This window comes from Alkaliphilus peptidifermentans DSM 18978 (assembly GCF_900101495.1).
In the GTDB taxonomy this organism is placed as follows: Bacteria; Bacillota; Clostridia; order Peptostreptococcales; family Natronincolaceae; genus Alkaliphilus_C; species Alkaliphilus_C peptidifermentans.
Map to the genome: position 1 here is coordinate 1 of NZ_FMUS01000004.1, position 57,671 is coordinate 57,671.

Sequence of the window (57,671 nt, forward strand, 5' to 3'; positions counted from 1 at the left end):
CGTCCATGAGACCTCCCCAGGTAAGAACGCAATCTTTCCTTCCATCTATCTGCTACATCTACACCTTATGCTTCCGGATAGTTTAGGGCTTTGGTTTGTGTGGCAACCTTACCCAGCATATGTGTGCCTTATATGTAGTTTCTATTCGTCAGACCAGAAGTTTGCCGTCGGCTTCCTTCAGATTCCACCTCACGGTGGACACCCTTGCCTTAAGCTATGCGCTTGGCACTATCAACCCGCGCTAGGGACTTTCACCCATTAGATTGCGCCCATGCTGGGCGCACCACAAAAAAAACAGACTGATGATATCAGTCTGCTCAAGTTAGTTTTTCATTATTCTTAGTATTTATGGATAAATATTTGCTTAAGAATTGCCAGATGTCTTAACAATAATATAGTTTTATCAATTATAGTTTACATAACGATATTACGCAAACCACACTCTGCTTTGTTTTAATTTATCTCTCATTTCCACGCTTAAAATTCCCTGTTACTTTAGCCATAATCAACTGAGCTTCCAATTCATTTGCATTAGATATTCTTTGCAAAAATTTCTCACTATCTGCACCTTTTAATATCATAATTTGTTTTCCATGCCAATAAATAAATACTTTGTTGGCTTTAGCTACTGAATAGGAAAAAATTTCTTTAGATAGTCTATTATTTTTTGCTTGTTTCAACTATATATCCTCCTACTGGTTGATCTAAATTTTACATCACTTCTACATTTAAGAAGTCTACCAATTTTTCTTTTTCTATTAGCCATTCTCTAAACTCTTCAATAGTTTGCTTGTTTTCATATTGTAAAACTTCTTCCTCACTAAAAATTTCCAGCATTGAACTGGTTAGACCCTTGTTTATATTATCTTTTAGATAGATTTTATAGGTGGAACTATTAATAGAAAACTCAATAATGCTATAAATCTTAACATTATCCTCCATAAGTACTACTAATAGCATATTACCCTTATAAGTAACTATCTTAAATAATTGTTTATCATTACTATCAAACCAATTATTTAAATAGGGTTTGATTTTTTCATCTAAGGTAGCCTCATCTTTAACAATCAATTCTTTGTCACGCCAATCGATATCGACTAATTGACTATTTTCACCTTCATTGCCACAGGATTTACACCTATATTTACGAGGGAAAATAAATGGAATCCAACAAAAGAATATGCCAAATGGCAAAAATAGTATAACAATACAAAAGATTACTCGTATAGCTGTCGATGAGGTTTCTTCTATTACATCACTCTTGCAATCAGGACAAACTTTCATTTGCATCATCCCCTTTAATAGGTAATTTAAAGACAAAAATTAAATAATTAGTAAAAATACTATTAGATACCGATTCATTTGCTTATCTATAAATTTTAACTAAAATAGTTACCGCTATTATTCAGGATTAATCATCAATTCTTCTGCCGTACAAAATCCATTATCAATGGCTTTTTGTCGTAGTACAAGATATAATTCAGCGAAGGTTGAATTTTCATAGGGCATAACAAAAATCATTCCTATAATCAAAAGTAAGGCACCCAAAATATACCAACCGATGAAGGATAGATCCAGTACAAACATGTCAAATTTTTCTCCATCAGTCATCTTATTGCTAAGCTCTATAGCTCTTTTGGCACCAATGCCTGGATTATCTGCTAAAATATAGGGTACCATTCTATAAGCATATGACTTTATAATACCAGGAATTATTAGTAAAAGGGTCCATAGAAATAGGAAAACCCCTTTTAACAACATTGTCTTAACTATATCTAAATATCTAGACTTTCCGAATGAATAGCCTAAATAATTCATATTAACATCTTTCTCTGCAGCTCTAACAAAATAACGGCGTCCTCCAACTTCAAGAGGATATCCTAAAAAAACTCTAAAGGCCATAGCAAAAAGAATAATTATTGCTACAATAACTAAAATTGATATTAAATATGCTGGTGAAATGTTATTATTAATATTATTAAATGGAGGAGTATTACTACTGTTGAGATTTAACCTGGAATTAGAAAAATTGACACCTCCTCCTCTCCCACCTACGATTGCAATTATGATGCTTACCAGTAAAGCTTTCCAGTAAGAAGCTCTTAAAACCCCTTTAGCCCTAGTTTTCAATTCAGCTCTTGTCCACATATATATGCCTCCTTATATTTTTTCTCTCTGTTATATTAATTATAGTAGATAATCACTTAACAAATGATATCCATCCTATAATACTATTCAAATATTATTCTATTATATAATTTTTAAAATGTCCCATAAAATTGATATAAAGATATCTGTCTATATTAATAGACAATATATATTTATATTTTGTTCCTATTTTATTATAAAGGATATAGGTTCCCTTGTTCATTATATGAAATACTGCATACGAAAATCCACAATGTGAACTTTGAAATAGTCCAATAGACCTATATTTATCGACAAATAGTTATAGTTTTATGTAAATATTGACATAAAATACATATTAATCATATAATTCATATGTATGTGAATGTTATTTTAATATTTTGAAAATAGCCAGTATACTTCTTTAGTATATGTCTAAACAGTTACATACAAATAAATACTTCGGAGGTATATAAATGACAAGAAAAAAAAGCGCTTTATCAGCATTAGCAATACTTATATTATGTATTCTACTATCTGTAATGGTTATTTCTCTCTTTAATATTGAAGGTGCTGTAAATAGATTGATTTTACCAGTAATATTATTTGTACTGTCATATACTGCTATATATATTAATACCTTAACCAACCGAACCACTGCCCATCATATTAACAAACAACTGGACATCTTAGCAGGAGGTAATTTCTTTAAAACAATTTCTACAGATAATAAAAATAGTTTTTGGGGTATAGAGGATAAAATAAATTCTGTTCTTTATCAGGTTAGAAAGCTTATTGCAAGAACTAGTCGAAGTACTGAAACTACCAATAATATGGCTGATGAATTATATCGTCAAATGGAGGATATTAATATTAATATTGAAAATATCTACTCCTCTGTTAATAAAAGTTTGCATGATATTACCCAACAGTTCAGTATTGCTCAATCAGTTTTATCGAAGATGGAGGAATTATCTTCTGAATCTGAAAATACAAGCTATGAATTACACCAGTTTAAAGATATACATAATGAACTGAAGAAACAGGTAGATGCCAGTAGAAAAAATATGGACTCATTTGTTACACAAGTAGTTTCTATTAATCAGCAAGAAGATGAAAAGATCAAGAAGTTTAATCAATTAACTGAACAAGCCAGTAGTATCCATCAAATAGTTGATAGAGTAGTGAATATAGCTACCCAAACTAATTTATTGGCACTAAATGCAGCCATAGAAGCTGCTCGAGCTGGTGAAGCTGGAAAGGGCTTTGCAGTTGTAGCCGATGAAATAAGAAAGCTAGCAATACAATCCTCCGAGGCGAGTGAAGAGATTAGAGATGTATTGCAGGTTATAATTGAAAATATAAATACTGCTTCAACCTTTGCATATGGTTCTAAAGAAAATATGTCACTAATACAAGCGGATATTGAAAAGACATCACAGGATATTGATGGTATCTCCACTGTTTTTAATAAAATAGATAAACTGATATCAAATATAACTACTATAGTTCAGCTACAAAGCGCTGCAGCTAAGGAAGTGGCTGTTTCTACTGAAAGCTTAACAAATATTTTATCAAACTCTTCTGACATAGCCGAAAATAATCAAAATTGTATAAAAGAGATTAAAGCAAAGGCTGGTTTTTTAATAAATAGTACAGAAACTTTAAAGAATGAATCCTCAACACTGAACAATATATTAGCTGAATTAGTACGAGAAGGACAAAATGTATCTGATGAGATAAAGGTAGAAATACATAGTAGTATGGATGAGCTGAAGAAATTAGCTAAGAATAAAGAGGTTTTGTCAATGAATCAAGTAAAAATAGAAGACTACTTATCAAAATATATAGAAACCAATAAAGGAAAGTTCAGCTTAATATATGTTTTAAATAGAGATGGAATTCAAATAATTAATGATATTTGGAGTAGTAAAGAGGATGCTGAAAGATATCAGTCTTCTTTGGGGGTATCCTATAAAGAGCGGGACTATTTTGAAAAAACCAGAAATGGTAACGACTATATATCTAAGTTAAATATTAGCTCTCAAACATATAATATGGTAATTTCCTTATGTACACCTATATTTAATGATGACAGAGAATTTATAGGCGTTATGTGCGCCAGTAGTAGAATTGAACAATAAATCAAAGGCTATTGATCTTCAATAGCCTATTTTCATCATTCTTTAATCTAACTTACACTCTATTAGGCTACTTATAAAGCCTTTAATATCATTCGTTAAAACCATTCCATGGCCAGTACATAAATAGTCTATATCTAAACTATAGATGCTTTTCAACCCAATGAAATACTCATCCAGCTTATACTTTTTATATGAATTCTCCTCTGTAACTATATTCTTAACAAATTGGTAAGCTTTATGGCGAGTTTCAATCCATTCTCCTACCATCCCTTTACTATCAACAACTTCACCGAAAAAACAGTGAAAGTCTCCTAAAAATAATACTTTGTATTTTGGTGAGTATAAGACTATAGAGCCTTCTGTATGATGCTTCATTGTTATGTAATATAATCCTTCTATTTTACCCGAGTCTGATAATAATGGTATAAATCCCTTTTGTAGTTCTGAATCAAGTAAATCAAGGTCATCTTTATGAATTATTTTTTTTGCATTTTTAAATAACCTACATCCTCCAACATGATCAAGATGTCCATGGGTTGCAATAATAAGTATTATATCTTCCTCAGATTTACCAATTTTATATAATGCCTTAATAATAAAATCCACATGCTCTTCTTTTCCACAGTCTACTAATATAATCCCTTCGTCTTGTAGAATCATATAGCAATTATTAAATGAGTTCCAGGTGTTATCCCATACTGCAATAACATAAATATTATCTATTATTTTTTCAAATTTCCATTCTATGATTAACCTCCTCTGAAAGGAAAACTATAGTTACCTTACCTGATGCATTATCACTATTAAAACATTTCGACGTTATTGTGAAACAGGCATGTTATCTCGAAATTAAAAGGGACAGCTCTTTTGATACAGTCCCTTTAAAATGTTATTATTTCATTCCAGAATAGAATTACTGCTGTAATAATTATTAAGCAAATAATAAAAGAAGTATAAGTATTAACGCTAATACTAAATATTTATGTTTAATTCTCATTAAGTTTATAGTTTTACAATTAATCATGAAATCTCCTCAAAGCATTTACTATAATTAATATTTATTGGTCATTAGACTTAATAAAGTGAATTTTTTTTGCCCATTCCTTTGACTTTATTTCAATATCTTTAATGAAAGCATCTTTTCCATCACAATAGCCGTCGATGTCATGTTTGAATTTCTCTACCAATTGGTTTTTTAAATCTCCATAGGCAGCTGCATCTTTGGGGTGTGCTATCATATAGTCTCTAAAATTTAGATGCCTAGTTACTTCAGGATTACCCACTTGATAAATATGAATATGATGGGTTCTATTATATATTCCCTTAAGGAAAAATCTTCTCCCTTCTAACCCATACTCACCTTTAGCAATGTAACCTTCATTTTCCATCAATTTATTATAGCTATTTATTTTACTAATATCCTTAACCTCTATTAAAATATCAATCACGGGCTTAGCGCTGATTCCTGGTATTGAAGTACTTCCAACATGGTGAATGTCAATTATCTCTTCACTTAATATGATCTTAAGTTTACTAGATTCCCTTTCAAAGGCCTCTTTCCACTCTGGGTTATACGGTACAACTTCTATTATTCTTACCTGCTGATTTTCCACCATAAATTCATCCTCCAGTTTAAAATAGTAATTAGACAGAATTCTTATCAAATGCCATTGTTTATGTCATTAATTAGGTATTATTTAATTAAAAGATGCAACCTCCTGCATATAGATTTCATAATATTGGGTAGCCCGTTCTTCATCAAAGGTCTCTATATATTCACCAAATACCCATCCATAGGTTGGAAATTCAGAATCATTGTATCTTATAAAGTACCAATAATTTTCAATATTATCTACATTTAGCTTCTCTTCAGTTCTTCCTAAAACAGTGAATTTTGCACCTATTAATAAATAATCTAATATAAGATTCTTTTCAATATCATATTGATATACAAAACCAATTCTATTTGTTTGTGAAGTTTTATCTGGTTGAGTTCTAAACTTCAACCGGGCATTTGTAACAGCCTCCCATTCTTCCTTTACTATTGAATGTCCATTAATCTTATAGACCTCTCCAAATGGTGGCTCACTGCCTTGTGCGCCCCAGAAATGAAGTCTATTTTCACCATATAGATGATCGGAATACCATAGATTTTCTTTGTTTACTTCAAAACTTAATATCCATTCATCCCCTGTAAAGACTGTTTGCATTATATTCTCTGTTAATGAATCTTCATATCCTTCAGAGTATTGTAAATCAAATAATTTCACTTTATTATTATCAAGCAGTTCATATTTACCACCTAGCTCAATTCCACCTTGCAGTGATCCAATTCTAAACTCATCATCTAAATAGAAAACTAAAACTAAGCCTAGGTTATCTAAATAATCTACTTTACCAGCATTCCATATTGTTGATGCCAGATAGTCTTTACTTATAGCTTCGACAGATCCTGGATATTGAACTTTCCTCCTTCTCCATGAAGAGAGGTCATTATTCTGCTCTATGTTTTTAGCATAAAGTAAAGGATCGCTTAAATCTAAGAAAGTGCTGTTATTTTCATTCGCATTAAGTTTTAAGCTTGAACAGCCAGATGTTACTATAATTAGAACTGATAATATAATTAATAGTTTTTTCATAAAGACACCTCCGTGTAATTGTGAATTGGGTTTTAAATAGTCTAGTTATATTTTATCATTATTTTAAAACATTTGTAAAAATATAAATATATCAACAAATTTAGTCTAATCGGACAGGCGGATAAGAATTAACTGGATATGAAAAATGGATTGTTTTGAATTTCCATCTACCTCTCTTTTTAATCAAAAGCATTGATAAACGAATTGGCCAATTATATTCTTCACCCTTATGAGTCTCATACAATGTATCTGAAGCTCCTCTTATTATATCTATTAATTTCAATCTAGAAGAGGTGTTAGGGGTTTTTAATTTTTCTTCTATTAGTTTTAATCTATAGCTATAATAGCTTTCTGTTTTTATGTTCTCATATAATACTCCTGTAGTAGAAACATAGGCTATTTTCCCCTCAATTAAAAACTGAGCTTCATCAATATTAATTCTTAAATCTCCCCAATAAATCCAATGGTTTTTTATTATTCTTGTAGCTTTTTCAAAACTAGTACACCATTCTTCATCATTAAAACAAATAGCTGAAGTACCAATAATTAAAACATCTTCATTTTCTGTAAATAACTCCTTAACAAAGCCTTCAACCACATCTGGATTTCTATCTTGATACCCTTTTTGAAATTTTTTTAGGAGTGCAATTAGTTCACCTTTTTCTTTTTTCATTTCTGACATTGTTCGTATCTCCTTTTTCTATACTACCTGAATACTAATATCATTCAGTATTGAATATATTAATAATTCTTTAATCTTCAAGTTTCTCCTTCTAAAATTATAAAATGTCTATAAAAAGTAATATTCAAAAGACATCTTCATTTGCTGAAGATGTCTTTTGAATATTTATAGAATTAAAATTTTATTAGGAGCTTTCCAATCACATGATCATAGGGTACACACCCTATTTGCCTACTATCTTTACTGTTATTTCTATTGTCACCCATAATAAAAATATATCCTTCAGGAATGGTTATTTTCTCTTTTACAAAATATCTGGGGTCTTCACTTATATAATCTTCCTCCAGCGCTATTCCATTTCTATATACTACATCTTTATAAAATTCTAATACATCTCCTGGTTTACCGATAACTCTTTTAACATGGAATATACGCTCATCAGTATTATCAAAAAACCTACGTGTAAAAATATTACTCTTAAAACTATCAATAATATCGTCTATTAACGTCCTCTCTCTATCTAATCTGCTATCAATTACAATAATATCACCATAATTCAATTCACTATTGAAGGTACGGGTTAATTTGCTAATTACAATTTTATCTTTATCATGTAGAGTTGGCTCCATCGAAGAACCATAAACTAATACCGGCTGGAGAATGAATATGTTTATTGTAATAGCAATAATAAAAGCTATTAACACTTGTTTTATAAGACTTATAATTTCTTTTATAATTTTCATTATTTTATACCTCTTAATTTATATTTCGTTAAATTTCATTAAATCTAAACGATATCGAATATTTCCTTTGGTGAGTTAATAATATAGTCTGGTTTCATATCTTTGACTATATCTATTGTGTCAAAACCCCAGCTAACCCAAATTATTTTAATACCAGTGGCTTTACAAGCAACAATATCTCGATGCTCGTCTCCAACATATATTACCTCTGATTTTTTTAGCTTGTACTCCTTTAAAAATCTTTTTATCATCTTATCCTTACCAAAGATGTTGCTAGAGCAAATAACTTCTCTAATACCTCTTACTCCTTGGTTTCTAAGAAATTCTCTTATATTATTTTCAGAATTAGACGATATAATTGCTAATTCATAGCCCTTCTTCTTCAGCTTTTCTAATGATTCCTTCATGTCATCAAACAAAACTAAATCTTTCATAAGGTTTTTATAAAGGCTATAGAATTCTACCGCCACTATAGGAATTTTATAAATTGGGAAATTAACATATTTAGAGATTTCTGGAATTGATAACCCTCTCAAATGCTCTACTTCCTCGTGCTTTAATTTTTTGAATTTATATTTTTCTGCCAACTTATTAATGGCAGTAATACCAATCTCCATAGAATCAACCAATGTTCCGTCAAAATCAAAAATTATATATTTAATCATGGTATGCTCCTTTTAACATATTAAAAATCCATGATGAGATCATGTTTTTACTGCCTCATTTTAAAGCATAAAATGCTTTTGTTCTCTATTATTTATTCTTCATCAGTTAATAAAACCCTTCTATTATATTATGGAAAAAAAATAGCCATTCATCAAATGAGTGACTATTTTGGTTAATATAAAAGTACAAAATCTATTTGTATGAATCCTTCAAAGATACAGTTCTATTAAACACTAATTTATCCTTTGTTGAGTATTTCGTGTCAACACAGAAATAGCCATGCCTTAAAAATTGAAATTTATCTTCAACAGCTGATTCGCCTAAAGAAGGCTCTAAATAGCAGTTATCTAATATAATAAGTGAGTTAGGATTGATAATTTCCTTCCAATCCTTATTTCCTTCTTGATCCAATAAGAAGCTATCATATAATCGCACCTCAGATTTAACTGCATGCGGTGCTGATACCCAGTGAAGAGTTCCCTTTACCTTTCGCCCTGTAAACCCTGAACCACTTTTAGTTTCTGGATCATATGTGCATCTTAGCTCTAATACTTCACCAGTTTCTTCATCTTTAATTACTTCCTCACATTTTATAAAATATGCATGCCTTAATCGAACCTCATTGCCTGGGAAAAGTCGGAAGAATTTTTTAGGTGGGTCCTCCATAAAGTCATCTCTTTCAATATATATCTCTCTAGAAAAAGGAATTTTTCTTGTACCCATCTCCTCATTCTCAGGATTGTTTTCTGCCTCTAACCATTCAACCTGATCTTCAGGATAATTAGTGATTATTACCTTTAATGGTTGAAGTACTGCCATTTTTCTAGGAGCCTTTAGCTTTAAATCATCCCTTAAGCTGTGCTCAAGCATTGCTACATCAACAGTACTTCCATCCTTTGAAACTCCAATTTCTCCAAGGAAGTGTCTAATGGCTTCTGGTGTATAACCTCTTCTTCTTAAACCTCTTAGAGTTGGCATTCTAGGGTCATCCCATCCATCCACATAACTACCTTCCACCATCTCTCTAAGATATCTCTTGCTGGTTACAACACCCCTTAAACTCATTCTGCCGAATTCCCTCTGCTTTGGTGGTGTTTTAAATTCATCTATTACTTCTAGACACCAATCGTATAGAGGTCTGTGGTTTAAAAATTCAATTGAGCAAAGAGAATGGGTTATATTTTCAATTGCATCAGAAATTGGATGGGCGTAATCATACATAGGGTAGATACACCATTTGTCTCCAGTTCTATGATGCTTAGTATATTGAATTCTATAAAGAACAGGGTCCCTCATATTAGTATTAGATGAAGACATATCAATTTTTGCCCTTAGGGTTCTAGACCCTTCAGGAAATTCTCCATTTTTCATTCTTTCAAAAAGATCTAGATTCTCATCTATATCTCTATTTCTATAGGGGCTTTCTTTTCCTGGCTCCGTGAGTGTTCCTCTATATTGTTTTACTTCTTCAGCAGTTAAATCACATACAAAGGCTTTATTCTTTTTAATTAGCTTAACAGCATACTCATAAAGAGCATCAAAATAGTCTGATGCGTAGAATAGACGGTCCTCCCAATCACAACCAAGCCACTTCATATCGTCGATAATTGCATCAACATATTCTGTCTCTTCTTTTCTCGGATTTGTATCATCAAATCGTAAATTAAATTTACCTCTATATTTTTCAGCAATACTATAATTAATATTAATGGCATAGGCGCTACCTATATGTAAGTAGCCATTAGGCTCTGGCGGAAATCTCGTATGTACTCTTCCTTCATATATACCCTCTTCAATGTCTCTATCAATAATTCGATGAATAAAGTTTGAAGGTACGAAAACATTATTCCCGTTATTCATCTCTGATGACATCTAAATTACCTCCTCAAGATTGATTTACTGTAGTATTTATCATTTGATATTAGCATAAATTGCTTTACATGTCAAAAGCTTAGTGTATTACCATAATATTAACCCACTTCATGCAGTATTGAATCTCAGTAAAATTTTAATTCTCGATTTCAAACCAGCAAATTTCTTTATCAGCTTTAAATCCCATACTCTGTGCTAAGTTCATTGATGCGGTATTCTTCTCCTCAATGTGTACATAGGGTAATTTCCCTTGCTGCCTTAATTTGTGAATAATGTCTATTGTAACAGCCTTTCCAAACCCATTCTTTCTATACTCTGGCATTACATGCAAAAATCCTATGGCTCCATCGTCCTGGGTTATACCCCATGCTGCTAGATTCCCATTATATCTAATACATGATCCTACTCCATTTTTAATTCTTTCAATTATATATTCTATAGATAAGTATTCCTTATAATCTGAATTATTGTAGATAAATTCTGCATCGCTTTCATTTAGATTATCCAAATTAGTGGCAGTGCTCTCCAGTTTTACGTCTTCTGGAAGATATAAGCGAATTGATGAAAGCTTCCATTTAATCTTTTTTCCATCTGTAAGAATTGGCATCATCCAGTTTTCTATAATTGCAAACTCTCTATCAGTATCGTTAAGCTTGTCCATTAAAAGCTTTAATTCTTTTTCGTTTCCAGAGCTTATATATACCCACTTTCTATCACTAGTACCCTTTACAAGGACTGAATCACCTATCCTTTCGAAATAATTACATTCATAGCTTTCTATAAAGTTAATTATATTAACATTATTAACTAAATCTTTCTTTAAATATTCTAAAATACTGCTTCTTTCCTCCATATATATCCCCCTTAGCTAAAATCATAATTCTAGTATATATTTCAATAGTTTAATATGCAATATATGTTATTCATTTTTCAATGTGCAGAAAAAATTAACCTCCACATAAGGGGTGAATAATCTGTACCGCATCATTATTATGTATTTTGATATCCTTACATCTTCCTCTATCTATTTCTCTACCGTTAATGCTTATAGTCAACTCTGGATGTTTATACTCCAGCTTAGTTAAAAGAAGTTCGACAGTGTCACCATCTCTCCATTGAATATCTTCTCCATTAACCTTAATCATTGTTTTGCCTCCTAAAATGTTGTCTTAATAGTATTATGTGATTAGGGCACATTTTTTACAATAAAAAAATAGAGCCTTCGCTCTATTTTAATCAACCTCCTGCAAGTAAATGAACTACTTTAACATCATCGCCATCATTAATTAAAGTAGTATCAAAGTCTTCCTTATCAATATGCTTTCCATTTATAGTCACAAATATCTTAGGGAAGGTATATTTTTTTTTATCTAAAAGCACTTGAACAGTAAGACCTTCTTCCCATTCAAAATCCTTTGAATTCACTTTTATCATGGTAAAACCTCCGACAAAAATTATTTAAATTTACAGGTAACAAGCACTTAACTTGTTACCTGTAAATTAACTTAATTAAATATTATTATATATGCTTCTCAATTACATCAATTAATTCTGGTAGATCCATACCTATTTTTCTTAGATGCTCAGCTGTTGGCACTCCATTGGGAGTCCATCCTCTTCTCTTATATACTGCATCTGTCAGTTGTTCATATTGACTTACTCTATACTCACGCATAACCTTGATTTTTTCTTCTGTAGTTTTTCCTTCTGGGTCATAGTCCAGTAATTCTCGTAATTGGTTATCATATCTTTCTTGTCTAGATTCATACTCTTCAATTGTTACCGGACCCATTGATCTATAAGGCATAGCGTCATGCTGTCTTAAACCCTTACCTCTTCTAATATTAAATATTCTCTGGAAATTATACACTCTTTCCGACTGGAGAATTAATTGGTTTTTATCTATATTCATTCCTGTTACACCATTATATATGTTTACATAGTGCTGTACATGCTCAGGCATTTTAGCTGGCTCATCTGTTAAATGATTATCTGGTGGTGTTGTATCATTCCACGGAAGCTTACAAAGTCCCATTAAACCAAACCAGGTTCTAAACATTGGGAAATAATGTAGTGCCTCTGCTTTATCTTCAAATGTTGGTATTTGATTATTAACCATGTCCATAAAGATTAACCAAGCTTCATCATGCTGAGGACCTTTATTTGTAAGTCCATAGCCACCCTGCTGTGCTAAAGATTCTTTCGGAAGATACTCTGACACCTCTAAACCTTTTTGCTCCATACCAATATCATTTAAGAAATCAGCATCAGCCCCATGCTCCTTAACGAAAATTTCCTTTAGTTGTCGTACACCAAGTCCAATTAAAGCACCAAAGCCTTCACCTCTAGACATTTGATGTAGTAATTCCATTTGGGCTTCAGCGTTACCAAATCTAAGATCAAGTCCACCGGTTACTTCCTTATCAATTATACCTCTTTCATAACACTCCATTGCAAAGGCACAAATGGTTCCAAAGGATATGGTATCAACCCCATAGGTGTCACAATAGAAATTTCCTTCTAAAATCATCTCTGGGTCAAATATTCCACAGTTTGATCCAAGACCTGCAGCATTTTCATATTCAGGTCCATCTATGGTAACCTTATGTCCCTTATAGGGTCCGGTTTTTAGCTCGAAATGATCTGCTGCCTTTGCACATGATAACGAGCAACCATACCAACATCCATCTGGCATTCCTTGAGTAATATACTTTTCTACGAAGACATTAGAAGAAATCTTATGGGTATCTGGATGTCCACCATATTGATAATTATGGGTTGGTAGAAGATCATATTCATCCATAACCTCAATAATATTTGCAGTACCAATTTGTCTCATTCTACATTGAACATCATCATAATCATGAATCTGCTTATGAAGCTTGATACCAGCCTTATTAATTAAGCTTTGATTAGCAGGCTTGTTTAAATCCCCTTTAGTTCCTTTAAATTTAATAACTATAGCCTTTATTTTCTTATCTCTAAATACTCTACCTATACCACCTCTACCAGCCTGCTTTAATCTTGCAACCTTTCTTCTCATATCATAGAAGGAAAAGTTTAATAATCCAATATTGGCATGATCTGCTGCAGTACCTGCAGAAATTACTGATATATTCTTTTTGTCTTCTTCAGAATCTGCATACATTTCAGTTAGTTGCTCTGAAATAACATGTCCATCGATTGCTTCCAGTGGAGCTTCCTCTACTTTAATAACACCATTGTTTCCATCGATATAAATTATAACATCCTTTTGGGATTTTCCTTGTATTTCTAAAGCGTCCCAACCAGAAAATTTTAAGTAAGGTCCAAAATATCCTCCAACGTTACTGTCAATTGGAATATTGGTCATGGGAGATATGGTTACTACTAAGGATTTTCCTGCACCCGGATATTGCGTAATACCGCATAATGGTCCTCCTGCTATTACAATTTCATTTTCAGGATCATTCCACTTAGTTTCAGGTGAGGTTGCATCCCAAAGGTATTTAAGTCCATAACCTTTACCACCTATAAATTTTTCCTTCATAGAATCCGGTACATCCTTGGACTCTATTCTATTTTCACCAACATTAATATAAAGAGTCTTATTGGTATAGCCTCTTTCAAGCTTTGCTGGCTCATATTTGTATTCAACTAAAAGCTTATGCGATTGTTTTAAATTATTTACGTCCATAATACAGCCCCCTTCACAATTCAATGAAATCTAAAAGAACACTATTCATTTCTTTCATCTTTCACTTTATAATTTATTTCAATTTTCAACTTTCAATTTTAAATTATCTTTACACTTGCATGTATTTACAGCTTTTCCTTAGTCTCTATTTCTATATCTTCAACAGCTATGGCACCTGTTGGGCATTCCTTTGCACATAAACCACAAGCTATACATTTAAATGGTTCAATGTAGTCGTCATGTTGTCTCATGGCTGATTCTGGACAGAATCCTACACACATAAAGCAACCAACACACTCTTTTTTGCTTATTCTCACAACGCCATTAGTACTTCTATTGATTACCATAACAGGACATATATCAATACAGGCACCACATTGGTTACAGACATTGATTTTTTTAGCTTCACCCTTTTCAACTTGAATACATGATTTTTCGATATTATTTTCCTTGAAATATGCTGTAGAGCATACTTCTTCACAAACTCCACAACCAATACAAAGATCATCTTTCTTTACTAGTATTTTCATATTCTTTAACCACCTTTACTTTTAAAATAGATATACGTAATAAGCATATTTTCAAACTTCGACGTTATTTTTTTAACAAGTCTTTAAAGTGTTATGGCTAATATTTCAATACACCAATGTATATCTCTTTTACAATATTTTCTTTATCTGGCTCACTCTATATTGATATAAATATTAGACAACCGATGGTTCAAAAATGAGTTTTCCTTCTTTAAACCTATTTAAGTGTAACATATCAATTGGAAGTGTTGTATCTTCACCTAAAATTGATTCAGCAATAACTATACCTGTAGCTGGTCCAAGCATAAAGCCATGTCCACTGTAGCCAACAGCAAGATAAAAGCCTTCTACCTCATCGACTGGCCCATATATAGGCTGTCTGTCTGGAGACATATTATATAACCCTGCCCATTGCCTTAAAAATCTAACTTCTTTAAGGGGTGGTAAAAGCTTTGTTATAGTATTGGACATTTCTTCAACAAAATGCCATCCAGATGTTATTCTTAAGTCCCTTGGTTCACCCTCATCTCCACGTCCCATTATAAAGCCTCCATGGGGTACCTGTTGACAATATAGATTAAGGGAGAAGGACATTACCATAGGGTCTAAAATAGGCTCCATGGGTTCTGTAACCAATATCTGATGTCGTTCGGAAAATAGTGGTAGATCTAAACCAACCATTTTACCAATCAATTGAGCATAGCCACCAGCAGCATTTACCACAACATTTGTTGAAATATCTCCTGCAGTTGTTTTAACGCCCTTTATTTTACCACCTTCAACAATGATATCAGTAACCTCAGTAAAAGTCAAAATAGTTGCTCCTAACCTCTTTGCTGCTTCTGCATAGGCTTGAGTTGTATGGAAGGGATTTAAATGACCATCTTTTTGACAAAAAGTTGCACTTACCAACCCTTCGGTATTTAAAAAGGGAACAATTTCTTTAGCTTCTTGTAGATTTAATAGCTTTGAAGGAATTCCCAAGCTATTTTGTAAAGCTACATTCTTCTTGAACTGTTCATGCTCCTTCTCGGTACTGGAAACAATTAAATATCCTCCTTGCTTGAACTCAATATCTCCATCATATTGTAGTTCATCCTTGGCCTTCTCAAATTCTTCACAGGAGTATTTGGCCATAAGACAGTTCATTTCTGTACCCCATTGTTGTCTTATTCCAGCTCCACATCGCCCTGTGGCACCACTTGAGAGATAGGACTTCTCGATTACAACAACATTCTTTACACCTTTTTTTACTAGGTTATATGCAATTGTACAGCCAGATATACCTCCACCAATAATTACAACATCTGCTGTTCTATTCATGACAAGCTTCACCACCTTCCAGAGCCCCTTCTGTGATGGCTCCTAATTTAATAGATTTTACTGGAGGTCTAAAGGTGCCAGGAGATATTTCTGATATTGGCTTACCAGTTGCAATAGAGATTTCTCTTAAAACAAGAGGAAGGCAGGTTCTTCCTTGGCAAGGACCCATTCCAACTCTACTAATTCTTTTAATTTCATCGTAGGTTGTGTAACCTTGATTAATTAGATCTCTTATATCCTGCTGAGTTAAATCGGAGCAACGGCAAATAATTATATTCTCCTTCATATCTATTCCTCCAATCTAATGTTTCTTATGATTTTTGCAAAATCCTTCTTAACTGCAATAGAAATTATAGGAGTTTTATCTAAAGCTTTACTATTTATAACTTTAACCACACGAACCTCACAAATCTCCTTGCCTTCTCTATCTAATCCCTTAACAATTTGATTAGGTGTGGGAAGTGGTATTAATTCATAGGGTATTTTCAACAAAGCCTCCTCATCAGAGTAAGTCATATCCAGTACACTTATGGCCAAGCCTGGACAATTGCTGACACATAAGCTACATCCATTACATAGATCATGATCAACATTTGGTAAGTCATTAATATCTTCAAATTCTTTTATTGAACCAGTACGACATGCTGTATAGCATGGATTACATGGTATATTTTGAAAGCACTCAACAATAACGGTAGGACCCTTTGATAATCTTTCGTCACTTGGGAATACCTTATCTAAATCTTTTTGTGTAGGTACACCAGTACTTGCTAACATTATTAGCGCCTCCTCTCTATTTAAAAGCATCAATTGAAGCTGCTGCTTCGTTATCTATCATTAAACTGGTAATACCATTACGTATCTTTTCTCCAACGGGACCATGTCTTAATGAATTTAGCTGCTGCATTAAGTCATCCTTAACTTCCTGCATGTTGTATAGCTTATAGCCTAAATATGATGCAGCTGACATTCCTGCTATGTATCCTTCAACCATTGCACTACTGGCTTCTTCAACACCGGCTACATCTCCAGCAACGAATATTCCTTTAACAGAGGTTTGAAGATTTTCATCTCGTGCTGGAACAAACCCACCAAATTCATGAATATATTTCATTTGACATCCCGCTTGCCATAGGAGTTCAGAGAGCGGTGATAATCCAACTGAGATACAAATTACGTCTACATCAAGCTCCTTTTCTGTTCCTGGTATTCCATTCCATTTCTCATCTAATTGCCATATTATTGCCTTTTCTAATGAGTCTTTTCCATGAGCTTCTTTAATTGAGTAACCTGTATAAATAGGTACACCCATTCTTCTTACTTTAGAAGCATGAACAAGATATCCTCCTATTGTAGGTGCAGCCTCTACTATGGCTTCAACCTTCACGCCTGCCTGCATTAACTGATAACTTACGATTAAACCTATATTACCAGCACCAATCATTAAAACATTGTTTCCTGGCTTAACACCATACTCATTCATCAATGTCTGAACTGCTCCTGCTCCATAAACTCCTGGTAAATCATTATTAGGGAAAGCTAAATTCTTTTCACTTGCACCTGTCGATACAATAGTTGCCTTTGGTTTAATTTTAATATATTTACCGTTATTTTCTAAAGTAACTACGCCATCTTCAAATATTCCTAATACGGTGGTACTCTTCATAACTTCAACATTATCCATTTTATCGATTTTATCAAGAAGTAGCTCTGCAATATCAAAGCCCCTAGTAGAGGCATATTGTTTTTCTGATCCGAAGAACATATGAGTTTGTTTTACCAATTGTCCACCTAGAGAGTTGTTCCTATCTACCACTAGTACCTTACTTCCCATTTCTGCTGCTTGAATTGCGGCACAAAGTCCTGCAGGACCTCCACCAATGATTAAGATTTCTACGGGCATCATATCAAATCACCCTTTCCTGTTTGAGTTCGTACAACCATACCTTCCTTAAGCTCCTCAACACAGATCCTTACATTTGGCTCACCATTAACCTCCATTAAGCAAGACGAACAGTTTCCAATGGCACAAAATAGACCCCTTGGGCGATGTTTTTCTGTGCTATGGCTTAATGATCTTACACCAGCTGCATGTAGGGCTGCTGCAATCGTTTCCCCTTCATATCCTTCTATGGACTTGTCGTTGAAGGTAAAGGTAATTAGCTTACCTCTTTCAAAGTTTAAAATTGGATGCTCTAAAATTCTCATTGGCACACCTCCAGTTGATTAGTTTGTGAGTTCTCCTCCTAAGAGGAGAACCCACAGATTTCTATATATTTTTTTTCATCTAGAAAATAGATTTTCTATTAGTTTGGATAGTAACTTTATTGCACTTTTTTGTTACCAAATGCTTTATTAACTAATATAATAAAGCCCCCAATATAAAAGCCTAATATAACAACCATCATTACTACTGAAGAACCTGACATAATATAGCCCCCTTTATTTATTCTCTAATGCACTATTTAATGCATTCACATCATAGCGGCCCTTACCAATCTTGTCAGCTAACCAATTGTTAGTTAGCAGTGCAAGGATAATAAGTATAGCAAACTGGAATATTATTGTACCAGGACTAAATACTTCAAAAGGATGCCACCAGTTTTCAGGATACCAGCTAATAGCTTGAACAAACCACCATCCAGTTACCCAAACAAAGAATACAGGGAATAACATAATACAGGCATTCCACCACTTGCCGATTTTAAAGTCAGCCCACTCTGTGTTGATGTCTTTTGATCGTGCATTTTCTAATCCATACTTAATTAGTGCAAAGGCTACAAATAATCCACTAACTAATAATCCAACGCCCCATACCCAGTCTTGATTATCTAGGAAATTAAGACTATAGGCTGAAGGTACCCCCAATAGGAATCCAATAACAATTACATAGGTTGTAGCTTTTTGTCTAGTCATTCCTGCATCCATGAAGTTTCTAACGCCAACTTCGATCATTGGAAGCAATGATGATAGAGCAGCAATTGCCATAGCCAAGAAGAATACCGCTGCAAGAAGTCCACCTGCAGGCATTGTTGTGAATAATTGAGCTAAATAAATAAAAGTAAGTCCAGTGTTACCTGATGTTAAGGCTTGATTAGCAAATTCTTGTGTTGGAGAAAGAGCAAAGATGGCTGGTAGCACAGTCATACCGGCAACTAATGCACCGATGTGATCTCCCATACCCATAATCATACAATTTCCAGCAACGTCTTCCTTATGATTTGTATAAACAGCGTAGGTAATAATGAAACCCCAACCAGCCCCAGTTGACCAAGCAGCCTGTGTAAATGCTTCTAACCAAATTTTAGGTGTTGCAAGCATTTCTAGTTTAGGGCTAAATAAGTACTCTAAGCCCTGCAGTGCACCTGGTAGTGTAAGGGATCTAATAACAGCAAAAATTAATAATATAAATAGTGTTGGTATCATTATCTTACTTGCTTTTTCAATACCAGCTGATACACCCTTATAAATAATGAAACCGGCTATTGCCATTGAAACTAGGTGAAATAAGATAGTTTGTGAAGGTGTTGTTGTAAAAGTATTCCAAATTGCTTGTGTTGCTTCGGTATCTAGTCCAGGCTTAAAGGTACCACTTACTGCCATAGTAAAGTACTTAACACACCAACCCATAACTACTGAATAATAAAACATAATACCAAGACAGACTGCAGCAATCCAGGTACCCATCCAAGTATACTTCTTACCAACAAAGTCACGGAAGGCACCTACAGTTCCTAAACCTGTCTTTTTACCCATTACCATTTCACCCATTAGTAATGGGATAGCCCAGACAAACAGAGCAATTGTCCATGCAATAATAAATGGACCACCACCGTTTGCTGCAGCAACTCGAGGGAATCTCCAGATGTTACCGGTCCCAATTGCCATTCCAATAGATGCTAAAATGAACCCCCATCTACTCCCCCATTGTTCTTTCTTTTGACTCATTTTGACTCCTCCTTTTTATTTATTTTAAAGAAAAAGCAAACATAAACTATAAGGATTTCATTTCTTGCTCCTGAAGCTGAATATAGCTTCTAAGTATACTCCCGCAGTCTAGACAGATTTCCGCATATGCCTGATGGCTTATGAATGGATTAGTCTTTAAAGTTACAAATTTGCCGTAGGGTATATCCTTTTTAATGTTCTTAGATAAGCAATAGCTACAGGTATTAATGTTAACCTTATCTGTTGATTGCATAACAGTTCCTTCCCCCTTATCCTATTTTAAGTATTTCGAATTTTCTGCCTTATTAATAATACGACTTCTATTCATCATATACCTTCAAACTAATTTGATTTTTTTAAATTATTAACTTTTCAAATTAGCCAACAGGGGTATGTATTTAGATATATTCTAGATACAAATGCAATTCCATATTGAAATCTTTCATATTTTGCTGATATATCCTTTGGAATTGAAGGAAATATCAAAAAAATGAAGTATTAACAATCGAAAATTGTATTTCACTATTTTATAACATACTAAATACAAATGCAATAATAAATTATTACCTTATTGTAATGTAGTAAATCATTGCCTTTAGAACTGTATTTCAATAAATAAAACTTGGAGAAAATGAAAAGAGTCTTAATTCTATGTAATATTAGTGCAATACTAATGCCAACTTATTGTATATTTTATAATTTTTTTAAAATAGATCTACAACCATTGAAAATGGTAATAACTAGCTATAGGTTCTATAAAATCAATCGACTACTTAAAAAGAAAGAAACGTCAATAAACTGACGCTTCTTTCATCTGGATATATAAATACGGTTATAAATATTGTTTTTTACGAGTGTACATATCTTTGATTACATACATGTCCACATTTCGACGCATGTCTAAAATTAGACACTTAATTCTCCCTTATATAAATTTAGTTTGTAATAGAGAGTACTTCTTGGTATATTAAGTAGCTTAGCAGCTTTAGCCTTATTACCTCTTGTTTCTACCATAGCCTTATTAATCATTTCTATCTCTAAATTCTTCAAGTTATCCTCCAGATTTTCTAGGGAAACCTTACTATTTTTAGTCTCATTTATGCTTTCTATAATATATTGAGGAATTAAATCTTTAGTTATCTTTTTATCATTACTAAGCACTACCATATACTCCACTGTATTCTTCAACTCTCTTATATTGCCCTTCCAATGATATTTAAGCAATATGTTAAAAAGGTCTTTATCAATGAAATTAATTGGTGTATTATTTTTTCTAGAGATCTCCTCAATAAAATGATTGAATAATAAGCTGATATCTTCTCTTCTGTTTCTGAGAGGAGGCAATTCAATTTGCACAACATCTAATCTATAAAATAAATCTTCTCGAAATTTACCGGTTCTAACCATTTCCTTTAGATTTCTATTTGTGGCAGATATTATTCTAACGTCAACATCAACTAGCTTATCGGCACCAACTCTAAGTACTTTACCCTCTTGTAGCACGCGCAAGAGCTTAGCTTGAAGATTCAACGGCAAGTCTCCAATTTCGTCCAGGAATAAAGTACCATTATTAGCTAACTCAAAATAACCAATTTTTCCATTCTTTAGTGCGCCTGTAAAGGCTCCTCCAACATAACCAAAGAATTCGCTTTCAAACAAAGTTGGTGGAATGGCACTACAGTTCACTGGAACGAAATGTCCTTTTCTTTGACTATGCTGATGAATAGCTCTAGCAAATACTTCTTTACCAGTCCCACTTTCACCTACAATTATTACACTGGTATTTGATTTTGAAACGTGCTTAGCCAGTTGAATTTTATTTTTTATAGCTGGACTTTTGCCAAGAATTTTCCCAAGGGTAAAGCTATCCTTTGTAAATTTTTCAACTTCTTCCTTTAGCAAATCAATTTCTAGGTTTGCGTTTTCTAATTTTAATGACAGATCTCTATTTTCTGTTATATCTTTTTCTGTTGCAACAACCCCAACAAATTCTCCATCAATAAAAACTGGTAAGGCACTTATTATTACATAGTAGTTAGGCTTTGGTGCATGATATATATTTTCGATTGGTATTTGTTCCTCTAGTACCGACAGAGTTAGGGCATTAGGGAAAAAATCCTCTAGTTTTTTATAAATAATATCTTTTTCTTTAATATCATAAATTAATTCTGCCTTTTTATTCCAAAGGAGAACATTGCCTGCTGGATCTGTAACTGTAACAGCCTCATGCATGTGATTAATTACATCCTTATATTGTCTATTTATACTTTCCAACTTTAAGTAGTAGCTATTCAATAAATTATCTATTCTTATAATTCCGATTAGCTTTTTATTCTCATATACAGGTACTCTACCAATTTTACTATCGATTAAAGTTTTTCTAACATCAGTAATTAACATGTCAGAGGGCACACTTAAAATATTTTCAGACATGTATTTTGAAACTGGTAAGCTTGTAGAATGTCCCTCTTGCTTAATTCTTGATATATCAGTTAATGTAATCAAACCTAAAATTTTATCATTATCAATAGGGTCAATAATTATTGCCTCTGGGATATTAGAATATAACATTTCATCAATAACACTATCTAATGGGGTTACTGGTAGTACCTTAATAAAGTTTGTAGACAATATCTCATGGATGGTATAATCAAGCAGTTGATTTTCCAGCATTGTATCACCTCAATTTACAATATTAAGTAAAAAAGTAAGGATGATTATCCTTACTTTTCAACTATTTTGAATATATTAATTATATCAGATTATTAACTAAGGATAAACCCTATTTAATGTTCTTGCGAATGGTATGGTTTGACGTATATGATCAATTCCACAAATCCATGCTACTGTTCTTTCTAACCCAAGTCCAAAGCCTGAGTGAGGTACTGATCCATATCTTCTTAAATCAATGTACCATTCATATAATTCGGTGGGAAGCTTCTCATCTTCAATTCTTTTTAAAAGAAATTCTAAGTCATGGATTCTCTCAGAGCCGCCTATGATCTCTCCATAGCCTTCAGGGGCAATAAGGTCTGCTCCCAGTATTACTTCTGGATTTTCAGGGTCTGGCTGCATATAAAAGGCCTTCATCTTTGTTGGAAAATGTGTTATAAAAACAGGCTTTTTAAATTTTTCAGCAATGAATGTCTCATGTGGAGCTCCAAAATCATCTCCCCATTGGAATTCATAGTTTCCCTCCTGTAACATATTAACTGCTTCTGTATATGTTATTCTTGGGAAGGGAGCTTTAATTTTTTCTAGATATGCAGTATCTCTGTCTAATATTTTTAGCTCAATTTGCTTATTCTCTAATACTCTCTGAACAATATACTCAATCATCTGCTCTTGCACTTCTAAGTTTCCTTCAAAGTCGACATATGCCATTTCAGGCTCAACCATCCAAAACTCATTTAGATGCTTTCGTGTCTTAGACTTCTCAGCTCTAAAGGTAGGTCCAAAGCTGTAGACTTTACCAAAGGCCATAGCCGCAGCCTCTGCATAAAGTTGTCCTGTTTGAGATAAGAAGGCATTTTCTCCAAAATAATCTATTTCAAATAGTTCTGTTGTTCCTTCACATGAAGAAGGAGTAATAATTGGTGGTTCTACAAGAACAAATCCTCTATCATGAAAAAACATACGAATTGCTAAATTAATCTCATCACGAATTCTAAGAATTGCATTTTGTTTTGGTGAACGCATCCATAAATGCCTGTTTTCCATTAGGAAGTCTGTACCGTGCTCCTTTAGAGAAATAGGATACCCTTCTTGTGCAATTTGGACAGGCTTAACACTCTTAACCAGTATTTCAAAGCCGCTTTTTGCGCGATCATCTTTTTGTACCAGCCCAGTTACTTGTAGAGAAGATTCTTGGGTAAGTTTTTTACAAACCTCAAAAACCTCTTCATCCACTTCATTTTTCACTACAACTCCCTGAATAAAGCCAGTACCATCCCTAAGCTGAAGAAAGTGTATTTTTCCACTTGATCTCTTATTGAATAGCCAGCCATTAATTGTTACATCTTGTCCTTCGAATTGACTAATAGTCTCTATTGTTGCTAATTTTATCACTAAAAAACACCTCCAATAATGTATATCAAATTTAAACCCATAAATCTACTTCTAAACCAATTAAAGCTTTATTATCCTCAAGTATAGGATATATAAATTCATTTAAGAATCTGGTAACCTGTTGAGGGGCTCGTCCAACAAATTTTTTAGAGTCCAACAACTGGTTAAGCTGTTCTTTAGAGAGATTAAAGTCTGTATCCGCAAGAATGCGATTGATCAAATCATTTTCTTCTCCATCCTGCTTTACCTTTTTAGCTGCCTCCATAGAATGAGTTCTTATTCTCTCATGTAATTCTTGACGATCTCCTCCCCTTTTTACAGCCTCCATAAGAATGTTCTCTGTAACCATAAAGGGTAATTCAAGATCTATATGTCGTTGAATCATTTTATCATAAACCACTAAACCATCACAAACATTTATAGCTATATTTAAAATAGCATCGGTAGCTAAAAAAGCTTCAGGTATAATTATTCTCCTGTTGGCAGAATCATCAAGTGTTCTTTCAAACCATTGAGTTGAAGCAGTCATAGCCGTATTTTGGCATCCTGCAATAACATAACGGGCCAGGGATGCAATCCTCTCGCTCCTCATTGGATTCCTTTTATAAGCCATAGCAGATGAGCCTATTTGACTTTTTTCAAAGGGCTCCTCTACTTCCTTTAGACTTTGAAGAAGGCGAAGATCATTAGTCATTTTATGTAAGCTTTGAGCGATTCCACTTAATATTGATAGAACCTCAAAGTCCAATTTTCTCGAATAGGTTTGTCCTGTTACAGGAAATGTAGCTTTAAAGCCCATTTTTTCTGCCAATCTTTTATCTAGTAATTCCACCTTTTCATCATCATTATCAAATAAGCTATAGAAGCTCGCCTGTGTGCCAGTTGTACCTTTTACACCTCTTAGCTTCATTCTGTCAATTTGATACTCTAAATTTTCAAAATCCATCAATAGATCATGTAACCATAGGGTTCCACGTTTTCCAAGTGTTGTTAATTGCGCTGGTTGAAAGTGTGTAAATCCAAGGGCAGGGAGATTCTTGTACTCATCACAAAACTTAGCCAGTACATTAAACAAATTTATCATTTTTACTTTAATTATTTGAAGGGCTTCCTTCATTACTATTATATCTGTATTATCTCCAACAAATGCACTGGTGGCACCAAGATGTATAATTCCCTTAGCCTTAGGACACTGTTGTCCAAATGCATATACGTGGGACATTACATCATGTCTAGTTTCTTTTTCTCTTTTTATGGCAACATCATAATTAATATTATCTTGATTTGCCTTTAACTCTTCAATTTGCTCATTGGTGATGGGTAATCCTAGATCTTTTTCTGCCTCTGCCAGTGCTACCCAAAGCCTTCTCCAAGTAGTGAATTTTTTGTCGGATGAAAATATATAGCTCATTTCCTTGCTAGAATAGCGTTCAATTAATGGGTTTTGATACGTAGATCTACTCAAATAATTCTTCTCCCTTCAATCTATAAGCTTTTATTTATAGTGAAAAGATATGGGTTTACCCCATATCTTCAGATACTAACCTTTTATCAATGATTCAATACGGTCTAATCCTTTTCTTATATTCTCCATTGAATTTGCGTAGGATAATCTTACAAAATCATCAACTCCAAAGGCCATTCCTGGTACTACTGCAACATGGGACTTATCTAAGCAAATTTCAGCAAAATCCATTGAACCTTCAATTAGTTTTCCTGCTATTTCTTTACCCTTCAGCTTAGATATATTCATCATTATATAGAATGCGCCTTTAGGTGTAATACAAGAAACTCCGTCTATTTGATTTATTCTCTCAACCATATATTTTCTTCTTTCGTCAAAGGCCTTTCGCATTTCTTCCACTGAGGATTGATCTTCCATTAGTGCCTTTGCACTGGCATACATGGCAATTGTATTGGGATGAGACGTGGCATGACTTTGAATATTACCCATTATTTTTGCAATCTCTTTATTGGATGCAGTATATCCAATACGCCAGCCTGTCATTGCATATGCCTTAGACATACCATTAACAACAATTGTTTGGTCCTTTATTTTTTCATTCAAGCTTGCAATACTAATATGTTCAGCACCATCGTATACTAGTTTTTCGTATATTTCGTCTGCAATTACAATAATACCCTTCTCTACAGCTATGTCAGCAATCATTTGTAATTCATCTTTAGTATAGGAAGAGCCAGTTGGGTTTGATGGGCTGTTTAGTAAAATAGCCTTGGTATTAGGTGTAATGGCAGCCAACAAATCATTCCTCTTCATTTTAAACTCATTTTCCTCTGAACATTTGACGAAAACTGGGATGGCATCAGCCATTTTTACTAGTTCCTCGTAGCTTACCCAATATGGAACAGGAATGATTACTTCATCACCTGGATTACATATAGCTAATAATGCGTTATATAATGAGTGCTTTGCTCCGTTAGAAACTACTATATTTTCTGGCTTATATTCTAAATTATTATCATCTTTAAGCTTTTTACATATGACTTCTCTATAAAGAGGAAGTCCTGAAGCAGCAGTGTATCTAGTGATTCCTTTATCCAGTGCCTCAATTGCTGCCCTATTAATATTCTCTGGGGTATTAAAGTCAGGTTCACCAACACCAAAGCTAATAACATCGATGCCTTCCGCCATCATTTGTTTTGCTTTAGCATCAATAGCTAATGTAACAGAAGCAGTAATTTTTTGACTCTTTTCAGAAAGCTTAATTTTCATTTTCTTACCTCCATATTCAATGAGATATGTAAATCAATATACTATATATCTAAGCATATCCTATTTTAACAAATATTTCTGTTTTTTGCTACAGATTTTGTATTTTTAAATTTTTACTAACATTTTCTAAAGGAACTCTAATACTACCTAGATTTCGATTAGGTCTATCTTTATATGGATAGTGAAAATCTGTACCTCCTGTAACAATAAGATTGTTTGCTTCTGCAAACTTCAAGTATTTAGAAATCTCATGTTGGCTATGATCAGGATGATACACCTCAATTCCCTTAGCACCGTTTCCTACTAAGCCCTTAAGCAATAGCTGATTTCCAACCAATCCAGGATGTGCTATTACTGGCATTCCACCAACTTTCTTAATTAATATAATAGCTTCATTGGGAGTAATCTTGTATCTTGGAACATAGGCAGGACATCCCCTATTTAAAAATTTTCTAAAGGCTTCTGATAAATCTGAAACTATACCTTTACTAACCAAAACTTTAGCAATGTGGGGTCGCCCTACCACACCATTACCAGACACTTCTATTACATCCTCATAACTAATGGTAAACCTGAGATTTTTTAATTTATCTACAATTTTTTTGGCTCTAAGGTCTCTAGCATTCTTTAAGGTGTCTAATGTTTGTAATAACTCATGTGAGTGATAATCTATTCCATAACCAAGTATGTGAACTTCTTCATCATTATACTCTGTACTAAGTTCAATTCCAGGTATTACAATGAAGGCTTTTTTCTCTCCATAAAGAATGCCTTCTTGTACCCCCGCTACTGTATCATGATCTGTAATTGCTATTCCATCTAGATTTTTACTTATAGCTAATTCAATAACCTCACTTGGAGTAAGTACACCATCGGAGGCAGAAGTATGAACATGCATATCTATATATTTCATAAAACCAACCTCTTTTCACAGAGTAGTATATAGTCAATTAGCAATGAATAATTAGTAATGAGTAATTATTTATTATTTATTTATAGTCTTTACATAGTATTGATTCAACATTCTCAATTTTAATTCTCAATTTTTCATTTTCCATTTTCAATTTACTTTGTTTCTTCCATTTCAATTTTCAATTTTTCTTTTGAGATTTATACATAAAAAAGTCTGCCATATAATCAGCAGACTCTTGGATTTGTAATTTCTCTATCTAGGTTCTACAATTAGTTTTATTGCAGTTCTCTCTTCACCATCAATTTGAATATCGGTGAATGCAGGTATACAGATCAAGTCAAGTCCACTAGGAGCTACAAATCCTCGCGCAATTGCAACTGCTTTTACTGCTTGATTTAGAGCGCCAGCTCCAATAGCCTGTATTTCAGCTGTTCCACGTTCTCTAAGAACACCGGCTAATGCTCCAGCAACAGAATTTGGGTTTGATTTTGCTGATACTTTTAATACTTCCATTATTAAAAAGCCCCCTTTGTTATAATGTGTTTTACTATAATTTGGATACCTTTTATAATATTCTACCAAAATCAATAAATACCTTCAATTTTTCATAAAATTCTTTATAATTTATTAAATAATCATTAAACAATAGTTAATAGTTTTTCAATTATTTCCTTACATATTTCATCCACTGGTTTATTATCTGTATTTATGATAATATCAGCGGATTCTCTGTACTTTTCTTTTCTTTGCAACATAATATTTTCTATTGTTTTAATATCCATAGAATTTTTGAGTAGAGGTCTATTACTGTCTAACTTTATACGGTTATATATTGTTTCTTCTTTAGCGTCTAATAATATAATTATGCCATTTGTCTTTAATTCAACTATATTTGCTTGATTCAATATAACCCCTCCACCACATGAAATAATGGAGTTTTTTCTTTCACTTATTTTTTTCACCATTCTACTTTCAAGCCTTCTAAAATAATCTTCTCCTTGAACTTGGAAGATTTCTGAGATGGTGACTTTTTCCTCTTCTTCTATTAATTGATCTATATCTATAAAGGGCATTTCCATATGGATAGATAGTTCTCTACCTACTGTTGTTTTACCTGAGCCCATAAAGCCTATTAGAACAATATTTTGTGTAACTAAAATTTTAGATTGCAATCTTCTACTTGTCCTCATAACTTCTTCAAATAAAGCAATGATCTCTTGTTGATAATTGGGATTATTTAAATGTGCTACTGCTTTTTTAATTACCTCAGCCTCTCTTTTGGGATGTAAGATAGGTAGACCCTTTTCCTTTTTGTATTTCAAAACCTCACTTACCAACTCTAGTCTTTTTGAGAAAATCTCAACTAAAGCTTTATCGCACTGGTCAATTTTATATCTAAGTTCATCAAGATTTCCCATTAGTGCACCCCCTATGCTTCTTTTACTAGCTAATTTAAACCTTTAAACTAATACTACAGAGTATTTCTATTATATATTACTTCATTAGCATTAATAAATTTTATAGTATTACTTAAATATTGATTCTTCTATTTCTTTGAAAATAGATGTGGCAATAGAGCTACAAATGGTTGTATTCATCCATATTTCTTGAGATTTAATAGCTTGATAAAAGAGCATGGAGAATCCATTTAGTATTCTACAACCATTTCTTTCTGCTGTTTCTAAAAATTTTGTTTTATAGGGATTATATATTAAATCATAAGCTGTTTCTACATTTTTGAATAATCTCTCTTCAATAACCATTGAATCTAGTGTGGCCTTCATTCCAATAGGAGTAGTATTTATAACAATTTTGTAAGAACCTTCTATGTTATTAAGGGTAGCTACATCTATATTTGTTGCTCCTGTAGTTATCATCAAATCTTTTTTTAGCTCCTGTGCCTTTTCAATCGTTCTATTGGCAATTGTAACTTTACAACCTATCAAAAGCATTTCATATGCTATAACCCTAGCTGCACCTCCAGCTCCCAGGATCAAAACTTTCTCACCAGCAATATTGATCCTCTCTGCTTCTAAGCTTCGCATAAAGCCATAGCCGTCGGTATTGTAGCCTTTATACATATTATTTTCCAGCTTAACAGTATTTACAGCTCCATAGGTTTTAGCCCTTTCATCTAACTCCTCCAAAAAAGGTATTATTTTTTCTTTATGGGGTTGAGTTACATTAAAGCCATCAAAGTTATCCTTCATTATACTTAATGATTCCTTTAAATAACTAGGTTGTATTTTTAAAGATATATAATTTCTATTGAGCTTCATTTCTCTAAAAACTCGATTATGTATATCCGGTGATAGGCTATGGGAAATGGGATCACCAATAACAGCATATAGTTTAGTTTTACTACTAACTACAGTTTCCATTTTATTGACCTCCAATAAGTTCTGTCAAAAGCTTTTTAGTTTCTTCAATTGAAAGAAGTACTTCCGTTACCTTGCTTTTTGCAGTTGGTAATACAAAGGAAATCTTACCATTTTGATTCTTTTTATCCTTCACCATGCTATCGATTAATTTTTCTAGACAGATATTATCTAATTTTACATTATCATAACAATCAGTAATCACATCTATAATTTCATTAAAGTATTCTATGCTTATTAATTCCAGCAACATTGACAGTTTTGCCTCTATATACATTCCAATTAAAACTGCTTCACCATGGGTATACACTTTATAGTCTGTTATAGTCTCTAATCCATGACCAACTGTATGACCAAAGTTTAAGATTTTTCTAAATCCCAATTCTTTTTCATCCAGACAAACAATTTCAGATTTAATTTCACAGCAGGTCTTTATAACATAAGTAATTGAGGTGGTGTCAAGTGCTTTAATTTTAGAAAGGTTCCTCTTAATATATTGCAAAAAGCTATAATCATGAATTACCCCATACTTTATTACCTCTCCAATTCCACTTAGTAGCTGCTTCGTTGGTAATGTATTTAATATATCTGTATAGATTAAAACTGACTTTGGCTGATAAAAGGTACCCACTAAATTTTTACCTTGGGGTAAATTAATGGCTGTTTTTCCTCCTACGCTGCTGTCAACTTGAGCTAATAAAGTAGTAGGAATTTGAATAAAGTCTATTCCTCTCATGTAAATGGAAGCACAGAAGCCTGCAATATCACCTACAACTCCTCCACCAAATGCAATTACTTTTGATTTTCTAGTAAGATTTTTCTCTACCATAAAGCTTAAAATTTCCATTGCCATTTCAAAATTTTTAGATGCTTCACCAGATGGAATAATAAATTTGATGAAATCTTCACCTCTTAATGCCTCTTCTAATTTATGAAAATATAGGTTATGTACATTTTCATCAGTAATAATAATCCATTGATCGGCGTTGCCGATGTATTCAGTTAGATTTTCTATTATACCTTCTTTAATATTTATCCAATAGCTTGATTCTCCTAAATTTATATGTACTCTTTCCATCTTTTTTCAATCTCCTCTAAAGAATCTCCACCAAATTTTCTTAAAAACTCCTCTGCTATTACTGTAATAGCCACCATTTCTCCTACTATTGAGGCTGCAGGTACAGCACAGGTATCACTTCGCTCAACAGTAGCTAAAGCACTTTCCTTCGACTCTATATCAACTGTTTTAAGGGGTTTGTACAATGTTGGTATAGGTTTCATGCCACAACGTATTACTATGTTCTCCCCATTGGACATACCACCTTCAATTCCTCCAGCATGATTGGTATTTCTAAAAAATCCTTTTGTTTTTTGGAATAGTATCTCATCATGAACTAAAGAACCAACCCTTGAGGTGTTTTGAAAACCATACCCAAGCTCAACCCCCTTCACTCCTTGAATACTCATTAGGGCATAGGAAAGCTTAGCATCCAGTTTTCTATCCCAATGAACATAACTTCCAAGACCTTTAGGGACACCACTTATATGTATTTCAAATATACCACCTAGAGAATCTCCTGCTTTCTTTGTTTCTTCAATTAGCTGTATCATTTTTTTCTCAACAATTCCATCAACACAGCGAACAGAGGAAGAGTCGGACTCTTTGATTCTACTAGTATCTGTGATGATTTCCTGCAGATGAATATCGCCAATCGCTGTAACATGACTATGGGTGGTTATATTAAAATAACTCATAAACTGCTTTATTAAGCTTCCAGCTGCAACCCTTACAGCTGTTTCTCTAGCACTACTTCTTTCTATTACATTTCTTATATCGTCAAAATTATATTTCAACATGCCAGTTAAATCTGCATGTCCTGGTCTTGGTTTTGTAACTAGCTTATCACATTTATTAGTATTTATTGGGCTCATATATTCTGTCCAATTTTCATAATCTTTGTTAGGAATTATAAAGGAAATTGGACTTCCTAAGGTTTTGCCTCCCCTGATACCCGATAATATTTCTATTTTATCCTTTTCGATTTTCATTCTATCTCCACGGCCATAACCCTGCTGTCTTCTAGCTAAATCTCTATTAATTTCCTCAACATTCATTGAAACATTTGATGGCATACCTTCAATGAAGCCAACCAGAGCTTTTCCATGTGATTCACCTGCAGTAAATACCCGTAACATACATTATCCTCCTTATTCATAGGTTATCCCAATAGGATATGAGCCTAAAACCTTAAAATAATTCACGTAAATACTTATATCTTCAAAAACCTTCATTACCATTTCATTGTCTTTATGACCAATAAAGTCTATATAGAAAACATATTTGCCCATTTCAGTTTTTGCAGGACGTGATTCTATTCTTGTTAAATTAATTCCTCTGTCGGCAAAGGCCTTTAGCACTAGGTATAAGCTACCGGGATAGTCATTATGAAAGGAAAAAACAATTGAAGTTTTATCATTTCCGGTTACTATAGTTTTTCTTCCTCCAATAATTATAAACCTAGTTTGATTAAAATTATTATCCTGAATACCACATTTAAGAATCTTTAGCTTATGTATTTTAGCAGCATACGTATTGGCTATTGCTCCATATTGGTTTCCCATTTCCTTTACAACCATACAGGCACTAGATGAGCTGTCACATGAATGGAGGCTTATATGGGGATAATTTATATTAAAAAAATCTCGACACTGCTGTATGGCTTGATGATGGGAATAAATATGTCTTATTTCTTCAACACTTGAAGCATCACTTAAAATGCAATGTTCTATCTTAAGTATAACTTCTCCTCTAATTGTTGAAATCCTTGTTTTCATTAAGCTATCCATCACTTGAGTTACTGCTCCCTCTGTGGAATTTTCTATAGGGAGTATTCCTTCATCTATCTCCTTCTCTTCTACTCCTTGAATTATATCTGTAAATGTTTTCAATGGAACAAGTCTACTGTTTTGTGAATATAAATAAGCGGCCATATGGCTAAAGGAGCCTGCTGGCCCTAAATATCCAATTTCCATTATTTCACCATCCTAAAGAGTTATTTCCTTTAGTCTTTCTTCAAATTGAGGAAATGAGATAGAAATACATTCACTATTTGATATTTTAACTGTATCATTAGCAAATAGTCCACATATCGCCATAGCCATAGCAATTCTATGATCTCCGTAGCTTTCTACATTCCCTCCGCCGATAATATTCGGTCCCTCAATCTCCATACCATCTGTTAATTCAGTAATATTAATACCTAGTTTTTTCATTTCTGTTACCATTGCAGTAATACGATTTGATTCTTTAAATTTTAGTTCCTCAGCGCCTGTAATGGTTGTTTTACCTTCAGCCAATGCTGCAGCCACTGCAATTACAGGTATTTCATCGATTAACCGGGGAATAATTTCCTTTTCAATACATGTACCTACAAGCTTGCAACCTCGTATTATAATATCACCGATTTCTTCACCACCACTTACAAAGCTGTTTTCCATTTCAATATCTGCACCCATTTTCTTTAATACATCAATAATTCCAGTACGGGTAGGATTTAAACCCACCTTTTGGATTGTTAGATTCGACCCAGGCATTGCTGCAGCAGCAACCATAAAAAAGGCAGCAGAAGAAATATCTCCTGGTACTTCAACGGTTTGACCGTATAAATCTGACTTACTAATAATTATTGTATTATCCTCCTTTTTCACATTACCCCCAAATGCTTTAAGCATTCTCTCTGTATGATCCCTTGATTGAGTGGTTTCTGTAACCTTTGTATTACCATTTGCAAAAAGACCTGCCAACATAATTGCTGATTTAACCTGAGCACTGGAAACCGGCAATGTATAATCAATCGCTTTTAGTCCACCACCTTTTATTGACAGTGGGGCTAATCTACCATTATCCCTACCCTCAATAATAGCTCCCATTTCCCTTAAGGGAGTTGCAATTCTTGCCATAGGTCTCCTTCTTATGGAGGAATCTCCTGTAATTATAGTTAAAAATTCCTGACCCGCTAAAATTCCAGAAAGCAGCCGAATAGTGGTACCTGAATTGCCTACATTAAGCACATCTTCAGGCTCTTTAAGTCCAGATAATCCATTACCATATACAATAATCTTTTTTCCTTCCTCTTCAATTCTTATTCCTAAACCTCGACAACAGTCAATGGTACTTAAACAATCCTCACCCCTTAGAAAATTTTCTATTACAGTCTCACCCTTACTGATACTGGCCAGCATTATGGATCTGTGGGAGATGGATTTATCTCCTGGTACAGCAATTATTCCTTGTATTTTATTCACTCTATTTACCCTTAACATTATTGACTACTCCTCTCTCATATGTAAAGGGGAATCTCCCCCTCTTTAATATCTCTTTAGCTTTTATTCTATCATCTTCTGATTCTAGTCCAATTTTAACAACCCCCTTTTCGCCTTCACGGGCATGAAGAATCTCAATATCTTTTATATTAATATTGTTTTCTCCTAGGATTCTCGTTAAATTACCCAATATTCCAGGTTTATCCTCAACATCAATAACTATTTCATGTAATGGAGGCATATAATCTGTAAAGCGTCCTGGTATTTTATCACGAGTCCTTTTAGCTTCCCCCAGTATTTCTAGTATTTCATCCTCCTTCTCTGTATAAAGAGCATACTTAAAATTAGATAGATTTTTTTGTAACCCTTCTATACTCCTAAGAACCTCCGTTTTATTGTATAAGAATATATCCTTCCACATTTCTGGATTCCCTGAGGCTATACGGGTGGAATCTCTAAAGCCTCCCCCCGCAAATGGAAGATATTTAGTTCCATCACATAAAGAGAGGGATATTACCAGCATAGCTGCTGTTAAATGGGGAATGTGACTTATCATGGCAACAATTTTATCGTGCTCTTGTGGAGTCACTATTATAGGATATGCCTTCATTTCTGTTACTAGAGTTTTAATTTTTTCTATAGTATTTTGTGTTGTATTTTCACTGGGTGTCAGAAAGTAATAGGCATTTTCGTACATAGATGAACGGGCAGCCTTTATGCCATCCTTCTCAGAGCCTGCCATAGGGTGACCCCCAATAAATTGTATGTTTTTTGGTAAATACTTTTGAAACATGCTTGAAATAAAACCTTTAACGCTGCCGACATCTGTAACGATTACATCAGCATTAAGTAAAGGTGAAATTTCCTTCAGTATTGATTCATACTGACCCAACGGAGCTGCTATTATTATCACTTCAGTCATTAAAACAGCTTTTTTCAAATCATCAGCAATACAATCTATCGCTCCAATTTCCCTTGCTTCAATAAGTGAATCCTTCGATACATCGTATCCGGTTATTTTTTTTATCTTACCAGATTTCTTTAATGCCAGTCCTATTGAACCTCCAATTAAACCCATTCCGATAATTGTAATTTCGTTAAAATGATACAATTTGACGCCCCTCCCCCATGCTCTTTCTTTGGAATTATTATTATATATCAAATTATCAAATTAAGATTGTAGCTTGAAAAAAATTATTGTTAATTACATTACAGGATAGATCCAGCTATGTCAAGTAAAAGTTTTTTTATTAATTATCATATTTTTGTATAATTATTTATAACCATTTATTTGCAACAGCTGGCAGCATGTTTAAACAATTATTGAAGCCTTGCAATATTTTAGTAGTTAAAAAGAAATGTAGAAATGAAAAATTTAGTTGACATTTATATTTCTTTTGCATATAATTCATATTAATCTTCAGAAATTTGAAAAAAGGATGATTATAATGCTAAGCGAAATTAGAAAGGATTATCAACTAAATATCTATTATTTTTATTTTTACTGGGGCTTTTTCTTTTTTAGCGCTGGTTATTTTACTTGGAAAAATTATAGATATGTTGTTTCCCTTCTATTTCAAATAGATCCTTTGAATAAACAATTAGTATATTCATAGCCCTTTAGGTTATGTGATACCAGTTTACCAGGAGACTCTTAGAAATAAGAGTCTCCTTTTTTTATAAAATAAATTAAATTAGGAGGAAATTATTATGGTTATTATTATGAAACCTACAGCAACTAAGGAGGTAATTAACAAAATCATGCAAAAAATGGAGAGTTTAGGGTGCAGTGTCCATATTACTGAAGGTGAGAATCAAACTATCTTAGGTTTGGTTGGAGACACAAGTAAAATTAATCCTAGTCAAATCGAAGCTAATGAAAATGTAGATCGACTAGTTCGTGTTCAGTCTCCATACAAACTAGCTAGCAAATTATTTCATCCAACACCAACAGTAATAGAAATTGATGGCTGTAAAATTGGTGGAGGAAATATTGGAATTATCGCTGGTCCATGCGCAGTCGAAAGTGAAGAACAATTAATGACTATTGCTGCACTTACAAAGAAGCATGGTGCTGGCTTTTTAAGGGGAGGTGCCTTCAAGCCTCGGACCTCACCCTACAGCTTTCAAGGATTAGGTGAAGAGGGGCTTAAACTCCTTAAAAAGGCTAAAGAAGTTAATGGTATGCCAATTGTTACTGAGGTTATGGATCATGAGGATTTTGATTTAGTTGCGGAATATGCAGATATACTTCAAATTGGTGCTAGAAATATGCAAAATTTTTCATTACTTAAGAAGGCAGGAAAAACAAATAAACCCATTCTATTAAAACGTGGGTTATCTGCAACAATTGAAGAATTTTTAATGGCGGCAGAATATATTATGTCTGAAGGAAACTTAAGAATAATTCTATGTGAGAGGGGTATTAGAACCTTTGAAACATACACCAGAAATACACTGGATTTAAGTGCTATACCAGTAATTAAAGAGCTGAGTCACCTTCCTATTATTGTTGACCCAAGTCATGCAACAGGAAAATGGGCTATGGTTGAGCCTTTATCAAAAGCTGCAATTGCAGTTGGGGCTGACGGCCTAATGATTGAAGTTCACCATCAGCCAGAACTGGCTTTATGTGATGGAGCACAATCCCTTAAGCCTGCCAAATTCGGTAGATTGATGGAAGCTATAAATAAAATTTCTGAAGCTTTATCGTAGATCAGAGGGATTTTTGAGTATTTATATTATAACGAGTTTATTCAAGGTGCAAAGTTGAGTATTGTTGATTTTTATTAGCAATAAAAAAAACTGCTGTAGCAGCAGTTTTTTTACTTTGCATATTCAATTGCTCTTGTTTCTCTAATTACGTTAACTTTTATTTGACCTGGGTATTCCAGTTCGTTTTCAATACGTTTAGTTATACCTCTAGCTAATAGAATAATGTCTTCATCACTATAGGAATCCGGTTTTACTAAAATACGAATTTCTCTACCTGCTTGTATTGCAAATGATTTTTCAACTCCATCAAAATCGTTTGCGATTTCTTCCAGCTTTTCTAAACGTTTGATATATGATTCCAGAGTTTCTCTTCTTGCACCTGGTCTTGCAGCTGAAATTGCATCAGCAGCAGTAACTAATACTGCTTCAATTGACTGTGGCTCATAATCGCCATGATGTGTTGACATAGCATGAATTACATCTTTTGATTCTTTGTACTTTCTTAAAAGCTCCATACCAATTTCCACATGGGTTCCTTCTATCTCATGGTCAACGGCTTTACCTATATCATGAAGTAATCCTGCTCGTTTTGCCAACTTAACATCCGTGCCCAACTCAGCAGCCATGATACCAGCTAAATGAGATACTTCTATAGAATGCTTTAAGACATTCTGTCCATAGCTTGTTCTATACTTAAGGCGTCCCAATAACTTGATTAACTCTGGGTGAAGTCCGTGAACTCCAGCTTCAAATGTAGCCTGTTCACCTTCTTCTTTAATAATGTTATCCACTTCTCGCTTTGCTTTTTCAACCATTTCTTCAATTCTAGCTGGATGTATTCTTCCATCTACTATCAGCTTTTCTAGGGCAATTCTAGCTACTTCTCTCCTAATTGGATCAAAGCCTGAAAGAATAACTGCCTCCGGTGTATCATCGATAATCAAGTCGATACCTGTTAATGTTTCTAATGTACGAATATTTCGACCTTCTCTACCAATGATTCTACCCTTCATTTCATCATTTGGCAATGCTACAACAGTTACTGTTGTTTCAGCCACATGATCTGCTGCACATTTTTGAATTGAATAGGTTATTATTTCTTTTGCTCTCTTCTCAGCTTCATCCTTTGCCTTGCCTTCGATGTCCTTGATCATCATTGCACTTTCATATCTGACTTCTTTTTCAATATCATTTAGCAGAAGTTGTCTAGCTTCCTCAGATGTTAGACCAGATAATTCTTCAAGCTTACGAATCTCTTTTTCATAAAGCTGATTGATTTCTTCTTGTTTGTCTTCTAAATCCCGTAATTTTTTAGATAATCTATCATCTTTTTGCTCTAATCCTTCAGATTTTTTATCTAAAACTTCTTCTTTTTGAATTAATCTTCTTTCAATGCGTTGTAGTTCGTTTCGCCTCTCTCTACTCTCTCGTTCAAATTCATTACGGAGCTTGTGAACTTCTTCCTTAGCTTCAAGTAAAACTTCTTTTTTACTAGTTTCAGCATCACGTTCAGCATCTTCAATAAGTTTTTTGGCAAGTATTTCTGCACTCCCTATTTTACGCTCCCCAATGGTTTTTCGAATCAAATAGCCGATAAGGCATCCTACTACAGTTGCAACTAAGATAAATATTATGTCTTGACTATTAATATGTGGACACCTCCTTTATTTAGTTTTAAAGGTACAGTGAGTTACAATTTCATTGAGTAAATATGTAACCCAAACAAAAATCATGAACTTATAGGCATACAATACCCATAAAATACACCATGATTTGTATTTATTGTATATCTTTTTTATTATCGTGTCAAGTTGGATTATATACATGCTATAGAGCTTAAAACCTATTTTCATTTTTGACATATCCTACTTCTTTATACACCTATTCTTAATCTCTCTTAAATTATACAAAAACCCCTCTTTTGAGGGGTTTTTAGGTTTATTCATCTATTTCTTCAGTTACTACTGCTTCAATATTTCCTTTTCCTTGAGTTAATCCATAATGCTGGCGAATTTTATCCTCAAGCTCCTTCCAGATATCTGGATTTTCCTTTAGAAATTGCTTAGCATTTTCTCTACCTTGACCTAGTCTATCATCTCCATAGCTATACCATGCTCCGGCCTTCTTAACTATATCAAGATTAGCAGCTGTGTCAAGAACATCACCAGTTTTAGAAATACCTTCTCCATACATTATATCAAATTCAGCCTGTTTAAATGGTGGAGCAACTTTGTTTTTAACAACCTTTACCCTAGTACGGTTACCCATAATATCATTACCCTGTTTAATAACATCAATTCTGCGAACATCCAGTCTTACTGAAGCATAGAATTTTAATGCCTTACCACCAGTAGTTGTTTCTGGGTTACCAAACATTACTCCAACCTTTTCACGAAGCTGATTTATAAATATAGCAGTAGTTTTTGATTTATTAACTGCTCCAGCAAGCTTTCTTAATGCCTGTGACATTAAACGTGCCTGTAGTCCTATATGACTATCACCCATTTCACCTTCAATTTCAGCCTTAGGAACAAGGGCTGCAACCGAGTCTACTACTATTACATCTATAGCTCCACTCCGGACAAGTGCTTCAGCAATCTCTAGCGCCTGTTCACCAGTATCTGGTTGTGAAACTATTAAATCATCTATATTTACTCCTAGTTTTTGTGCGTAAGCTGGATCAAGAGCATGCTCGGCGTCGATAAATGCAGCAGAGCCTCCATTTTTTTGAGCTTCTGCAATAATATGTAAGGTTACTGTTGTCTTACCTGATGCCTCTGGCCCATAAATTTCTATAATTCTACCTCTAGGTACTCCTCCAACACCCAGTGCAATATCTAACTCTATTGAACCAGTAGAAATACATTCCATGCTCAGCTTTGAATCTTCTCCTAATTTCATTATTGAACCTTTTCCAAATTGCTTTTCTATTTGATTAATAGCCATCTCCAACGCTTTTTTCTTTTCCATCATTTTATCTACCAGAGCTTTGTCTGGCTCACCTACCTTTCATGATATTCGAACATTTGTTCTTTTTTATAATTATAACTTATTTAAATATGTAGGTCAAATATATTTTTATAGTTTATTTAAATTTCGTACCCTTTAAAAAAATACCTCTACTAATAATTGATAATTTAAACTTCCTTCATTATTTTCTTTCTTAGAAGGTTTAAGGCAGTTATGGTTGAAAGCTTCTGTATTCTTTCTCTTTTACCATATAATTGAAGATGAACTACTTCAAATTCATCAATTACATTAATACCAATAAATACTGTTCCGACAGGCTTTTCAGGTGTACCTCCCTTTGGCCCAGCTATTCCAGTTATTGATATACAGCATTGTGAATTAGTTCTGCTTTTCAATCCTTTAACCATTGCCAATGCAACCTCTTTACTAACTGCTCCAAAGCTATTTATTAACTCTGGTGATATTGAGAGATCTCTAGTCTTAGATTCGTTACTATAGGTAATAAATCCACTTTCAAAGACTTCAGAGATTCCAGCTACAGAAGTAAGCTTAGCAGCCAGCATCCCACCTGTACAAGATTCAGCTGTAGATAGTCTAAGGTTTTTTTCTTTTAATATTTTGTAAACTTCTTCTTCTAATGTGCTGCCGTCATGGCTGTATATATAATTTCCTATTCTGGCTTGTATTTCCCTCAGCAGTGGCTCCATTTCCTCTCGGCAAAAATCTTCACTTTCCCCCTCAGCTGTTACAGTTAAAGTAATATTACCGTCTAGGGCGTAAGTTGCTACTGATAAGTTATTATACTTTTGAATTAAATCCATAAGCTCATCCTCAAGGGCTGATTCACCAATCCCTATAACTTCAAAGCTTTTTATAATTATACTTTTACTGCTTAAATACTTTAATGAGGGCATTACATAGCTGGTTAACATAGCCTGCATTTCAAAGGGGGGACCAGGTAGCACATATATTTTTTTAAATTTATATTCTATTAAAAAGCCTGGTGCAGTACCATTTTCATTTTCAATTATTGAAGCTCCCTTTGGGAAATATGCTTGACGAAAATTATTAGCTGGACATCTCTTGTGCCTCCTGCTAAGTATCTCCACTATATGCTCCTTAGCATCATCATTTAACTCCAGAGGACAACCAGTTACTTCTGCAACCGCTTCTCTGGTAATATCGTCTAATGTTGGGCCTAAGCCTCCAGTGATTATTAAAATGTCTGAATTATTCAAGGCATAAGTAATTGAATTAATTATACTTTGCAGGTCATCTTCTACAATTAGCTTGGTACCAACACTAAAGCCGTGTGAAATCAATTGTTGAGAAATAAAATAAGAGTTAGTATCTATTGTTTTACCCTTAAGTAGCTCTGTTCCTATACATACTATTGAAGCCTTCATGCCCTCCGCTCCTCTTAAATGTTTTTTAAATACAAAATGCCAATAATAATGATTGGCATTCAGATCAATCTTCAATTTTAACTTTAAGGAGATTATTAATGCTTTAAAATGTGATTGTTTATTTTAATATAATCAAGACCAGAAATTACTGTAAAAATAACTGCCACCCAGATCATGATGGTATCAAAGGGAAAATTAATATATCTGAAGGGAAAGTTATTAATTAATATAGCAATAATTGCAATAATCTGAGTTATGGTTTTTGCCTTCCCCCACCAACTGGCGGCAATTACAATTCCTTCTGCAGCTGCTACAGCTCTTAAAATACTTATAGTAAATTCTCTAGCAATAATAATAACTACAACCCATGCTGATAGCTTTCCCAGTTGCACTAGAGAGATTAATGCCGCAGATACCAGTAGTTTATCTGCCAATGGGTCCATGAACTTTCCAAAGTTTGTTACTTGGTTTTTTTTCCTAGCAATGTACCCATCCAGCGTATCTGTAATGGCAGCTATAATAAAAATTCCAGCTGCTATTTGTACTCCATAGGGTACACGATTTAATAGAAAAACCATGAAAACAGGAACTAGTAAAATTCTAAGAATTGTTAACTTATTTGCTAAATTCATCAATTACATCTCCCATCAAATCATATTCTAATGCTCCACTTATCTTCACCTTAACTATTTCGCCTACTTCTATAGTCCTTGAAGATTGCAGATATACTAGTCCATCTATTTCAGGAGCATCTCCTCTAGTTCTACCCATATATTCTTTTCCCTTAACCATAACCTCTTCAACCAATACTTCCATTTCTCTGCCAACCTTAGCTTGATTATTATCTAAGGAAATTTTTTGCTGTATTTCCATTATTTCACTTCTGCGGACTTCCTTAATATCTTCATCTACTTGATCTGGTAATAGTGCTGCTGGAGTTCCTTCTTCCTTTGAATAAGCAAATACTCCTAGCTTATCAAATTGCATTTCTTCAACAAAGGCCTTCAGATCTTGATAATGCTTATCTTCTTCACCCGGGAAGCCTACAATCAAAGAAGTTCTTAACACTATATCTGGCATTTGGCTTCTTAGCTTATTAATAAGTTGAGTAAGAGCCTCTCTTCTTGTTCTTCTGTTCATAAGCTTTAGTATTGAGTCGTTTGAATGCTGGATAGGCATATCTAAATACTTGCAAATTTTTTCTTTGCTTTTTATTACCTCTATTAAATCATCTGTAATCATTTCGGGATAGGCATAAAGAAGTCGAATCCAATGTATACCATCAACTTCATTTAGTTTTTCTAAAAGTCTTGGCAGCATCAATTCATCGTATATATCTACGCCATATCGGGTAGTGTCCTGTGCAATTAGTATAATTTCTTTAACACCTTTATTAGCTAAATCTTCTACCTCTTTTATTATGTTTTCCATTTTTCTACTTCTATATTTTCCACGAAGCTTCGGAATAATACAGTAGGTACAAACATTGTCGCATCCATCAGAAATTTTAACATAGGCAGTATGAGATGGTGTTGTTTGAAATCTTGGCAAAGACTCATCAAATGCTTGATCGATATTACCAATTTGAATAATTTTATTACCCTTCATACTTTCATTAATAGTTTCAACAATTGTATGATAATTGCCTGTTCCAATTATGGCATCAACCTCTGGTAGCTCCTTTAATAAATCTTCTGAATAGCGTTCTCCAAGGCAGCCAGATACTAATAAAAGCTTTAATCGCTTTTTTTTAAGCATTCCCAGCTCAATTATTTTATTAATTGATTCTTCCTTCGCAGCATCAATAAACCCACAGGTGTTTACAATAATTATATCTGCATTATTTTTAGTAGTTGTTAGCTTATAGCCGTATTTGTTCAATATCCCCAGCATAATTTCTGCATCGATTAGGTTTTTAGAGCATCCAAGGGATTCTATATATACTGTAAGATTCATTTATTTGTCTTCCCTTCTTTTTCTTTGTAATATTTACTAATTACTCCTATAGCTTCTTCAATTTTATCATAATTAATTGTAATATCATAATTATATTTTTCAATTGAGTATTGATAAAGAGGATCATAATATATGTCTAATAGATCTTCTGCAAGTACATCATATTTCTTCTCTATTATTAAGTTGAGATATTCTTCAACCTTCTCTTTACCTAATCTTTTCTTAAGTTTGGAAATAGCCTCTATTAACTGAGGGTCATGGAAAGCTATTTTATTAACATAATCCTTTACAAGCCTATTGGTTCTATTGGTTTTATTGGTTTCAAGTAAAATATGATGTCCATTTACTATTTTGTCGTACAAATGATCTGGTATAAATACGTTCCCTAAACGCTGACTTTCACTTTCTACTACAATTGGAGTGTTTGAATTATTTATAAGAATTTCTGCTATTTCATTTTCAAAATTCTTTTGATTAGCTATTGTGCTATAGCCAATAGACCCGAAAACTGATCCTTTATTATGGGCTAATTCTTCTAAATTAAGTATAGGTATACCCATAGAATGTAGCTTTTCAAGAATTTCTGTCTTCCCTACTCCGGTTAATCCATGTAAAACAATAAAGCTCACTTCTTTAAGATCTTGAAAAAAATTAAGTACATAGTTACGGTATTCCTTAAAACCACCTTTTAGCTGGTATATACCTCTAATTTCTAGTATTTGCAATAATTTTACAAAGGAGGTGCTCCTAAGCCCCCCTCTTGCACAAAAAACAATTATTTGAGTATTACTCTCCATTAGTTCTAATATCTGCCTATAGAAATCGGGAAGTTTTACAGACACAAATTCTAATCCTCTTAGCTTAGCCGCTATTGTTCCACTATTTTTATATATCTTTCCTATTTCAATTCGTTCATCATCATCAAGTAAAGGTATATTAATAGCTCCTGGTATAGTTCCTTTACTGAATTCATAGGAGGACCTAACATCAATAAAGATTTTATCATTAAGCTTAACTGCCTCTTCAATTTTTAATTGCATCATACTTTACTTCACCTTCGTCTATAGTTAGGTTTTTTCATTCAACATTCAACATTCAACATTTATAATTTTGTAATTACTCTCTACTCATTGCTATTATTTAAGTCTGAAGCAGTAATTAGCACCTGTCTTGGTTTACTGCCTTCGTGTTGTCCAATAATCCCCTTTGACTCCATTTCATCAATTAATCGTGCTGCTCTATTATATCCTATTCTTAAGCGTCTTTGTAGCATTGATATTGAAGCCTGTTGACTTTCTACCACTAATTGTACAGCACTATCAAATAAATCGTCAGAACCAGATATTTCTAATGAATCACCTTGATCTATTCGATTAATAATATCTGACTCATAAAGAGGCTTTTCTATTTGTTTTTTTATAAAGGCAATTACTCTCTCTACCTCAGCCTCAGAAACAAATGCACCCTGAATACGTATAGGCTTGTTAGCTCCTATTGGATAAAACAGCATATCTCCCTTTCCTAAGAGCTTTTCGGCTCCTCCCATATCTAGTATTGTTCTGGAATCTGTTTGTGAAGCAGCAGAAAATGCAATTCTAGAAGGAATATTGGCCTTAATGACACCTGTTATAACGTCTACTGATGGCCTCTGGGTAGCAAGTACTAAATGAATACCTGCAGCTCTAGCCATTTGTGCTAGACGGCAAATTGCATCCTCAACATCATTTGCAGCTACCATCATTAAATCTGCAAGCTCATCAATAATAATTACAATGAATGGAATCTTGGTGTCATTAAATTTTTCATTATAGGTTCGAATATCCTTTACCTGACCCTCTGCAAAAAGCTTATATCTTCTTGTCATTTCCTGAACAGCCCAATTTAATGCACTAGTAGCCTTTTTAGGGTCAGTAACCACTGGTATTAAAAGATGTGGTATGCCATTATACTGATTAAGCTCCACAACCTTAGGGTCCACAAGAATCAGTCTTACATCCTCTGGCTTGGCGTTGTACAGAATGCTTAGTATCAAGGTATTGATACAAACACTTTTACCAGAACCGGTAGCACCGGCAACGAGGAGGTGGGGCATTTTACTGATATCTGTTACAACTGGATTACCCGATATATCTTTTCCAAGTGCAAAGGGTATATTAAATTTACTTGTTTGATAATTATTGCTATCTATTACTTCTCTAAGGGTAACATTTGCCGCATCATCATTAGGAATTTCAATTCCAATAGCTGCTTTACCAGGAATAGGTGCTTCTATTCTTATTGCTGGTGCTGCCATATTTAATGCAATATCATCACTTAGATTCACAATTTTACTAACCTTTACTCCAACACTAGGCTGCAACTCATATCTTGTAATTACAGGGCCTTTGCTAACCTGTATTACTTTTGCTTCTACTCCGAAGTTTTTTAGTGTTTCTTCTAGAATTTTTGCCTTTTTAACGATTTTTTTCTTATCATCCTTAGAGGGCTGTAAATCAATTTGATTTAATAAACCTACATCTGGAAGACAATACTCTATTTGTTGATTATAATAACCTTCTACGTCTAACTGTAGTCCTACTTCTCCCTTATTGGTGGTACTATTGTTAATATTGTCTTTTTTTGGAGAATCGATAACCTCATCTACTTCCTCATCAATCATTTCATTAGCTGTAAAATCTAAAATTTTAATCTTTTCATCCTTGACACTAATATCAGCAGATACTGCCGCCTCATTTTTAAAGCTATCATAATCAACTACAGTATCATCGTAATCAGAGGATTTTCTATTGGGTGAAACCATAACAAAATCTCCAACAAAGCTCTTAAATCCTGCGAACACTTTAACGCTTAAATTTTTAATGTGCTTTAATAAAGTAAGTAGAGAGACTTTAGTGTATAGCATGGTGGCGATAATCAACACACTAAAAACAATAATTGTGCCTCCAATTTCACCAAAAAGCTTAACCAATATACTGGTGACTATGTAACCAATGACACCGCCACCTATTCCTTCTTTTCCTAACTGAAAGCTAAGGGCTATGCTGCTATTTATTGATTCATCAGCTAAGCCCTCCATTATAAAATTTATATCTCCTATTGAAAAAAGAATTAATAAACATGTAAAGACAGTTCCAAAATACATAATACTACTTTTATCTTTCCAAAAAAAAGCATTGCTAAGCACCAGTATCCCACACAAAATAATTATGTAGGATAAAACATATGCAGCATTGGAAAATAATCCTGTTGATAGATTTTTTATCATTTCTCCAACTGATCCTGCACCCTTTGTATGCATCGCAACAAATAGAATAAGTCCAACTGCAATTAGAAACACACCCTTTATTTCATGGTTAAATTTTGATATGTACCCACCAGTAGATATCTTTTGTTTTTTTGCTTTCCTACTCACTTTCATCACCCCGTAATTAATCTGTTATCTCATGCTGTTCATTACTATTTCAAATTATATAGTTATATTATAATTAAGTAAAGCGCAGATTTCTGCGCTCCATCTCAATCTTACTATTTCCATTTTACAACATAATTTGAAAATCTACAAACATTTACCGGGTAAAATATTAAAATATCCAATTAATTCTTAAGCACTTGCTCCTCTATCTCTGCTTTATTTAAATTGATAAGCTCTTTAAGCTTTTTTAAAGCTTTATCTAAACCGCCAACCTCATTTATCAAATTATGCTCTACTGCTTCCTTACCTATAAGTATTGTTCCAATATCATTGGCGAACTCATCAGTTGAATTCATTAAGTCGAAAAAACTGTTTCTTTCCACCTTCGAGGTTCTAGCAACAAAATCTATAATTCTATCCTGCATCTTACTAAAATAATTAAAAGTCTGTGGGACACCTATAACTAGTCCATTCATACGAATAGGGTGTATTGTCATTGTACCAGATGGTGATATAAATGAATAATCTCCTGAAGTAGCTAACGGAACACCAATGCTGTGACTGCCTCCCAGCACTAGTGTAACCTTTGGCTTAGATAAGCTATTTATTAATTCTGAAATTGCTAAACCAGCTTCCACATCGCCTCCCACAGTATTGAGAATAACAAGCAACCCTTCAATTTTAGGATTCTCTTCAACTGCAACCAACTGTGGAATGATATGCTCATATTTCGTGGCTTTATTTTGAGGAGGTGATACCATATGGCCTTCAATATGGCCAATTATAGTTAGTATGTGAATATTTTCCTCCTTCTGGGGAATATTATTTGTTCCCATTGCTGTTATGTTCATTAAATCAGAGCTTTGATTCTGCTGTTGATTCGGATGATTTGGGTTAATTGGCATATCAGTTTCATTATAACTATTGGTATTATGGGATGTGTGGTTATCTGTGTTGATTCCATAGTTTCCAAAATAATCAAATCCTGTAAACTCTTTTGTCATGTTTTCCACCTCAATTTATTTTATATAGCTTTATTTTTACCTATTCTCTCCCATATATTCTTAAAATAAAAAGCCCTCTTGAGAGAGCTGTAGGTTGTAGACAAACCCTGATATTTTCAAAACTACGTAAACCCGTTCAGAACCAAAAACGGGAATGAGCTAAAGATAATCAGAAGTTTTCAAAACTCACTTTCGCTCAAACAGTTGAAAACTCATATCTGATTAACTTTTCGCTCTTTTTATTCTAACTTCACTAATCGTTTACTTAAGTTTTAAAAATCGAGTTTGTCATATATATTACTTTTTCTTCAGCCTGAAGCTCATGTCACAGCTGAGATTTTTAAAATCTATTTATAAAAACATTTTCCTTTTTTCTTCATCTTCCACTTCTATTATTATCATGTCATTACCTATTTTTTTAATTGCCTCCCATGGAATTTCCAATAATGACCCACTTGAAAGAAAGCTAAATATATTCTTTTCATCAGGTATTAAAAGAGCTATTATCTTCCCTGTTTTTTCATCAATTAGCATATCGGAATCCCCAATGACGCCAAGTCTGCTACCATTACATAGGTTTACTATTTCTTTACCACCTATTGCACTAAATCGCATTTTATTTCCTCCTTCATAGGTTTGTCTATATATTTATATTTATAAGGATAGGAAAAAATGTCTAATTATTGATTTTGAAAAACAAATTAAATGAATAAAGGCCGACAGAATCGTCAGCCACTACAATTTTTAAATACATTATCATCATTTCTCACATTACTAATTTCTAATTGTTGTTATTATTAAATACTTTTTCTATTACATCTCCCTGATTCTGTTTACTTAAAGTAGCTACAGCAACAGAGTCCAACTGAATTACCCTCTTAATAACATCAATAATATGCTCCATCTTTATTGCATCAATTTTTTCAATTATCTCCTTGGGACTATTTATTTTGCCAAGTAATAGCTCGGATTTTCCGATGCTGGTCATTCTACTACTGGTGCTCTCAAGTCCTAGAATGTAATTACCCTTTAGCTGTTCTTTAGATTTTAGTAATTCACCATCAGTTAAGCCTTTTACTTTAACATTTTGAAGCTCTTGATATACTAGGGATGTTACTTCTTCCAGCTGCTGAGGATTCATGCCACCATATATAGTCAGAAGTCCACCCTCTTTGTAAAAAGACGGATAAGAATAAATAGAATATGCAAGACCTCGTTCTTCTCTTATGGTTTGAAAGAGTCGAGAGCTCATACTTCCACCTAAAATATTATTTACAACCATTAAAGGATAAATATCCTCATGTCCTAAGGAAATTCCTTTAAAGGCCATGCAAAGATGGGCCTGCTCAACATCCTTTGTTCTGTGTACCTTTTTAAAGCTATAGTTCAAATCGATTTTTTCTTTTCCATTTGTTTTTCTATTCCAACCACCAAACTTCTTTTCTATTGTTTTTAGTATTTCCTCTTCTTTAAAATTACCAGCGATAGATATAACGGTTTTTTCTGGAACATAGTAATCATTCATGAAGTTGTTGAGTACATCTTTATTAATAGTAGATAATGTATCTGCTGTACCTAAAATAGGCAAACCCAAAGAGCTATCTTTAAATACAGTCTGGGATAGAAGATCATGAACAAGATCTTCTGGTGAATCCTCATACATACTAATCTCTTCCATTATGACACTTCGTTCCTTATCTATATCAATAGGGTCTAGCTTTGAATTGAAAAGCATATCTGAAAGAAGATCTATTGCTAAGTCGTAATGACTATCTAAAACTTTAATATAATAACAAGTACATTCTTTCCCAGTAAAGGCATTTATTTGTCCACCAACGCCATCAACTATATCTGCTATGTCCATTGCTGTTCTTGTTGCAGTACCTTTAAATAACATATGCTCTATAAAGTGAGATACTCCATTATTAGAATTATCTTCATTTTTAGAGCCCGTTTCTACCCATACTCCAATTGAAATTGATTTTACATATGGGATATGTTCTGAAACTATTCGTAATCCATTATCTAGTGTATATTTTTTATACATTTTATCCTCCTGTATCTATATTCTATATAAGCTATAGATTTTTCTTTTATTTCATCAATATTGTACTCATACATTATAAGGTAGTTTTAAAATATATGCAACTTATTCTATAAGTATATCAGATACAGTCCCAATTTCTAACCCCTTCGCCCTTAGTGCATCGATTAATTGTGGTAATGCTTTAGCTGTTTCTTCCATTGGGTGCATTAAGACAATGGCACCATTATGATTGTCTTTTTCCATTACTCTTTTATAAATTACATCGCTGGTGCTTCCCTTTCTCCAATCAATTGTGTCAATTGTCCAAAGGATTGTCTTATAGCCATATTTTTGTGCTGCCATTAAGGTATTCTCATTGTATGCCCCTGATGGAGGAGCAAAGTACAATGGCTTAACATTGGTATATTTCATAATAATATCTTCAGCATTTTTTATTTCTTCTTCATTCTTCCCAAGTGACATTGTGCTGTAATTTGAATGATAATAACCGTGACTACCTATTTCATGACCTTCATCTACAATGGTCATGAATAGCTCTGGATACTCCTTTACCCATCTCCCTGTCACGAAGAAAGTAATTTTTACATTCTTTTCCTTAAGTGTTTCTAATATGTCTGGCAATACTTCATTTCCCCAGTCAACGTTACAGGTAAATGCTATGTAATTGGGGTTAGTTCCTTTATCAATAGGTTTAATTAAATTATCCAATGACATGACCGAGGTGGTTTGTTGCCTCCTACTATAAAATAGGATACCCGTAACAAGTAGTGCAATAACAACTATTATTGTTATTGATAATTTCACTACTCTTTTATTAACGATGATTATCATAAAAATTCCCCCTTATTTAATTTGTCATGCTGATAATATATTATTCCAAAATACCTCACTTATTCTTACATTATGCTGCAAGCTATTTTATATTAGGGGGAAATATAATTGATAGTATTATTATCTACAAAAATGTAAAATAAATTTTATTTAAATAAAAAAACATAAACCTCTTTGGTTTATGCTTTCTCATTATTATTACTTTTTTCAGGCTTAGGTAAAAGTGCTTTTCTTGATAAACTAACTTTACCTTGAGGATCTATTTCGATGACCTTAACATCAATTTCTTGTCCTGTCTCTAAAACATCCTCAACCTTATTCACTCTTTCGTGGGCTAAATTAGAAATATGAACTAAGCCTTCTTTTCCAGGTAGTATCTCTACAAATGCTCCAAAGTTCATAATCTTTATTACTTTACCCTTAAAGGTTTCCCCCACTTCGGGTTCCCTTACAATGTTTTCAATGGTCTTTAATGCTTGATTTCCTGATTCCTGATTTGGTGCGGCAATATAAATAGTACCATCGTTTTCTATATCGATTTTAACTCCTGTTTCTTCGATTATTTTATTAATAATCTTACCGCCAGTACCAATAACATCTCTTATTTTATCAGGATTAATCTTCAACTGTATAATCTTTGGTGCGTATGGTGATAGCTCTTTTCTTGGCTCAGTTATTGTTTCTCTCATTTTGTCTAATATGTGGAGTCTGCCTACACGAGCCTGCTCTAATGCTTTTTGTAGTATTGGTCTATCAATTCCTGCTATTTTTATATCCATTTGAATTGCTGTAATACCATCATCGGTTCCAGCAACCTTAAAGTCCATATCTCCTAAGAAATCCTCCATACCTTGGATATCCGATAGAACAGCTACCTTATCATCTTCCTTTACAAGGCCCATCGCAATTCCAGCAACCATCTTTTTAATTGGTACACCTGCATCCATCAAGGATAGAGTACTACCGCAAACACTGGCTTGAGATGTTGAACCATTGGAGCTTACTACCTCTGATACTAGTCGAATAGCATAAGGGAATTCCTCTTTACTTGGAATAACTGGCTCCAGAGCCCTTTCAGCTAAGGCACCATGACCTATTTCTCTTCTTCCTGGCCCCCTCATAAATCGTGTTTCACCTACACTATATGGTGGGAAGTTGTAGTGATGCATATATCTCTTTTCTTCCTCTTCTCCAATTCCATCAAGGATTTGAACATCGCCTAGAGCACCTAATGTTGCTACTGTTAAAACCTGAGTTTGTCCCCTTGTGAATAGGCCTGTCCCATGGGTTCTAGGAAGAATTCCAACCTCACTCCAAATTGGTCTAATTTCATCTGGCTTACGATCATCAGGACGGATTCCTTCATGTACTATCATTCTTCTAATTTGCTCTTTGATAATCTTAGATAGAATATTAGCAATTTCCTTAGATTTTTCTTCATATTTTTCTGCAAAATATGCTTGTGTTTCTTCTTTCACATTATCAATATTCTCAATTCTTTCTTGCTTCTCGAAGGTTTGAATAGCGCTTACAAGCTTATCTGTAGCATAAGCTTTAACCTCTGCCTCCAATTCATCATTACTAACACTTGGTAATACCTCTTCTTTTGGTAATCCCACCTCTGCAACTATTTCTTCGATGAAGGAAACTACCTTTTTTATTTCGTCATGAGCAAACATTATAGCATCCAATATCTGCTCTTCAGTAAGCTCATTGGCTCCAGCTTCTATCATCATAATGGCATCCTTTGTTCCAGATACTACTAGATTAAGGCTGCTTTTTACCCTTTGTTGACTTGTGGGATTAACTATAAACTCACCATCAATCATTCCAATATTAACTGAACCAGTTGGTCCTTGGAATGGTATATGCGAAATAGATAAAGCAACGGATGAACCTATCATTGCAGCCATATCAGAAGGACAATCTTGATCCACTGACAAAACTGTAGCTATAACCTGTACATCATTTCTATAATTTTTTGGAAATAATGGTCTTATAGGTCTATCTATAAGTCTAGAGGTTAAAACTGCCTTTTCAGATGGTCTTCCTTCTCTTTTAATGAAGCCGCCAGGAATTTTACCAGCAGCATATGAGCGTTCTTCATAATCACAGCTTAATGGAAAAAAGTCTATCCCTTCCCTTGGTCCCTTTGAAGCACATGCTGTAACCAACACTACAGTGTCTCCATATTTAACAGTACAAGCTCCATGAGCTAGCTCAGCAATCTTGCCTACTTCAACACTAAAGGGTCTGCCGCCTATTTCTGTATTAAATGTTTTTACCATATATAAATTCCTCCTTTCGTTATTTCTTTTTTTATTATTAACCAAACCATTTAATCTAATAATAACTATTGGCTTGCTTAGTTGTTATTATTTCCTTTTATGTTGTAAAAATTCCTGTGAAGGATATGTATTAGTATCTTTTTCCATTTTTTTGAAATTAAATAATAGAGCGGGTATTCCCGCTCTTATTATTTTCTTAATCCAAGTTTTTCGATGATTACTCTGTATCTCTCAATATTCTTATCTTTTACGTAGTTTAACAGATTTCTTCTTTGACCAACCATCTTTAAAAGACCTCTTCTTGAATGATGATCCTTCTTGTGCATCTTAAGGTGTTCATTTAAATGGTTAATTCTTTCTGTTAATAAAGCAATTTGAACTTCAGGAGACCCTGTATCACTATCATGAGTCTTATGAGTATCAATGATTTGTACTTTAACATCTTTATTCATAGCTTTCACCTCCTCAATATATATCCCCATACTCTAAGTAACCGTCGGTGATTCAAATTACCGAGAGTAGGTTCTTAACCTTAATCATTTTAACATAGTTTGCTTTCCTTGTAAATATTTTTTTGCATTTTCAACGTCTAGCATCATTTGCTCTACTAAATCATCGACATTTTCAAATTTAACATTATCTCTTATTCTCATAACAAACTTTATTTCAATGAACTGATCATATAATGATCCTTTATAATCAATTATAAAGGTTTCTACAGTTGTATTTTTTCCATTAAAGGTTGGGTTTGTACCCACACAGGTGGCACCCATATAGGTTTTACCACCAACAATCACAAAGGTTGCATATACACCTTCCTTTGGAATAAGGTGAAAGGGTTCTATTAAGCTGTTGGCAGTTGGATATCCTAAGAATTTCCCCCTACCCATACCGTGAACTACCCTACTATACAAAGAGTAGTATCGACCAAGAAATTCATTTGCTAAGTCTATTTTACCATCCCATATATATTTACGTATACTTGAGCTACTTACCTTTTCATTATATAAAACAACAGGGTCGATTTCAAAGACTTCTATTTCATATTTCTTTCCTAAGTCTTTTAAAAGTTTTACATCGCCCTGTGCCTTGTAGCCAAATCTATAGTCAAATCCAACAATTGCGACTTTACAGTTTAGTTTGTTAACTAATATTTCCTTTATAAAGTCCTCTGGAGAAAGACTCATAATCTCTTCATTAAATTCGTCTAATATTAAGGTTTCTACATTAAACTCTTCTAATATCTTGGTTTTCACTTCAATAGAGGTAATTAGAGGTGGTCCTTCACCCTTTGAAACATACGCTAGAGGGTGATTTCTAAAGGTATAAACACTTGATTCAAGCTTACCTTCCCTCGATTTATCAACTAGTGTACTTATAAGCTGTTGATGGCCAATATGTACCCCGTCGAAATTTCCTAAAGCTACTCCTCTTTTTTTGTTTCTATTAATCTCTTTTAATCCTACTATTACATTCATAATGACGCCCCTTTAAACGAAAAGCCTATTAAATCGAATATACTTAACATCACTTGTTTCTTCTACTGTTGCTAATCCAATAAAACTATCCTTTAAATAAACCCTTACCATTTCTTTACCAATTATATTATCAGTTGTTGAAATACCATGCCAGTCGATTTTGTTTCCATTTAGTGCAGCCTTTTCCATTTCGTCTTTAATGGTCACCTTTGGCATATTACTAAGTGGAAAATCTACAGGAAATAATACTTCATTTATATTATCTATATCAGCAAGCTCTTCTAATGATATGGTGGAGGATAAATGAAAGGGACCTGTGGCTGTTCTCAGAAGAAAAGACATCATACCCCCACAACCTAACGCATCACCAATATCATGACATAAAGTACGTATATATGTACCTTTAGAACAGATAACATCAAGTATTAATTTTTTTCCATCCATATGTAAAATATCAATATCTTCTATTTTTACTAGCCTTGGTTTTCTTTCAACTTCTATGCCTGCTCTTGCAAGCTCATAAAGTTTTTTGCCCTGTTGCCTTACAGCAGAGTACATGGGAGGAATTTGATGATATTCACCAATAAAGGATTTAACAGTATCAATGATATCATTTGAAGTGCTATTCACTTCCTTTTCTTCCATAATCTTTCCATAGCCATCTTGAGTGTCAGTTTTTATTCCAAGTGTTAGCTCTGCCCTATATTTTTTCTTACTATCTAACAAAAACTGTGAAATTTTTGTTGCTTGTCCAATACATATTGGCAGTACACCAGCAGCGTTGGGGTCTAAAGTTCCGGTGTGTCCAACCTTTTTTATTTTTGTTATTCTTCTTACCTGTGAAACCATATCATGGGATGTCATACCAGGTGGTTTTAACAAGTTCAAAATTCCATTCAAGTCATCACCAGCCTATAAACTTTTTTTTATTTCATTTAGTATTGATTCTCTTACATTATCAATAGATCCTCTTATTACTGCCCCCGAAGCTTTTTTATGACCTCCACCGCCAAAAATATTAGCTAATTTATTCACATCAAAGTCACCCTTCGCCCTAAGGCTAATCTTTATTAGATCTTCTTCTAGTTCTCTTAATGTAATAGCAACCTCTATTCCCTTAATATCTCTAGCGTAATTAATAATACTATCTGTTTCTGCAGCATCTATGCTGTACTTTTCTATTAAATCATCAGTTATATCAACAATTGCAACCTTATCATCTAGATATAAAGCTAAATGACTTAGCACATGACCTAGAAATTTCATATTACTAATTGAATTATTTTGGTACAGGTTATAGGTAATATATTCAATATTAATACCTGCCTCCAATAGATGAGCAGTTACAATATGAGTACTTGGTGATGTATTATCATATTTAAAGCTACCAGTATCTGTATTAATACCAACGTACAAGCATGTGGCAATTTCATTATCCACAGTAATGTTTAATTCCTTACTTAGGAAATCATAAACAAGTTCACATGTGGAGGATGCATGGGCATCTACAATATTATAATCACCAAAGCTATTATTGCTGATATGATGATCAATATTAAAAACTTTCTTACTTCTACTTAGAAGTGTCGTGCTATAGCCTAATCTATTGATATCTCCACAGTCCAACACAAATGTTAAGTCATATTCATCTAATGCTTCATTATCATACTTTTTAAGCAAATGGAGTCCCGGTAAAAATTCATATTTACCGGGCACTATATCATTGACATAAATGGTCACATTAGTATGGATTTTTTTTAAAGCTAAACCAAGTCCTAATATTGAACCAAGACTGTCACCATCTGGATTGACATGTGAAATAATAGCTATATTTTTGCTTTTATTGATCATATCTAAAGGATTAGTCATTTTCCTCTTCCTTTATTTCAGCTTCTTTGTTAATTTTATCTTCTCTATTAATTCGAGAAATAACATTTTGAATCTCGAAGCCTTTTTCTATTGATTTATCAATTTTAAATAATATCTCAGGTGTATATCGTGCCTTTATCTTCTGCCCAACTTCTCTTCTAATAAAGCCACTGGATTTCTTTAAAGCTTCAAGGGTATCCTCCTGCTCTTCCTTACCACCAAAAATGCTTACGTACACAGAGGCATATCTTAAGTCTCTTGTTACCTCCACCTCAGTAATACTGGTCATTGGAGCGATTCTTGGGTCCCTAAGCTCATTTCTAATCATATAGCTTATATGTTTTTTTATTTCTTCTGCCAAACGACTTACTCTAGGATATGACAAAGTCCTCATCCTTCCTGTCTTATCTTTCTATTTCTTGCATTTTATAAGCTTCAATTATGTCTCCATCTTTAACGTCATTGTAATGATCAATGCCAATTCCACATTCGTAGCCAGTGGCAACTTCTTTAACATCATCCTTAAATCTCCTTAGGGAGCTGATTGTACCCTCATGGTATACAATACCGTCTCGAACGAGTCTTATACTAGCATTTCTCAGAATCTTACCTTCTATAACGTAACAACCAGCAACAACACCTGCTCCAGGCACCTTAAAGGTTGCTCTAACCTGTGCTTTACCAAGTTCCACCTCTTTAAATTCTGGGTCTAGCATACCCTTCATTGCTGCTTCAATATCTTCAATGGCATTATAAATTATTCTGTATGTTCGTAAATCTACAGCTTCTTTACTAGCTAAAGAGGTTGCACCTGAAGTTGGCCTAACATTGAAACCAATTATGATGGCATTTGAAGCTGAAGCCAGCATAACATCCGTTTCTGTAATTGCACCTACTCCACCATGAATAGGCTTAATTACAACCTTATC

55 protein-coding genes (1 of these 55 running past the window's edge) are annotated in these 57,671 nt (G+C 33.6%); 2 read left to right on the top strand and 53 right to left on the bottom strand.

Going from position 1 to position 57,671, the window contains the following annotated elements:
• Window positions 1–458: 458 nt before the first annotated feature.
• The 3 genes from BLP68_RS03885 to BLP68_RS03895 form a co-directional block, all read right to left on the bottom strand.
• A complete protein-coding gene (locus tag BLP68_RS03885) occupies window positions 459–680 on the bottom strand; it encodes a hypothetical protein (protein WP_091540262.1) in 222 nt (73 codons plus the stop codon).
• 31 nt (window positions 681–711) lie between these two features.
• Window positions 712–1,284: a BRI3 family protein gene (locus tag BLP68_RS03890; protein WP_091540265.1), complete on the bottom strand. Its 573-nt coding sequence runs from the start codon at window positions 1,282–1,284 to the stop codon at window positions 712–714.
• 117 nt (window positions 1,285–1,401) lie between these two features.
• Window positions 1,402–2,148: a DUF975 family protein gene (locus BLP68_RS03895; RefSeq protein WP_091540267.1), complete on the bottom strand. Its 747-nt coding sequence runs from the start codon at window positions 2,146–2,148 to the stop codon at window positions 1,402–1,404.
• Between the two features lie 455 nt (window positions 2,149–2,603).
• Between BLP68_RS03895 and BLP68_RS03900 the strand changes: the two genes are divergently transcribed.
• Window positions 2,604–4,271, top strand: a complete 1,668-nt coding sequence (locus BLP68_RS03900) for a methyl-accepting chemotaxis protein (protein WP_091540269.1) — start codon at window positions 2,604–2,606, stop codon at window positions 4,269–4,271.
• Between the two features lie 42 nt (window positions 4,272–4,313).
• On the opposite strand, the gene BLP68_RS03905 is transcribed toward BLP68_RS03900, so the two are convergent.
• The 32 genes from BLP68_RS03905 to BLP68_RS04060 form a co-directional block, all read right to left on the bottom strand.
• Window positions 4,314–5,021: an MBL fold metallo-hydrolase gene (locus BLP68_RS03905; RefSeq protein WP_330389072.1), complete on the bottom strand. Its 708-nt coding sequence runs from the start codon at window positions 5,019–5,021 to the stop codon at window positions 4,314–4,316.
• Between the two features lie 308 nt (window positions 5,022–5,329).
• Window positions 5,330–5,887 (bottom strand): GrpB family protein, encoded by a 558-nt coding sequence (locus tag BLP68_RS03910; RefSeq protein WP_091540274.1) that lies wholly within the window; start codon window positions 5,885–5,887, stop codon window positions 5,330–5,332.
• 81 nt (window positions 5,888–5,968) lie between these two features.
• Window positions 5,969–6,910, bottom strand: a complete 942-nt coding sequence (locus BLP68_RS03915; RefSeq protein WP_091540276.1) for an SH3 domain-containing protein — start codon at window positions 6,908–6,910, stop codon at window positions 5,969–5,971.
• A gap of 100 nt (window positions 6,911–7,010) precedes the next feature.
• Window positions 7,011–7,592: a hypothetical protein gene (locus BLP68_RS03920; RefSeq protein ID WP_091540279.1), complete on the bottom strand. Its 582-nt coding sequence runs from the start codon at window positions 7,590–7,592 to the stop codon at window positions 7,011–7,013.
• 173 nt (window positions 7,593–7,765) lie between these two features.
• On the bottom strand, window positions 7,766–8,335 hold the full coding sequence (gene lepB, locus BLP68_RS03925) for a signal peptidase I (protein WP_091540281.1): 570 nt from the start codon (window positions 8,333–8,335) through the stop codon (window positions 7,766–7,768).
• Between the two features lie 44 nt (window positions 8,336–8,379).
• Window positions 8,380–9,000, bottom strand: coding sequence for an HAD-IIIA family hydrolase (locus BLP68_RS03930; protein ID WP_091540282.1), 621 nt, complete (start codon window positions 8,998–9,000; stop codon window positions 8,380–8,382).
• 193 nt (window positions 9,001–9,193) lie between these two features.
• The gene (locus BLP68_RS03935; RefSeq protein WP_242876897.1) at window positions 9,194–10,873 is read right to left on the bottom strand and encodes a glutamine--tRNA ligase/YqeY domain fusion protein; all 1,680 of its coding nucleotides are present in this window, start codon (window positions 10,871–10,873) and stop codon (window positions 9,194–9,196) included.
• 136 nt (window positions 10,874–11,009) lie between these two features.
• On the bottom strand, window positions 11,010–11,726 hold the full coding sequence (locus BLP68_RS03940; RefSeq protein ID WP_091540285.1) for a GNAT family N-acetyltransferase: 717 nt from the start codon (window positions 11,724–11,726) through the stop codon (window positions 11,010–11,012).
• Between the two features lie 94 nt (window positions 11,727–11,820).
• Window positions 11,821–12,018: a sulfur carrier protein ThiS gene (thiS, locus tag BLP68_RS03945; protein WP_091540287.1), complete on the bottom strand. Its 198-nt coding sequence runs from the start codon at window positions 12,016–12,018 to the stop codon at window positions 11,821–11,823.
• Window positions 12,019–12,109: 91 nt separating this feature from the next.
• Window positions 12,110–12,307, bottom strand: coding sequence for a sulfur carrier protein ThiS (gene thiS / locus BLP68_RS03950; protein WP_091540290.1), 198 nt, complete (start codon window positions 12,305–12,307; stop codon window positions 12,110–12,112).
• A gap of 85 nt (window positions 12,308–12,392) precedes the next feature.
• Window positions 12,393–14,549 carry an aldehyde ferredoxin oxidoreductase family protein gene (locus BLP68_RS03955; protein ID WP_091540293.1) on the bottom strand — a complete coding sequence of 719 codons (2,157 nt, stop codon included), beginning with the start codon at window positions 14,547–14,549 and terminating at the stop codon, window positions 12,393–12,395.
• A 125-nt stretch (window positions 14,550–14,674) separates the two neighbouring features.
• The gene (locus BLP68_RS03960) at window positions 14,675–15,079 is read right to left on the bottom strand and encodes a 4Fe-4S binding protein (RefSeq protein ID WP_091540295.1); all 405 of its coding nucleotides are present in this window, start codon (window positions 15,077–15,079) and stop codon (window positions 14,675–14,677) included.
• 174 nt (window positions 15,080–15,253) lie between these two features.
• Window positions 15,254–16,402: an NAD(P)/FAD-dependent oxidoreductase gene (locus BLP68_RS03965; RefSeq protein ID WP_091540298.1), complete on the bottom strand. Its 1,149-nt coding sequence runs from the start codon at window positions 16,400–16,402 to the stop codon at window positions 15,254–15,256.
• Entirely contained in the window at window positions 16,395–16,688 is a 294-nt protein-coding gene (locus tag BLP68_RS03970; protein ID WP_091540301.1) for a (2Fe-2S)-binding protein, read from the bottom strand. Before BLP68_RS03970 ends, BLP68_RS03965 begins: the two co-directional genes overlap by 8 nt.
• A gap of 2 nt (window positions 16,689–16,690) precedes the next feature.
• A complete protein-coding gene (locus BLP68_RS03975) occupies window positions 16,691–17,179 on the bottom strand; it encodes a 4Fe-4S binding protein (RefSeq protein WP_091540302.1) in 489 nt (162 codons plus the stop codon).
• Between the two features lie 16 nt (window positions 17,180–17,195).
• Entirely contained in the window at window positions 17,196–18,308 is a 1,113-nt protein-coding gene (locus BLP68_RS03980) for an NAD(P)/FAD-dependent oxidoreductase (RefSeq protein WP_091540305.1), read from the bottom strand.
• Window positions 18,305–18,610 carry a (2Fe-2S)-binding protein gene (locus BLP68_RS03985; protein ID WP_091540308.1) on the bottom strand — a complete coding sequence of 102 codons (306 nt, stop codon included), beginning with the start codon at window positions 18,608–18,610 and terminating at the stop codon, window positions 18,305–18,307. Before BLP68_RS03985 ends, BLP68_RS03980 begins: the two co-directional genes overlap by 4 nt.
• Window positions 18,611–18,844: 234 nt before the next feature.
• The gene (locus tag BLP68_RS03990) at window positions 18,845–20,350 is read right to left on the bottom strand and encodes a sodium-dependent transporter (protein WP_091540310.1); all 1,506 of its coding nucleotides are present in this window, start codon (window positions 20,348–20,350) and stop codon (window positions 18,845–18,847) included.
• Window positions 20,351–20,396: 46 nt separating this feature from the next.
• Window positions 20,397–20,603, bottom strand: a complete 207-nt coding sequence (locus tag BLP68_RS03995) for a hypothetical protein (protein WP_091540313.1) — start codon at window positions 20,601–20,603, stop codon at window positions 20,397–20,399.
• A gap of 653 nt (window positions 20,604–21,256) precedes the next feature.
• Window positions 21,257–23,023: a sigma 54-interacting transcriptional regulator gene (locus tag BLP68_RS04000; RefSeq protein ID WP_091540315.1), complete on the bottom strand. Its 1,767-nt coding sequence runs from the start codon at window positions 23,021–23,023 to the stop codon at window positions 21,257–21,259.
• 96 nt (window positions 23,024–23,119) lie between these two features.
• A complete protein-coding gene (asnS, locus tag BLP68_RS04005; protein WP_330389054.1) occupies window positions 23,120–24,418 on the bottom strand; it encodes an asparagine--tRNA ligase in 1,299 nt (432 codons plus the stop codon).
• 31 nt (window positions 24,419–24,449) lie between these two features.
• The gene (gene purB, locus BLP68_RS04010; protein WP_091540318.1) at window positions 24,450–25,883 is read right to left on the bottom strand and encodes an adenylosuccinate lyase; all 1,434 of its coding nucleotides are present in this window, start codon (window positions 25,881–25,883) and stop codon (window positions 24,450–24,452) included.
• A gap of 75 nt (window positions 25,884–25,958) precedes the next feature.
• A complete protein-coding gene (locus BLP68_RS04015) occupies window positions 25,959–27,152 on the bottom strand; it encodes a pyridoxal phosphate-dependent aminotransferase (protein WP_330389056.1) in 1,194 nt (397 codons plus the stop codon).
• 88 nt (window positions 27,153–27,240) lie between these two features.
• The gene (locus tag BLP68_RS04020; RefSeq protein ID WP_091540320.1) at window positions 27,241–28,065 is read right to left on the bottom strand and encodes a PHP domain-containing protein; all 825 of its coding nucleotides are present in this window, start codon (window positions 28,063–28,065) and stop codon (window positions 27,241–27,243) included.
• Window positions 28,066–28,317: 252 nt separating this feature from the next.
• Window positions 28,318–28,578 carry a stage V sporulation protein SpoVS gene (gene spoVS, locus BLP68_RS04025; RefSeq protein WP_091540322.1) on the bottom strand — a complete coding sequence of 87 codons (261 nt, stop codon included), beginning with the start codon at window positions 28,576–28,578 and terminating at the stop codon, window positions 28,318–28,320.
• Between the two features lie 125 nt (window positions 28,579–28,703).
• Entirely contained in the window at window positions 28,704–29,483 is a 780-nt protein-coding gene (locus BLP68_RS04030) for a chorismate mutase (protein WP_091540325.1), read from the bottom strand.
• 108 nt (window positions 29,484–29,591) lie between these two features.
• The gene (gene aroE, locus BLP68_RS04035) at window positions 29,592–30,446 is read right to left on the bottom strand and encodes a shikimate dehydrogenase (protein WP_091540327.1); all 855 of its coding nucleotides are present in this window, start codon (window positions 30,444–30,446) and stop codon (window positions 29,592–29,594) included.
• A 1-nt stretch (window position 30,447) separates the two neighbouring features.
• The gene (aroB, locus tag BLP68_RS04040; RefSeq protein WP_091540329.1) at window positions 30,448–31,521 is read right to left on the bottom strand and encodes a 3-dehydroquinate synthase; all 1,074 of its coding nucleotides are present in this window, start codon (window positions 31,519–31,521) and stop codon (window positions 30,448–30,450) included.
• Window positions 31,503–32,639, bottom strand: a complete 1,137-nt coding sequence (gene aroC, locus BLP68_RS04045) for a chorismate synthase (protein ID WP_091540331.1) — start codon at window positions 32,637–32,639, stop codon at window positions 31,503–31,505. The genes aroB and aroC overlap by 19 nt, the downstream gene beginning before the upstream one ends.
• A 12-nt stretch (window positions 32,640–32,651) precedes the next feature.
• Window positions 32,652–33,476, bottom strand: a complete 825-nt coding sequence (pheA, locus tag BLP68_RS04050; protein ID WP_091540333.1) for a prephenate dehydratase — start codon at window positions 33,474–33,476, stop codon at window positions 32,652–32,654.
• Between the two features lie 12 nt (window positions 33,477–33,488).
• On the bottom strand, window positions 33,489–34,766 hold the full coding sequence (gene aroA, locus BLP68_RS04055; RefSeq protein WP_091540335.1) for a 3-phosphoshikimate 1-carboxyvinyltransferase: 1,278 nt from the start codon (window positions 34,764–34,766) through the stop codon (window positions 33,489–33,491).
• Window positions 34,750–35,877 (bottom strand): prephenate dehydrogenase, encoded by a 1,128-nt coding sequence (locus BLP68_RS04060; protein WP_091540337.1) that lies wholly within the window; start codon window positions 35,875–35,877, stop codon window positions 34,750–34,752. The genes aroA and BLP68_RS04060 overlap by 17 nt, the downstream gene beginning before the upstream one ends.
• Before the next feature lie 599 nt (window positions 35,878–36,476).
• On the opposite strand from BLP68_RS04060, the gene aroF reads away from it, so the two are divergent.
• Window positions 36,477–37,481, top strand: a complete 1,005-nt coding sequence (gene aroF / locus BLP68_RS04065; protein ID WP_091540339.1) for a 3-deoxy-7-phosphoheptulonate synthase — start codon at window positions 36,477–36,479, stop codon at window positions 37,479–37,481.
• A 110-nt stretch (window positions 37,482–37,591) separates the two neighbouring features.
• On the opposite strand, the gene rny is transcribed toward aroF, so the two are convergent.
• The 18 genes from rny to infB form a co-directional block, all read right to left on the bottom strand.
• The gene (gene rny, locus BLP68_RS04070) at window positions 37,592–39,130 is read right to left on the bottom strand and encodes a ribonuclease Y (RefSeq protein ID WP_091540341.1); all 1,539 of its coding nucleotides are present in this window, start codon (window positions 39,128–39,130) and stop codon (window positions 37,592–37,594) included.
• Window positions 39,131–39,419: 289 nt separating this feature from the next.
• Window positions 39,420–40,451, bottom strand: coding sequence for a recombinase RecA (recA, locus tag BLP68_RS04075; protein ID WP_330389059.1), 1,032 nt, complete (start codon window positions 40,449–40,451; stop codon window positions 39,420–39,422).
• Between the two features lie 167 nt (window positions 40,452–40,618).
• Window positions 40,619–41,857 (bottom strand): competence/damage-inducible protein A, encoded by a 1,239-nt coding sequence (locus BLP68_RS04080; RefSeq protein WP_091540346.1) that lies wholly within the window; start codon window positions 41,855–41,857, stop codon window positions 40,619–40,621.
• Between the two features lie 95 nt (window positions 41,858–41,952).
• Window positions 41,953–42,489 (bottom strand): CDP-diacylglycerol--glycerol-3-phosphate 3-phosphatidyltransferase, encoded by a 537-nt coding sequence (pgsA, locus tag BLP68_RS04085; RefSeq protein WP_091540349.1) that lies wholly within the window; start codon window positions 42,487–42,489, stop codon window positions 41,953–41,955.
• A complete protein-coding gene (gene rimO, locus BLP68_RS04090) occupies window positions 42,473–43,813 on the bottom strand; it encodes a 30S ribosomal protein S12 methylthiotransferase RimO (RefSeq protein WP_091540350.1) in 1,341 nt (446 codons plus the stop codon). The genes pgsA and rimO overlap by 17 nt, the downstream gene beginning before the upstream one ends.
• A complete protein-coding gene (gene mnmH / locus BLP68_RS04095; protein ID WP_091540353.1) occupies window positions 43,810–44,856 on the bottom strand; it encodes a tRNA 2-selenouridine(34) synthase MnmH in 1,047 nt (348 codons plus the stop codon). Before mnmH ends, rimO begins: the two co-directional genes overlap by 4 nt.
• Window positions 44,857–44,936: 80 nt before the next feature.
• Window positions 44,937–47,225: an FtsK/SpoIIIE family DNA translocase gene (locus tag BLP68_RS04100; RefSeq protein WP_278278193.1), complete on the bottom strand. Its 2,289-nt coding sequence runs from the start codon at window positions 47,223–47,225 to the stop codon at window positions 44,937–44,939.
• A gap of 182 nt (window positions 47,226–47,407) precedes the next feature.
• On the bottom strand, window positions 47,408–48,229 hold the full coding sequence (locus tag BLP68_RS04105; RefSeq protein WP_330389060.1) for a ClpP family protease: 822 nt from the start codon (window positions 48,227–48,229) through the stop codon (window positions 47,408–47,410).
• A gap of 351 nt (window positions 48,230–48,580) precedes the next feature.
• Window positions 48,581–48,844: a YlmC/YmxH family sporulation protein gene (locus BLP68_RS04110; protein ID WP_091540357.1), complete on the bottom strand. Its 264-nt coding sequence runs from the start codon at window positions 48,842–48,844 to the stop codon at window positions 48,581–48,583.
• Between the two features lie 166 nt (window positions 48,845–49,010).
• Window positions 49,011–50,276 (bottom strand): M16 family metallopeptidase, encoded by a 1,266-nt coding sequence (locus tag BLP68_RS04115; protein WP_091540358.1) that lies wholly within the window; start codon window positions 50,274–50,276, stop codon window positions 49,011–49,013.
• Between the two features lie 102 nt (window positions 50,277–50,378).
• On the bottom strand, window positions 50,379–51,107 hold the full coding sequence (locus BLP68_RS04120; protein WP_091540361.1) for a polysaccharide deacetylase family protein: 729 nt from the start codon (window positions 51,105–51,107) through the stop codon (window positions 50,379–50,381).
• 179 nt (window positions 51,108–51,286) lie between these two features.
• Window positions 51,287–53,395 carry a polyribonucleotide nucleotidyltransferase gene (locus BLP68_RS04125; protein ID WP_091540362.1) on the bottom strand — a complete coding sequence of 703 codons (2,109 nt, stop codon included), beginning with the start codon at window positions 53,393–53,395 and terminating at the stop codon, window positions 51,287–51,289.
• Between the two features lie 188 nt (window positions 53,396–53,583).
• Window positions 53,584–53,847: a 30S ribosomal protein S15 gene (gene rpsO, locus BLP68_RS04130; RefSeq protein WP_091540365.1), complete on the bottom strand. Its 264-nt coding sequence runs from the start codon at window positions 53,845–53,847 to the stop codon at window positions 53,584–53,586.
• 84 nt (window positions 53,848–53,931) lie between these two features.
• The gene (locus BLP68_RS04135) at window positions 53,932–54,873 is read right to left on the bottom strand and encodes a bifunctional riboflavin kinase/FAD synthetase (RefSeq protein ID WP_091540367.1); all 942 of its coding nucleotides are present in this window, start codon (window positions 54,871–54,873) and stop codon (window positions 53,932–53,934) included.
• Window positions 54,874–54,885: 12 nt separating this feature from the next.
• Complete coding sequence (truB, locus tag BLP68_RS04140) at window positions 54,886–55,773, bottom strand: tRNA pseudouridine(55) synthase TruB (RefSeq protein WP_091540369.1); 888 nt, start codon at window positions 55,771–55,773, stop codon at window positions 54,886–54,888.
• A gap of 12 nt (window positions 55,774–55,785) precedes the next feature.
• Entirely contained in the window at window positions 55,786–56,742 is a 957-nt protein-coding gene (locus BLP68_RS04145) for a DHH family phosphoesterase (RefSeq protein ID WP_091540372.1), read from the bottom strand.
• Window positions 56,735–57,136, bottom strand: coding sequence for a 30S ribosome-binding factor RbfA (rbfA, locus tag BLP68_RS04150; RefSeq protein WP_091540374.1), 402 nt, complete (start codon window positions 57,134–57,136; stop codon window positions 56,735–56,737). The genes BLP68_RS04145 and rbfA overlap by 8 nt, the downstream gene beginning before the upstream one ends.
• Window positions 57,137–57,146: 10 nt before the next feature.
• A protein-coding gene (infB, locus tag BLP68_RS04155) for a translation initiation factor IF-2 (protein ID WP_091540377.1) crosses the window boundary here: on the bottom strand, window positions 57,147–57,671 show its end. It continues 1,647 nt past the right edge of the window; only the last 525 of its 2,172 coding nucleotides appear in the window; the start codon falls outside the window, past its right edge; the stop codon is at window positions 57,147–57,149.

Bases quoted from the DNA above. Each gene is read 5' to 3' on its own strand.
- BLP68_RS03890 (WP_091540265.1), bottom strand. From the start codon at position 1,284: ATGAAAGTTTGTCCTGATTGCAAGAGTGATGTAATAGAAGAAACCTCA.
- BLP68_RS03895 (WP_091540267.1), bottom strand. From the start codon at position 2,148: ATGTGGACAAGAGCTGAATTGAAAACTAGGGCTAAAGGGGTTTTAAGA.
- BLP68_RS03900 (WP_091540269.1), top strand. From the start codon at position 2,604: ATGACAAGAAAAAAAAGCGCTTTATCAGCATTAGCAATACTTATATTA.
- BLP68_RS03910 (WP_091540274.1), bottom strand. From the start codon at position 5,887: ATGGTGGAAAATCAGCAGGTAAGAATAATAGAAGTTGTACCGTATAAC.
- BLP68_RS03915 (WP_091540276.1), bottom strand. From the start codon at position 6,910: ATGAAAAAACTATTAATTATATTATCAGTTCTAATTATAGTAACATCT.
- BLP68_RS03920 (WP_091540279.1), bottom strand. From the start codon at position 7,592: ATGTCAGAAATGAAAAAAGAAAAAGGTGAACTAATTGCACTCCTAAAA.
- lepB (WP_091540281.1), bottom strand. From the start codon at position 8,335: ATGAAAATTATAAAAGAAATTATAAGTCTTATAAAACAAGTGTTAATA.
- BLP68_RS03930 (WP_091540282.1), bottom strand. From the start codon at position 9,000: ATGATTAAATATATAATTTTTGATTTTGACGGAACATTGGTTGATTCT.
- BLP68_RS03935 (WP_242876897.1), bottom strand. From the start codon at position 10,873: ATGTCATCAGAGATGAATAACGGGAATAATGTTTTCGTACCTTCAAAC.
- BLP68_RS03940 (WP_091540285.1), bottom strand. From the start codon at position 11,726: ATGGAGGAAAGAAGCAGTATTTTAGAATATTTAAAGAAAGATTTAGTT.
- thiS (WP_091540287.1), bottom strand. From the start codon at position 12,018: ATGATTAAGGTTAATGGAGAAGATATTCAATGGAGAGATGGTGACACT.
- thiS (WP_091540290.1), bottom strand. From the start codon at position 12,307: ATGATAAAAGTGAATTCAAAGGATTTTGAATGGGAAGAAGGTCTTACT.
- BLP68_RS03955 (WP_091540293.1), bottom strand. From the start codon at position 14,549: ATGGACGTAAATAATTTAAAACAATCGCATAAGCTTTTAGTTGAATAC.
- BLP68_RS03960 (WP_091540295.1), bottom strand. From the start codon at position 15,079: ATGAAAATACTAGTAAAGAAAGATGATCTTTGTATTGGTTGTGGAGTT.
- BLP68_RS03965 (WP_091540298.1), bottom strand. From the start codon at position 16,402: ATGAATAGAACAGCAGATGTTGTAATTATTGGTGGAGGTATATCTGGC.
- BLP68_RS03970 (WP_091540301.1), bottom strand. From the start codon at position 16,688: ATGAAGGAGAATATAATTATTTGCCGTTGCTCCGATTTAACTCAGCAG.
- BLP68_RS03975 (WP_091540302.1), bottom strand. From the start codon at position 17,179: ATGTTAGCAAGTACTGGTGTACCTACACAAAAAGATTTAGATAAGGTA.
- BLP68_RS03980 (WP_091540305.1), bottom strand. From the start codon at position 18,308: ATGATGCCCGTAGAAATCTTAATCATTGGTGGAGGTCCTGCAGGACTT.
- BLP68_RS03985 (WP_091540308.1), bottom strand. From the start codon at position 18,610: ATGAGAATTTTAGAGCATCCAATTTTAAACTTTGAAAGAGGTAAGCTA.
- BLP68_RS03990 (WP_091540310.1), bottom strand. From the start codon at position 20,350: ATGAGTCAAAAGAAAGAACAATGGGGGAGTAGATGGGGGTTCATTTTA.
- BLP68_RS03995 (WP_091540313.1), bottom strand. From the start codon at position 20,603: ATGCAATCAACAGATAAGGTTAACATTAATACCTGTAGCTATTGCTTA.
- BLP68_RS04000 (WP_091540315.1), bottom strand. From the start codon at position 23,023: ATGCTGGAAAATCAACTGCTTGATTATACCATCCATGAGATATTGTCT.
- BLP68_RS04015 (WP_330389056.1), bottom strand. From the start codon at position 27,152: ATGAAAATTAAGCTTTCTGAAAAGAGTCAAAAAATTACTGCTTCTGTT.
- BLP68_RS04020 (WP_091540320.1), bottom strand. From the start codon at position 28,065: ATGAAATATATAGATATGCATGTTCATACTTCTGCCTCCGATGGTGTA.
- spoVS (WP_091540322.1), bottom strand. From the start codon at position 28,578: ATGGAAGTATTAAAAGTATCAGCAAAATCAAACCCAAATTCTGTTGCT.
- BLP68_RS04030 (WP_091540325.1), bottom strand. From the start codon at position 29,483: ATGGGAAATCTTGATGAACTTAGATATAAAATTGACCAGTGCGATAAA.
- aroE (WP_091540327.1), bottom strand. From the start codon at position 30,446: ATGGAAACTGTAGTTAGTAGTAAAACTAAACTATATGCTGTTATTGGT.
- aroB (WP_091540329.1), bottom strand. From the start codon at position 31,521: ATGGAAAGAGTACATATAAATTTAGGAGAATCAAGCTATTGGATAAAT.
- aroC (WP_091540331.1), bottom strand. From the start codon at position 32,639: ATGTTACGGGTATTTACTGCAGGTGAATCACATGGAAAAGCTCTGGTT.
- pheA (WP_091540333.1), bottom strand. From the start codon at position 33,476: ATGGAAATTGGATATTTAGGGCCAGCAGGCTCCTTTAGCCATATGGCC.
- aroA (WP_091540335.1), bottom strand. From the start codon at position 34,766: ATGTTAAGGGTAAATAGAGTGAATAAAATACAAGGAATAATTGCTGTA.
- aroF (WP_091540339.1), top strand. From the start codon at position 36,477: ATGGTTATTATTATGAAACCTACAGCAACTAAGGAGGTAATTAACAAA.
- recA (WP_330389059.1), bottom strand. From the start codon at position 40,451: ATGGAAAAGAAAAAAGCGTTGGAGATGGCTATTAATCAAATAGAAAAG.
- BLP68_RS04080 (WP_091540346.1), bottom strand. From the start codon at position 41,857: ATGAAGGCTTCAATAGTATGTATAGGAACAGAGCTACTTAAGGGTAAA.
- pgsA (WP_091540349.1), bottom strand. From the start codon at position 42,489: ATGAATTTAGCAAATAAGTTAACAATTCTTAGAATTTTACTAGTTCCT.
- rimO (WP_091540350.1), bottom strand. From the start codon at position 43,813: ATGAATCTTACAGTATATATAGAATCCCTTGGATGCTCTAAAAACCTA.
- mnmH (WP_091540353.1), bottom strand. From the start codon at position 44,856: ATGATGCAATTAAAAATTGAAGAGGCAGTTAAGCTTAATGATAAAATC.
- BLP68_RS04105 (WP_330389060.1), bottom strand. From the start codon at position 48,229: ATGACAAAAGAGTTTACAGGATTTGATTATTTTGGAAACTATGGAATC.
- BLP68_RS04110 (WP_091540357.1), bottom strand. From the start codon at position 48,844: ATGCGATTTAGTGCAATAGGTGGTAAAGAAATAGTAAACCTATGTAAT.
- BLP68_RS04115 (WP_091540358.1), bottom strand. From the start codon at position 50,276: ATGTATAAAAAATATACACTAGATAATGGATTACGAATAGTTTCAGAA.
- BLP68_RS04120 (WP_091540361.1), bottom strand. From the start codon at position 51,107: ATGATAATCATCGTTAATAAAAGAGTAGTGAAATTATCAATAACAATA.
- BLP68_RS04125 (WP_091540362.1), bottom strand. From the start codon at position 53,395: ATGGTAAAAACATTTAATACAGAAATAGGCGGCAGACCCTTTAGTGTT.
- rpsO (WP_091540365.1), bottom strand. From the start codon at position 53,847: ATGAATAAAGATGTTAAAGTACAAATCATTGATACTCATAAGACTCAT.
- BLP68_RS04135 (WP_091540367.1), bottom strand. From the start codon at position 54,873: ATGAATGTAATAGTAGGATTAAAAGAGATTAATAGAAACAAAAAAAGA.
- BLP68_RS04145 (WP_091540372.1), bottom strand. From the start codon at position 56,742: ATGACTAATCCTTTAGATATGATCAATAAAAGCAAAAATATAGCTATT.
- rbfA (WP_091540374.1), bottom strand. From the start codon at position 57,136: ATGAGGACTTTGTCATATCCTAGAGTAAGTCGTTTGGCAGAAGAAATA.